The following is a 51271-nucleotide window of genomic DNA, read 5'->3' on the forward strand; positions in this document are numbered from 1 at the left end:
CGACCGCCGGCCGCCGGCCGCCGCTCCCGCGCGCCGCCGTGCGCCCGCGTCCGTCGCGGGGGACCATCGGGTCGGCCGCAGGCCCGTCCCCGCGGCGTTGATCGCGCGTTGATCGAACGTTTTTCGCCGTCCGGCACGCTCTGAGCATGCACATCGAGACGATCGCGACGCCCGACGACCTCGCCTGGCAGCAGGAGGCGTTGTGCGCACAGACCGGGGGCGACTTCTTCTTCCCCGAGCCCGGCAGTTCCGTCCGGGACGCCAAGCGGATCTGCGCCCTCTGCCCGATCCGCTCGGCCTGCCTGGAGTACGCGCTCGACAACGACGAACGCTTCGGCGTCTGGGGCGGGCTGTCGGAGAAGGAACGGCTGGCGCTGCGCCGCACCACGTACTGAGCCCCGCCCGCCGCGCCGTCACGGCGGGACGGGCGGGGCCGGGCCGGGTCGGTCAGCCCGCCGCCCGGGCCGCCATCCGCGCCTTGCGCGCGGCGAGCTTCTCGTCGAACTTGGAGGCCTCCGCGTCCAGCCCGCCCATGTACAGCCCCAGCTCCTCCTGCGCCTGCTGCCCCTCCGGGCCCAGGCCGTCGATCTCCATGATCTTCAGGAAGCGCAGCACCGGCTGGATCACGTCGTCGTGGTGGATGCGCAGGTTGTAGACCTCGCCGATCGCCATCTGCGCGGCGGCCCGCTCGAAGCCGGGCATGCCGTGACCGGGCATCCGGAAGTTCACGACCACGTCCCGCACCGCCTGCATCGTCAGATCGGGCGCCAGCTCGAAGGCGGCCTTGAGCAGGTTCCGGTAGAAGACCATGTGCAGGTTCTCGTCGGTCGCGATGCGGGCCAGCATGCGGTCGCAGACCGGGTCGCCGGACTGGTGGCCCGTGTTGCGGTGCGAGATGCGGGTGGCCAGCTCCTGGAAGGCGACGTAGGCCACCGAGTGCAGCATGGAGTGCCGGTTGTCCGACTCGAAGCCCTCGCTCATGTGGGCCATCCGGAACTGCTCCAGCTGGTCCGGGTCGACGGCGCGCGAGGCGAGCAGGTAGTCGCGCATCACGATGCCGTGGCGGCCCTCCTCGGCGGTCCAGCGGTGCACCCAGGTGCCCCAGGCGCCGTCGCGGCCGAAGAGGCTCGCGATCTCGTGGTGGTAGCTGGGGAGGTTGTCCTCGGTCAGCAGGTTGACCACCAGGGCGATCCGGCCGATCTCGGTGACCTTGGACTGGCCCTTCTCCCAGGCCTCGCCGTCCTCGAAGAACCCGGGGAAGTTGCGGCCGTCGCTCCAGGGCACGTACTCGTGCGGCATCCAGTCCTTGGTGACCTTCAGGTGCCGGTTCAGTTCGGTCTCGACCACTTCCTCCAGCGCGTACAGCAGCCGGGCGTCGGTCCATTCGGCGGAACTGCCGAGGTGCGGGGAGACGATCGTCACAGAGAACTCCAGGGGACGTGCGACTAAGCGGAATGCGTCCGGCGAGCGGTGCCGGGGACTTACGGGATCGTAGGCTACGAAACCGTAGGTTACGAGACCGTAGGTTAAATGCACTGTAAAGGCCGCTGATCAGCACCGCCCACGGGGGTGCGGCGCGCCCCCGAGACACGCAGGTCCCAGGGCCGAACGGGTGACGTGCGCGAGGCCCGGCCGCACAGCTCCCGGAGCCGAACCGAGAGGCACGTCACACGCGTCGTCGCGTCCAGGTTCCCCGGCTGGTGGGTCACCAGTCCCCCGGCGAGTCGGGGGGCGCCCGTGGTGCGGCGCCGGTCGGCCATCATGCAGCCGGGGCGCGGCGGAGGGAACCCCGCCGTCCCCGAGGCGCTCCGCCGTGCCGGGCCCGCGGGCGCCGCCCGGATCACCCGACGGCTTCCGGCTCGGCGTCCTTCAGTTCGCCCCCTTCCATGAGCAGCGTGCGGGTGACGCCGATCGAGTCCAGGAACGGCAGGTCGTGGCCGGCCACGATCAGCGCCCCTTCGTACGACTCCAGCGCGGTGGTGAGCTGCCGGACGCTCGCCAGGTCGAGGTTGTTCGTCGGCTCGTCCAGCACCAGCAGCTGCGGAGCGGGCTCGGCCAGCATCAGCGCCGCCAGCGTCGCCCGGAAGAGTTCCCCGCCCGACAGCGTCGCCGCCCGCTGGTCGGCGCGGGCGCCCCGGAACAGGAAGCGGGCCAGCAGCGCCCGGACCCGGTTGTCGGTGGCGCCCGGCGCGAACCGGGCCACGTTCTCGGCGACGCTCAGCTCGCCGTCGAGGACGTCCAGGCGCTGCGGCAGGAACCGCAGCGGGACGTGGACCGTCGCCTCGCCCGACACCGGCTCCAACTCCCCGGCGATCGTGCGCAGCAGCGTCGTCTTGCCCGCGCCGTTGCGCCCGGTCAGCGCGATCCGCTCGGGGCCGTGCAGGTCGAGGCCGCCCTTCACCCTGATGCCGTGCGCGAGTTCCAGCTCCCGCAGAGTGAGCACCGACCGGCCCGCCGGCACGGCCGTGTACGGCAGGTCGACGCGGATCTCGTCGTCGTCCCGCACCGCCCGTTCCGCTTCGCCGAGCCGCTCCCTGGCCTCGGTGAGCTTCTCCTCGTGCATGACGCGGTACTTGCCGGCGGACTCCTGCGCGGAGCGCTTGCGCAGCCGCATCACCGCGCGGGGCTCGCGCTTGGTGTCGTACATCTTCTGGCCGTACCGCTTGCGCCGGGCCAGGGTCACGTGGGCGTCGGTCAGCTCGCGCTTCTGCCTGCGCAGGTCCGACTCGGCGACCCGCACCATCCGTTCGGCCGCCTCCTGCTCCACCGCCAGCGCCTCCTCGTACGCCGAGAAGCAGCCGCCGTACCAGGTGATCGCGCCCGAGCGCAGGTCGGCGATCTGGTCGACGCGTTCCAGCAGCTCCCGGTCGTGGCTGACCACGACCATCGGGCCCGGCCGGCTCTCGACGGCCGCGTACAGCCGTTCGCGCGCGTACCGATCGAGGTTGTTGGTGGGCTCGTCCAGCAGCAGGACGTCGGGCCGGCGCAGCAGCAGCGCGGCCAGCCGCAGCAGCACCGACTCCCCGCCCGAGACCTCGCCGACGGTGCGGTCCAGCCCCACGTGGCCGAGGCCGAGTTCGCCGAGCGTGGCGAGGGCCCGCTCCTCGACGTCCCAGTCGTCGCCGACGGTCTCGAAGTGCTCCTCGGCCACGTCACCGGCCTCGATGGCGTGCAGCGCGGTCCGCCGCGCGGCGATGCCGAGCGCCTCGTCGACCCGCGACGCGGTGTCGAGCGTGACGTTCTGCGGGAGATGACCGACCTCGCCGGAGACGTGGACGGTGCCGTCGGTCGGGGTGAGCCGTCCGGCGAGGAGCTTCAACAGGGTCGACTTGCCGGACCCGTTGACTCCGACGAGCCCGGTCCTGCCAGGGCCGAACGCGGCGTCGAGTCCTTCGAACACGGGGGTGCCGTCCGGCCAGGCGAAGGAGAGGGAGGTACAGGTGAGGGAAGCGGACATGCGTAGTCTCCGTGGTTGCTCGATGCGGTCAGGGGCAAACGCGTATCGAGACACCGGAGGCGGCGACCGCCGTGGGGCGCGGAAAGGAGGGGCCCGGGAGCACCGGGCAGGAGAAGGCCCTGTTCCGCAAGGACGGCTCGAACGCCGAGGTCGCACGCGACGTACACACCCGTGGCGGGTGTGGCGCGATGTCTCGAACCTCAGACGAGCAACGTCCTTCTCCGATCGGCGGCAACAGAAGCGTTGTACAACGTAGGAGGGGCAGGGTGGGCTGTCAACGCCTTTACGGACCGGTCCCCGGTCCGGTCCGAGGCCGGTCCCGCCCCGTCCCACGACTCCGAGGAGGTCCCGTGCCCAACGGCTCGCTCTCACTGCCGGCCCGGCTCTGCCTGCTGGCCTGGGACCCCGCGCGGCCCGGGGCCGGTGACACCGCCCGGGTGCACCATCTGGTGCGGGCCGGCGCGCTCACCGAGCTGGCCCAGCGCGGTCTGCTCGTCGACGCCGAGGGCATCGCCACCCCCGTCGACCTGGACTCGCGCACCGCGGACGCGGTCCTCGACGGGGTGCTGGACCTCGTCCGCGAGTCGATGCCGCACCGGTGGCGCACCTGGGTGAGGCTGCACGCCCGGGTCACCTTCGACGCCGTCCGGGAGCAGTTGGTGGCCGACGGGTATCTGCGCGCCCGCAAGAAGCGCGTCCTGGGCGTCTTCCCGTCGGTGGAGCACGTGCTCGCGCGGACCGCCGCCGCGCAGGTCCTGCGCGAGGAGACGCGGTACGCCATCGAGGGCCCGGTACCGGCCGGGGAGGTGTCCGAGCGGGACGCGGCCGTGGCCGCGCTGGCGGCCGCCGCGGAACTGCGCACCCTCGGACCCGTCGTGAGGGGCGCGCGTCGCGAACGCAGGATCGCGGAACTGACCGGTCGCAGCGGGGCGGCGGCCCCCGGGCTGCGGAAGATCGTCGGCGAGGTGTGGGGCGCCGTGAGCGCCGAGACGGCACGAACCGTGGCGTCGACGGGCGGCTGAACGGGCGCGTCCCTCGTCGGTCGGGGGCCGGCGGGGTTCGGCCCCCGGCGCCGGCTCCTCCCTCCGCCGGGCTCGTCAGGACCCCGGCCCCGGCGCCGACGGCCCCGGCGGGTTGTGGAGCCCAGGGGTTCCGCGGCTCGGCTTCGGGGCCGTGCGGTCAGCAGGTGCCGCGCATCAACTCCGCCAGGTCGCGGTCCAGATCCAGCTGGAGGTGCTCCAGCCCCACCGGCACCAGCTCACCGGTGGCCTGCAGGAACCGGCGCAGCTCGCCCGAACGGACGTGGATCACGGCCGTGCCCTCGGGCGCGTGGAACTCCATGACGGTGCGGTCGTACCCGTACGGCCGCACCCGCACGTCGCCGTGACCGTCCGGCTCCCGCATCCCGGAGATGAGCAGTTCGCGGGAGAAGGTCCAGCAGACCTCCACGCCTTCGAGGGTGGCCGGGGCGGGGAAGGTCATGCGGACGGCGAACGGGTCGCCGCGGTCGTAGTGCAGGGTGGCGGGAATGCTCGGCATACGCGGCGCGGCGGCGACGAGACGCGCCTCGACGGGGTGCTCGATGACGGTGGACAACGCCTTGCTCCCTCGTGACGGCTGGACGGGCTCGGGGGGTGTACGGGCCGGGCACTGGAAGAGACGACGGAATCAACCAATCCGTGCACACGAGAAGCTAGTGACCTCTGTCACCGCGTTCATGCACGGGAGTGACACGGCTCTCCTCGGGTGCCACGCCCGGCACTTGCGCCACTCGCGCGCACAGCCGCCCACCGTCCGGGCCCTCTGGACGGCACCGGGGCGGTGGGCTAGCTTCGCCCGCCATGAGGCGCTTGGGAAGCATGCGACGCACGGCACGGTCCGTCCGAACCGGCGGCGGGGGAGGGGGCCGGGCGGTGGTCGCGGCAGCGGTGTGCGCGGCGGCCCTGGCCGCCCTGACGGCCGCCCCCGCACAGGCGCAGCACCGGCCGCCGCACTGGGAGGTGAAGGCGACCGGCGTGTCCGACGCCAGGTTCCGGGGGCTCGCGGCCGTCAGCAGGCACACCGCCTGGGTGGCCGGCAGCCGGGGCACGGTCCTGCGCACCACCGACGGCGGCGACACCTGGCGGAACGTCTCGCCACCGGGCGCCGGCGAGCTGGAGTTCCGGGACGTCGAGGCGTTCGACGCCCGCCGCGCCGTGGTCCTGGCCATCGGCGAGGGCGAGGCGTCCCGCGTCTACCGCACCGACGACGGCGGGGCGACCTGGACCGAGTCCTTCCGCAACACCGACGCACGGGCCTTCTACGACTGCCTCACCTTCTTCGACCACCGCCACGGCCTCGCCATGAGCGATCCGGTGGACGGCAGGTTCCGCATCCTGGCCACCGGCGACGGCGGCCGCTCCTGGAAGGTGCTGCCGAGCCGCGGCATGCCCGCCGCGCAGCAGGGCGAGGCCGGCTTCGCGGCCAGTGGCCAGTGCCTGGTGGCGTCCGGACCGAAGGACGTGTGGCTGGCCACCGGCGGCGCCGCACGCGCGCGGGTGCTGCACTCCGCCGACCGCGGGCTCACCTGGACGCCCGCCGACGTCCCGGTCCCGGCGGGCGACCCGGCCCGGGGCGTCTTCGCCCTCGCCTTCCGCGACCGCCTCCACGGCCTCGCGGTCGGCGGCGACCACCGCCCCGACCAGAGCTCCCCGCGCGCCGCCGCCCGGACCACCGACGGAGGTCGCGCCTGGCGGCCCGCGGGCGGCCCCCCGCCGGCCTACCGCTCCGGCGTCGCCTGGCTCCCGCACAGTCGCACCGCCGCCCTCGCGGTCGGGCCCACCGGTACGGACCTCACCACGGACGGCGGCACCACCTGGCGGACGCTCGACACGGGGTCGTACGACACCGTGGACTGCACGCCGGACCTGGGCTGTTGGGCGGCCGGCGAGCGGGGACGGGTCGCCCGGCTGGAGCTGTGACGCCGCGCGCGACGGGGTGCTCGTCCGTAACGTGGGTACCCGTTCGCCGAACGCGAGAGGAAGTGAGCGGACATGCCACGCGGGTCGAGCCCCAAGCGGGAGCGGCAGTACGAGCACATCAAGGACAGCGCCGAGAGCCGTGGCGAGAGCACCGGTCGCGCCAAGGAGATCGCGGCCCGGACGGTGAACAAGGAGCGTGCCCAGTCCGGCGAGTCGAAGACCGCCAGCCGTACGTCCACCCAGGACAAGTCGCCGAGCAAGCGCGGCGGCCAGCGGTCGGGCAACCGGCAGGGCCCCCAGGGGCCCACCTACGACCAGCTCTACCAGGAGGCCAAGCGCCGCGGCGTCAGCGGCCGTTCGAGCATGAACAAGGGCGAACTGCAGCGCGCGCTGGGCAAGTGAGCCGCACGGCCCTCAGGCGGAGGTGTCCCGGCACCGTGCCGGTTCCGGCGCGACGTCCGTGGCGACGGACCCGTGACGCGCTCCACACGCTCCCACCGGACCTGACGCAGGAGCCACCCGAGGGATCCCCTCGATCCGCGCACGGTCCCCCGCGACGGCGATGACCACCCCGCCGTCGCGGGGCTCCTCGCGTCCGGACGCCGGGACACCCCGCGGTGCGGGACCGCTCGCGCGGGCACAAGATCGCGAGCCCGCTGCGGACTCCCGTAGGCTGCGGCCATCATGACGACCGTGACCGCGCGGATCCCCGACGACTGGCCCGCGACCGAGGAGCGGGCCCGCGCCGTCCAGGACGGACTGCGGGCCCGCGTGGTGCTGCACGAACCGGGCCCGCCGCCCGGCACCGGCATGGTGACCGGCGTGGACGTCGCCTACGACGACGAGCGGGACGTCGTCGCGGCGGCCGCCGTCGTCCTCGACGCCGCGACCCTCGACGTCGTCGCCGAGGCCACGGCCGTCGGGCGGATCTCCTTCCCCTACGTGCCCGGCCTGCTGGCCTTCCGCGAGATCCCGACGGTCCTGGCCGCCCTCGACGCGCTGCCCCGCTCATCGGGCCTGATCGTCTGCGACGGCTACGGCCTCGCCCACCCGCGCCGCTTCGGCCTCGCCAGTCACCTCGGCGTCCTCACCGGGCTGCCCACGATCGGCGTCGCCAAGAACCCGTTCACCTTCACGTACGACGATCCGGGCCCCGCGCGCGGGAGTACCGCCCCGCTGCTCGCCGGCGCCGAGGAGGTCGGGCGTGCCGTCCGTACGCGCGAGGGCGTCAAGCCGGTCTTCGTCTCCGTCGGCCACCGCGTGAGCCTCGACAACGCCTGCGCACACACCCTGGCGCTGGCTCCGGCCTACCGGTTGCCGGAGACCACCCGCCGGGCCGACGCACTGTGCCGCGAGGCCCTGCGGTCGGCCGCCTACCCGGCCTGACCCTCGATGCTCCAGCGGCCCACCTCCCGGTAGGCGGAGTCGTAGACGGCCGAACCGTCGCCGGCCTCCAGCGCGTAGTGCTTCAGGTTGCCGCCCCAGTACCGCAGGATGCGCTGCAACTCGCCCGTGGGGTCCTCGGCGAGCGCGCCCTCGTCCATGGTGACTTCTAGAAGGAACTTCATACCTTCAAGGATTTCATTGAACTCCTTGTAGGGACTTGGCCGCGCCCGGACAGCGGCTGTCATGAGCCGGCACGGTGAAAGTCTCAAATGGGGGTGCGGGCCCCGCGGCTGTCGCGCCGGCCCCCGCCGGGTCCGGGCACCCGTACGGACCACCCAGGTCGACTGAGTACCCGTACGGATGTGCCCGCCCCCCGACGGGCGACAGGCTGGGTCCATGACGACACACCGCGCACCCCGGCAGTCCGCCCACCGACCCGGCCGGCCGGTCGAGCGGGCGGTGGTGGCCGGCCTGGTGCTCGCCATGGCGGCCGGGGTCGCATGGATCGGCGGGATGATCTACACGATCGCCGGATGGTCGGGTTAGGGCCCGGTCCGTCGCACCGGACCGGAACCGCCCGTCAGCGGGTCGCGGCCACCCGGAAGCCGATGCCCGCCGCCCGCAGGCGCCCGGTCAGGGCGTCCCCCATCGCCACGGCCGTGGTGACCTGCCCGGCCACCTGCGGCAGCTCGTCGAGGGCGAGCGAGAGTGCCGCCTCGGCGAACATCTTCGCCGTCTCGTCGTACCCCGGGTCGCCGCCCGTGACCTCGGTGAACACCTTCCGGCCACCGCCCTCGCCGACGAAACGGACTGAGAACCGGCTCCGCGCCCGCTTCTCGGCGCTGGGCCCGTCGCCCGGCTTGAGCCGGTCGGACAGCCAGTGCCGCGCCCGCGGTACCTGGGCCGCCACCGCCAGCGCGCCCACCGCCGCCGCTCCGCCGACGGCGACGGGCAGGTGCCGGATGGCCGCGTAGTGGCGGTAGCGGAAGTCGGGGCCGTAGCGGTCCAGGGCCTTCGCGGACCGCCGTACGATCTGCGCGTCGATGGTCGGCAGCGGCAACGCCCAGGCGCCGACCTCCCCGGCGAACCGCGGCGCGCCCGTCGGTGCCACCGCGCGGCGGCCCACCAGCCGCGGCTCGTGCCGCCGGCGTTCCCGCGCGGCGGCCCGCAGCTGCCGGCCGCGCGCCAACTGCCCCAGCGCGGAGGCGAACGTACCGCCCGAGAAGGCGGCGTCGACGCTGACGAAGCCGTCCACGGTCAGCGGCACGCCCTCCGGGAGCTGCCGCACGGTGAAGCGCACGCCGAGGTCGTGCGGTACCGAGTCGAAGCCGCAGGCGTGCACCAGCCGCGCGCCGGTCTCCCGCGCGCGTGCGTCGTGGCGCACGTACGTCAGGTCCACGAACTCGGGCTCACCGGTGAGGTCGAGATAGTCCGTGCCGCTCTCCGCGCAGGCGGCGACCAGCTCGTCGCCGTACCGGACGTACGGACCCACCGTCGTGGCCACCACGCGCGCCCGCTCGGCCAGTGCGCGCAGCGAGGCGGGCTCGCTCACGTCGGCGTGCAGGACGCCGACCTCCGGCGCGCCCGGCAGCCGCTCCCGCAGCCGCCGCAGCCTCTCCTCGCTGCGCCCGGCGATCGCCCAGCGCAGCCCGTCGGGCGCGTGCGCGGCGAGGTACTCCGCGGTGAGTCCACCGACGAAACCCGTCGCCCCGAAGAGCACGACGTCGTACGGCCGGTCGGCCTTGTTCAGCCTGCTCATGACATCCCTTCGTCACCCTTCGGCGACCCCTGGACCCGCAGCACGCGCCGTCGCCGGTGGCCGAGGCTAGCGTGAGGACTGCCGACCCGGAGAGGGACCCGGCCATAATTGGCTAAGCGCTTGCTCGTCCGGGTCTTGTGTCCGGTGGAACACGTTCCTAGCATCACTGGTGTTACAGCAACTGTGTCACATGACTGGGGGCTCCATGTCGGGAGCGAGGACGCCGGGGCGAGAGCCGGGGCCGGAGCCCGGCGCGGGCCCGCTCGGCGGGGTGCGCGTGCTCGAACTGGCCGGTATCGGTCCCGGCCCCTTCGCCGCCATGCTCCTGGCCGACCTCGGGGCCGACGTGGTCCGCGTCGACCGCCCGGGCGGCGCCGGCCTCGGGATCGACCCCGCCCGCGACGTCACCAACCGCAACAAACGTTCGGTGATCGTCGACCTCAAGGCGCCGGACGGCCCGGCCAGGGTCCTGGACCTCGCCGAACGCGCCGACGTGCTGATCGAGGGCTACCGCCCCGGCGTCGCCGAACGGCTCGGTGTCGGACCGGACGACTGCCACACCCGCAACCCGCGCCTGGTCTACGGCCGCATGACCGGCTGGGGCCAGCACGGCCCGCTCGCCGACCGCGCCGGACACGACATCGGGTACATCGCGCTCACCGGGGCCCTCGGCATGATCGGCGCCCCGGACGAGCCCCCGGCCGTCCCGGCCAACCTGGTGGGCGACTACGCGGGCGGCTCCCTCTACCTGGTCGTCGGAATCCTCGCCGCCCTGCACCACGCCCGTGCGAGCGGCGCCGGACAGGTCGTCGACGCCGCCATCGTCGACGGCACGGCCCACCTCTCCTCGATGATCCACGGCATGCTCGCCGCCGGCGCCTGGCAGGACCGCAGGGGCGCCAACCTCCTCGACGGCGGCTGCCCCTTCTACGGCACCTACGCGACCGCCGACGGCCGCCACATGGCGGTCGGCGCCCTGGAACCCCGGTTCTACGCGCAGTTCATGGAGCTGCTCGGCATTCCCGACCGGGCACCCGCCCGCGACGACCCGGCCCGCTGGGCGGAGCTGCGCGACGCCATCGCCGCCCGGTTCGCGACCCGTACCCGGGACGAGTGGACGGCCGTCTTCGACGGCTCCGACGCCTGCGTGGCGCCCGTCCTGTCGCTCCGCGAGGCCCCGCACCACCCGCACCTGGCCGCCCGCGGCACCTTCACCGACCACGGCGGCATCACCCAGCCCGCCCCCGCGCCCCGCTTCTCCGCGACCCCCACCGCCGTCCGCACCGGCCCCGCCCTGCCGGGCGCCGACGCCGAGGCCGTGGCCCGCGACTGGGACCTGCCCCGGCGCCCGGACACCGCCTTGAACCTCGCACCCGACCCTCTGTGAAAGGCCTGCCAGTGACCACCGAAGCGTACGTGTACGACGCGATCCGCACCCCGCGCGGACGCGGCAAGGCGAACGGCGCCCTGCACGGCACGAAGCCCGTCGACCTGGTCGTCGGCCTCATCCACGAGATCCGCGCCCGCTTCCCCGACCTGGACCCGGCCGCCGTGGACGACATCGTGCTCGGCGTCGTCGGCCCCGTCGGCGACCAGGGCTCCGACATCGCCCGCATCGCCGCCATCGCCGCCGGACTGCCCGACACCGTGGCCGGCGTCCAGGAGAACCGCTTCTGCGCCTCGGGCCTGGAGGCCGTCAACCTGGCCGCCGCCAAGGTCCGCTCCGGCTGGGAGGACCTGGTCCTCGCCGGCGGCGTCGAATCGATGTCCCGGGTGCCGATGGCCTCGGACGGCGGCGCCTGGTTCAACGACCCGATGACCAACCTCGCCACCAACTTCGTGCCGCAGGGCATCGGCGCCGACCTCATCGCCACCATCGAGGGCTTCTCCCGCCGCGACGTCGACGAGTACGCGGCCCTCTCCCAGGAGCGCGCGGCCACGGCGTGGAAGGAGAACCGCTTCGAGCGCTCCGTGGTCCCCGTCCGGGACCGCGCCGGCCTCACCGTCCTCGACCACGACGAGCACCTGCGCCCCGGCACCACCGCCGACTCCCTCGCGGGCCTCAAGCCGTCCTTCGCCGACATCGGCGAACTCGGCGGCTTCGACGCCGTGGCGCTCCAGAAGTACCACTGGGTCGAGAAGATCGACCACGTCCACCACGCGGGCAACTCCTCCGGCATCGTGGACGGCGCCTCCCTGGTCGCCATCGGCTCCAAGGAGGTCGGCGAGCGCTACGGCCTCACCCCGCGGGCCCGGATCGTCTCCGCCGCCGTCTCCGGCTCCGAGCCCACCATCATGCTCACCGGTCCCGCCCCCGCCACCCGCAAGGCGCTCGCCAAGGCCGGGCTGACCATCGACGACATCGACCTCGTCGAGATCAACGAGGCCTTCGCGGCCGTCGTCCTGCGCTTCGTGAAGGACATGGGCCTGTCCCTGGACAAGGTCAACGTCAACGGCGGGGCCATCGCGCTCGGCCACCCCCTCGGCGCCACCGGCGCGATGATCCTCGGCACCCTCGTCGACGAACTGGAGCGCCAGGACAAGCGCTACGGCCTCGCCACCCTCTGCGTCGGCGGCGGCATGGGCATCGCCACCATCGTCGAGCGCATCTGACTCCCTGCGGAACCGCGGCCACAAAGACCTCACTGGAGACCCCTGTCATGACGACCGAGAGCACCACCATCCGCTGGGAACAGGACGACACCGGAGTCGTCACCCTCGTCCTCGACGACCCCGCCCAGTCCGCGAACACCATGAACCAGGCGTTCCGCGAGTCCCTCGCGGTGGTCACCGACCGTCTGGAGGCCGAGAAGGACGCGATCCGCGGCGTCATCGTCACCTCCGCCAAGAAGACCTTCTTCGCCGGCGGCGACCTGCGCGACCTGATCCGCGTCACCCCGGAGACCGCCCAGGACCTCTTCGATGGCGGCATGGCGATCAAGCGGAACCTGCGCCGCATCGAGACCCTCGGCAAGCCCGTCGTCGCCGCGATGAACGGCGCGGCCCTCGGCGGCGGCTACGAGATCGCCCTCGCCTGCCACCACCGCGTCGCCCTGGACGCGCCCGGCTCCAAGATCGGCTGCCCCGAGGTCACCCTCGGCCTGCTCCCCGGGGGCGGCGGTGTCGTCCGCACCGTCCGCATGCTCGGCATCACCGACGCGCTGCTGAAGGTCCTCCTCCAGGGCACCCAGTACAACCCGCGCCGCGCCCTGGAGAACGGCCTGGTCGACGAGGTCGCCGACAGCCGCGAGGACCTGATCGCCAAGGCCCGCGCCTTCATCGACGCCCACCCGGAGTCCGCCCAGCCGTGGGACAGGCCGGGCTACCGCATCCCCGGCGGCACCCCGTCCCACCCGAAGTTCGCGGCCAACCTCCCCGCCTTCCCCGCCAACCTGCGCAAGCAGACCGCCGGCGCCCCCTACCCGGCGCCGCGCAACATCATGGCCGCCGCGGTCGAGGGCTCCCAGGTCGACTTCGAGACCGCGCAGGTCATCGAGGCCCGCTACTTCGTCGAGCTGGCCGCCGGCCAGACCGCGAAGAACATGATCCAGGCGTTCTTCTTCGACCTCCAGGCCGTCAACTCCGGCGCCAACCGCCCCCGGGGCGTGGAGCCCCGCAAGGTCACCAGGGTGGCCGTCCTGGGCGCCGGCATGATGGGAGCCGGCATCGCCTACTCGTGCGCCCGCGCGGGCATCGACGTCGTCCTCAAGGACGTCTCCCTGGAGTCGGCCCTCAAGGGCAAGGGCTACTCCGAGAAGCTGTGCGCCAAGGCCGTCGCCAAGGGCCGGACCACGCGGGAGAAGGCCGACGCCCTGCTCGCCCGCATCACGCCGACCGCCGAGGCCGCCGACCTCGCGGGCTGCGACGCGGTCATCGAGGCGGTCTTCGAGGACACCTCGCTCAAGCACAAGGTGTTCCAGGAGATCCAGGACGTCGTCGACGCCGACGCGCTGCTCTGCTCCAACACCTCCACGCTCCCCATCACCGCGCTGGCCGAGGGGGTCGAGCGGCAGGCCGACTTCATCGGACTGCACTTCTTCTCGCCGGTCGACAAGATGCCGCTCGTCGAGATCATCAAGGGCGAGCGCACGGGCGACGAGGCGCTGGCCCGCGCCTTCGACCTGGTCCGGCAGATCGGCAAGACCCCGATCGTCGTCAACGACTCGCGCGGCTTCTTCACCTCCCGGGTCATCGGCCACTTCATCAACGAGGGGGTGGCGATGGTCGGCGAGGGCGTCGAGCCCGCCTCCGTCGAGCAGGCGGCGGCCCAGGCGGGCTACCCGGCCAAGGTGCTCTCCCTGATGGACGAGCTGACGCTCACCCTCCCGCGCAAGATCCGCCAGGAGACGAAGCGGGCCGTGGAGGAGGCGGGCGGCACCTGGACCGCGCACCCCGCCGAGGCCGTCATCGACCGCATGGTGGACGAGTTCGAGCGCCCCGGCCGCAGCGGCGGCGCCGGGTTCTACGAGTACGGCGAGGACGGCAGGCGGGCGGGCCTGTGGCCGGGCCTGCGCGAGCACTTCACCAAGCCGGGTTACGCGATCCCCTTCGAGGACATGCAGGAGCGCATGCTCTTCTCGGAGGCGCTCGACACGGTGCGGCTCCTGGAGGAGGGCGTGCTGACCTCCGTCGCCGACGCCAACATCGGCTCGATCCTCGGCATCGGCTTCCCCGGCTGGACCGGCGGCGTCCTCCAGTACATCAACGGCTACGACGGCGGCGCCGGGCTGCCCGCCTTCGTCGCCCGCGCGCGCGAGCTGGCCGACCGCTACGGCGAGCGCTTCACGCCGCCCGCGCTGCTGGTGGAGAAGGCGGACAAGGGGGAGGTCTTCACCGACGGCCGCTGAGCCGCCGGATCACCCGGCGGCGCCCGGGCCGGTGTCCGTGCCGGCGCCGGTGCCGCCGGGGGTGCCGACACCTCCGGAGGCGTCGCCGCCGGCTTTCGCGCCGGTGGCCGTACCGGCTTCCGCACCGGCGTCCCCGTCGCCGTCCTTGTCGAGCCACTCCCGCAGCTCCTCGCGGAGCGACCGCTGGAACGTGGTCAGCAGCGCCTGCACCACCAGCGGGTGCATGTGGGCGGAGAGCGACCGCACGTCCCGCGCGTCGCGTTCGGCGACCGCGTCGCGCAGCAGCCGCGACAGGTCCCGCGCGGCGGCGCGGGAGTGTGCGAGCAGGGCGGTGCGGGCGGCGAGGACCGTCTCGGGGGAGAGGGGCACGTCGAGCAGCTCGACGCCGAGCCGCAGCAGCCCGGCGTCGACGCGGTAGCCGTCGCCGTCGGGCACGGCGACGTCCATCGCCACGAGCCGGCTCACCTCCTCGTCGGTCACCGGCCGGCCCGCCCGCCGGCCCAGCTCCTCCCGCGTGACCGTCTCCACCGCCTCCGGCGCCCAGGAGGCCACCACGGCCCGGTGCAGCGCGAGGTCGTGCGGGCTCAGGTCCGGCGGCAGCTGCCCCAGGTACCGCTCGATCGCGGCCAGCGTCATGCCCTGGTGCTGCAACTCCTCGATCAGCGCCAGCCGGGCCAGGTGCTCCCCGCCGTAGCGTCCCACCCGTCGCGGGCCGATCGCGGGGGGCGGCAGCAGCCCCCGGGTGCCGTAGAAGCGGACCTTGCGCACCGTGACGCCGGCCCGCGCCGCCAGCTCGTCGATCGTGAGGGCGGGCTCCCCGGTGTCGGTCGTCGTCATGTGCAGCAGTATCGCTGTCTCACCAACGCTGTGACACCTCTTGTGCACCGAGTGGAGACCGCCGACCGATCTTGTGAGAAGTCACGCTGTGTGACATGAGCCACCGCATGACGACGCAGCGTCGTGGGAAGGTGCTGCCTTGGTCTGTGCCGCGAAGGGTGGTGCGGGCCTCGTCACTGTACGGACGACCTGGGCGTATCCCGCCCGGGCGCACCAGAGAGTGGAACCACCCGTGAGCAAGGACGCCGTCGACACGGCACAGGTCGCCGCCCACCCCCAGGCGACCGGGACCATCCCCGCGGACGCGGGCGACGCCGGTTACAGCAAGGGCCTCAAGGCCCGCCACGTCAACATGATCGCCATCGGTGGCGCGATCGGCACCGGGCTCTTCCTCGGCGCCGGCGGGCGCCTGCGCGACGCGGGCCCGGCCCTCGCGATCGCCTACCTCGTCTGCGGCGTCTTCGCCTTCTTCGTCGTCAGGGCGCTCGGCGAGCTGGTCCTCTACCGGCCCTCCTCCGGGTCCTTCGTGTCGTACGCGCGCGAGTTCCTCGGCGAGAAGGGCGCCTACGTCGCCGGCTGGATGTACTTCCTCAACTGGTCGACGACCGGCATCGCCGACATCACGGCGATCGCCCTGTACACGCACTACTGGAGCATGTTCACGAGCATCCCGCAGTGGGTGCTCGCGCTGATCGCCCTCGCGGTCGTGCTGGCCGTGAACCTCATCTCGGTGAAGATCTTCGGCGAGATGGAGTTCTGGTTCGCGATCGTCAAGGTCGCCACCCTCGTCGGCTTCATGCTGATCGGCATCTTCCTGCTGGCCACCCAGCACGAGGTGGGCGGCCACACCCCGGGCGTCAGCATGATCACCGACCACGGCGGCATCCTCCCGCACGGCGTGATGCCCGTCGTCCTGGTGATGCAGGGCGTGATCTTCGCGTACGCGGCCCTGGAGCTGGTCGGCGTCGCCGCCGGCGAGACCGCCGAGCCGGAGAAGGTCGTCCCGCGCGCGGTGAACTCGATCATGTGGCGCGTGGCCCTCTTCTACGTCGGCTCGGTCGTCCTGCTGGCCCTGCTGCTGCCGAGTTCGCTCTACTCGGGCGACCAGAGCCCGTTCGTCACCGTCCTGTCGAAGATCGGCGTCCCGGCGGCCGGCGACGTGATGAACCTCGTGGTCCTCACGGCCGCCATGTCCTCCCTGAACTCCGGCCTGTACTCCACCGGCCGCATCCTGCGCTCCATGGCGATGGCGGGCTCCGCGCCCAGGTTCACCGGCGTGATGAGCCGCACCCAGGTCCCCTACGGCGGCATCCTGCTGACCTGCGCGGTCTGCGTCCTCGGCGTCGGCCTGAACTTCCTGGTGCCGAGCAAGGCCTTCGAGATCGTGCTGAACGTCGCCTCCCTGGGCATCATCAGCACCTGGGTGATCATCATGATCTGCCACCTCGTCTTCGTGCGCCGGGCGCGCGAGGGCCTGGTCGCCCGGCCGCACTTCCGGCTGCCGGGCAGTCCGGTCACGGAGATCGTCACGATCGTCTTCCTGCTCTCCGTCCTCGTCCTGATGTGGAACGACCCCGAGGTCGGCCGCAAGACCCTGTACCTGGTCCCGGTGATCGCGGTGATGCTGGTGGCGGGCTGGTTCGGCGTACGACGCCGGGTGGCGGCCAACGCCGAACAGGAGCTGTCCGGCCTGAGGAAGTAACGGACCGAGGGCCTCCGGGGCGCCCCGCACGCGGCGGCGCCCCGGCCCCAGGAGCCACCGAACGCCCTCTTCTGCACGGGAGTTGACCGCTGTAGCGTCCCGCGCATGCCGATACGCATGCGCTTCACGATCTGGAGACCGCTCGCGACGGCGGCCACGGCCGCTCTCATGGCAACCTTCCTCACGCCCGCCGCGACCGCCCACCCCGCACCGCGACAGAGCGAACCCGTCCACTCCTACGCCGACGCCGTCCGCGAGGCCGTCTGGGTGGACACCGGCCACGACGGGGACGGCGACGGCGAGGACGACCGCGTCGCCGTCGATATCGTCCGCCCCCGCGAACCCGCCCGGCAGGGACGGAAGGTCCCCGTCATCATGGACGCCAGCCCGTACTACTCCTGCTGCGGGCGCGGCAACGAGAGCCAGAAGAAGACCTACGACGCCGACGGCGACGTCGTCGGCATGCCCCTCTACTACGACAACTACTTCGTGCCGCGCGGCTACGCCTTCGTCGGCGTCGACCTGGCCGGCACCAACCGCTCCGACGGCTGCGTCGACGTCGGCGGCCCCTCCGACGTCCGGTCCGCGAAGGCGGTCGTCGACTGGCTGAACGGCCGCGCGAAGGCGTACACCAGCCGCACCGGCGGCGAGCGCGCCAAGGCGACGTGGACCAACGGCAGGACCGGCATGATCGGCAAGAGCTGGGACGGCACGATCGCGGCCGGTGTCGCCGCCACCGGTGTCGAGGGCCTGGAGACCATCGTCCCGATCGCCGCCATCTCCTCCTGGTACGACTACTACTTCAGCCAGGGCGCTCCGCTCTACGGCTCCGGCCCCGACTGGCTGTCGGACTACGTCAACAGCCCCGACGCCCGCGAGCGGTGCGACGCCGTCCAGCAGAAACTCGTCGCCGGCGCCCCGCGCACCGGCGACTGGACGAAGCTCTGGACCGAACGCGACTACGTGAAGGCCGCCGGCAAGGTGAAGGCCAGCGTCTTCCTCGTCCACGGCATGCAGGACCTCAACGTCCGCATGCAGCACGTCGGCCCGTGGTGGGACGCCCTCGCGAAGAACGGCGTCGACCGCAAGATCTGGCTCTCCCAGACCGGCCACGTCGACCCCTTCGACTTCCGCCGCGCCGCGTGGGTGGACACCCTGCACCGCTGGTTCGACCACGAACTCCTCGGCTACGACAACGGCATCGACGACGAGCCCATGGCCGACATCGAACGCCGGCCCGGCCAGTGGGAGACCTCGGGCACCTGGCCCCCGCGCTCCACCGCCCCCACCACCCTGCGCCCCGCCGACGGCGCGCGGCCCGGCGTCGGCACCCTCGGCCTGCGCAGAGACCGCGGCACCGAGACCTTCACCGACGACCCCGCCCTGAGCGAGACCGACTGGGCCGCGCACATCGACGAGCCCACCCCGGGCAAGGCCGGCTTCGTCACCGCCCCGCTCACCCGCGACCTGCGCCTGTCCGGCTCCTCCGAGGTCACCGTCACGGCCCGCTCCAGCACCCCGACGGCCCACCTCTCCGCCGTCCTCGTCGACCTCGGCCCCGACACCATCCGCGACTACGGCGACCGGGGCGAGGGCGTCACCACCCTCACCGACCGCACCTGCTGGGGCCCCAGCACGCCGGGCGACAGCTCCTGCTACCTGGAGACGGCGGCGAAGACCACCGACGTGGAGTACACCGTCGTCAGCCGCGGTTGGGCCGACCTCGGCAACCACGCGTCCCGGTGGCAGGGCCGCCCGCTGACCCCGGGCAGGGCCTACACCCTCACCCTGGACCTGGCGGCGACCGACCACGTCGTCCCGGCCGGTCACCGCCTCGCGCTGATCGTCGCGGGCACCGACAAGGACCTCATCGACCCTCCCCCAAGCTCTCCGAGCTGGGGGGACCCCCATGCCGACACGCCGACCCTCACGCTGGACCTCTCCCGCACGTCCGCGCGCGTACCGTTCGTCGGCGGCACCGCCGCGTTCGCCAGGGCCACCGCCGGTACGCCGGCCACCGCTCCCGCACCCACGCCCCTCGACGGCGTGAGCGCGCCGCGCACGACGCACCGCGTCCCGAAGGGAGCCCGATGAAACGCCTGCGCACCCTCACCGTGACCGGCGCGGCCCTCGCCGCGTCCCTCCTGGCCGCGCCGGTCCACGCCGACGCCACCGCGCCCCGACCGCCCCGCACCGGCTTCGAGCAGACGCACGGCGCCCGCTGGACCACGCAGCCCGAGGAGCAGACGCTGCTCGCGGCCGCCGACCGGGCGAGCGACCGCGTCACCGTCGAGCGCGTCGGCACCACGAAGCAGGACCGCCCGCTCCAACTGGTGACCATCGGCCGGCCCACCGCCCCGAACAAGGTGCTCCTCGTGTGCAGCCAGCACGGTGACGAGCCCTCCGGCCGCGAGGCCTGCCTGTCCACCGTCCGGGACCTGGCGTACGCGACGGACCGGCGGACCCGGCACTTCCTGGACCGCACCACCGTGCTGGTCGTCCCCACCGCCAACCCCGACGGCCGGGCCGCCGACACCCGCGGCAACGGCGACGGCGTCGACGTCAACCGGGACCACCTCGCGCTGAGGACGGCCGAGGCCCGCGCCCTGGCCGCCGTCGTCCGCGACCGGCGCCCCGACGTCCTCTACGACCTGCACGAGTACGGCGCCACACCCCCCTACTACGACCGGGACCTGTTCGACCTCTGGCCCCGCAACCTCAACACCCACGCCCGGGTCCACGACGAGGCCCGCGGCCTGTCCGGGGAGTACGTCCGCCCCGCCGCCGAGGCGGACGGACACACGACCGGCACCTACGGCATCTGGACCGACCCCGTCACCGGCGACCCGATCCGGCAGACCGCCGGCGACGGCCAGGAACGCATCCTGCGGAACATGTCCGGCGTCAAGCACGCGGTCGGCCTGCTCATCGAGAGCCGCGTCGACCCGCTCACCGACGCCGAACGCGCGGACCCGGCCCTGAACAACCGGCGCCGGGTCGACTCCCAGCTAGCCGCCCTGGACGGCCTGTTCCGCTTCGCCGACCGGCGGCGCGGACCCGTCGAGGCGGCCACCGCGACCGCCCGGTGGTCCGGCCTGACCGACACCGGCCCCGTGTACCTCGGCGGTGCGGACAACGACCCGGCCGAACCCGGGGAGGTGCTCCAGGACCCGCCCTGCGGCTACCGGCTCGGCGCCGCCCAGTACAGGGAGGTGCGGGACGAACTGGCCCTGCACGGTGTACGGGCGCACCGGACGGGGGAGGAGGGCGCCTACGTGCCTCTGCGCCAGCCCTTGCGGGCCCTGGTGCCGCTGCTCCTGGACGAGCGGGCGACGTACCGCCTGACGGTGGGTGAACCCGACACCACCTGCTGAAGAGGTGAGTTCCGTGTCGCACGTGGTAAGGGCGTAGCAGAGGACTATTTTCAGCCTCACCGACGTGAAAGGTGCCACCTGTGACGCAGGACCGACCGAGCGACAAGGAACACCACGAGAGAGGCACGCTTCCGGGTGCGGAAGCGGGCCTCCCGGGGCAGGAGCACAAGCCCCGTACCGACTGGATCGTCTTCGGCGTCACAGCGGCCCTGACCCTCGCCTTCGTCATCTGGGGCGCCGCCGGCACCGATTCGCTGGAGGACGCCTCCGGCACGATGCTGAGCGGCCTGATGCACAACGGCGGCTGGGCGTTCGTCCTGGCCGCCTCGGGTTTCGTCGTCTTCGCCCTCTGGCTCGCGGCCAGCCGCTACGGCCGCATCCACCTCGGGGCCGAGGGCGAGGAGCCCGAATTCCGCACGGTGTCCTGGGTCGCGATGATGTTCAGCGCGGGCATGGGCATCGGTCTGATGTTCTGGGGCGTGAGCGAGCCGCTGGCGCATTTCGAGACCGCCCCGCCCGGGACCAGCCCCGCCGACACGGGCGACCGCATGGCCACGGCCATGGCAACCACCCTGTTCCACTGGACCCTCCATCCGTGGGCCATCTACGCGGTCGTCGGCCTCGGCATCGCCTACAGCACGTTCCGCAGGCGGCGCCGCCAGACCATCAGCGCCGTCTTCACCCCCCTCATCGGTGAGCGGCACGCCAACGGCGTCAGCGGCCGGGTCATCGACATCCTGGCCATCATCGCCACGGTCTTCGGCTCGGCGGCCTCGCTGGGCCTCGGCGCCCTGCAGATCGGCTCCGGCGTCGAGAAGCTCGACTGGATGGACAAGGTCAGTACCGGACTGCTGGTCGGCATCATCGCGGTGCTGACCGTGGCGTTCGTGGCCTCCGCGATCTCCGGTGTGGAGAAGGGCATCCAGTGGCTGTCCAACACCAACATGGTGCTGGCCCTGCTCCTCGTGGTGTTCGTCTTCGTCGCGGGCCCGACCATCCTCATCCTCGACCTGCTGCCGACCTCGCTCTTCACCTACCTCGGCGACCTGCCCGCGATGGCCGGGCGCACCGAGATCAGCGGCGGCGAGGGCGTCGCGGACTGGCTGAGCAGCTGGACCGTCTTCTACTGGGCGTGGTGGATCTCCTGGACGCCCTTCGTCGGCATGTTCATCGCCCGCATCAGCAGGGGCCGGACCATCCGTCAGTTCATCGGCGGCGTCATCCTCGTCCCCAGCACCGTCAGCCTGATCTGGTTCGCGATCTTCGGCGGCTCGGCGATGCGGCTCCAGGAGCAGAACCGGCTCGGCGACGAGACGACCCCCGAGGGCCGGCTCTTCGCCGTGCTCCAGGAGTACCCCATCGCCACCGTCACCAGCCTGCTGGTGATGATCCTCGTCGGCATCTTCTTCGTCTCGGGCGCCGACGCGGCCTCCATCGTGATGGGCACCCTCTCGCAGAAGGGCGCGCTCGAACCCAGCCGCTGGGTGGTGGTGTTCTGGGGCGTGGTGACCGGAGCGGTCGCCGCCATCATGCTCCTGGTCGGCAGCGGTGAGGGGGACGCGCTGACCGGGTTGCAGAACCTCACGATCCTCGCGGCGGCGCCCTTCGTCATCGTGATGATCTTCATGTGCGTCGCCCTCATGCGCGACCTGCGCCGCGACCCCCTCATCGTGCGCGGCGAGATGGCCTCCGAGGCCGTGGAACTGGCCGTCATCGAGGGCCACAAGCAGTACGAGGGCGACTTCGAGCTCCGCATCGGTCCCGGGCCCGGCACCGACGTGGAGGGCGACCCCATCGGCAAGCACCACTGAGCAGACCCCGGTGTCCGGCCCGGCGACGGGAGCCGGCAGCGGGGGAGCGGCGAGGGGCCGGCACGCGCACGCGTGCCGGCCCCTCGCGTCAGCCGGTGGCCAGATCGGCGGCCTCCCGCGCGCAGCCCCAGGCCACGGTGACGCCCCCGCCGCCGTGCCCGTAGTTGTGCACCAGCAGCCTCCCGTCGGGGAGCGGCTCGCGCTCCAGCCGCACCGCGTCCCGCGCCGGGCGCAGCCCCACCAGGTGGCCGAGCACCCGCGCCCCGGCGATCTCCGGCCGCAGCGCCGCGCACCGCCGCACGATCGCCTCCGCGACCGCGGGGTCCGGCTCCGCCGACCAGGCGTCCTCCTCGGCCGTGCCGCCCAGGACCAGCCGGCCGGGCTGCGGGAAGAAGTACGCCATCTCCCCGGACACGGGATCGGTGGAGACCGTCCAGGTCCGGATGCCGGGGTTCGCCACGACGACCAGCTGCCCGCGCACCGGCCGCACGGACGGGTCCGGGACCAGCTCCCGGGCCCCCAGCCCCGTGCAGTTGACGACCACGGGCGCCTCGGTCTCCGCCAGATCGGTCACCGCGCGGGTCTCCACCACACCGCCGGCGGCCACCAACCGCTCCCGCAGCCAGGGCAGATGAGTCGACATGTCGATGAGCGGCAGGCGTGCCCACAGCCCCGACCCGGCGTACTCCCGCGCGGTCGCCGCGCGCAGCCCCGGCAGCTGCGCGGCCGCCCAGGTGTCCACCTCGTCCGGTCCGGTCTCGCCGAGCACCCCCTCGACCAGCCGTACGCCGGTCTCCCCGGGCCGCGCCGCCAGCTCCTCGTACACGTCCAGCGACCGCAGCGCCCATATGCGCGCCAGGGCGACCGGCTCGATGCGGTACGGCCACCACAGCGCGCCGGCGACCGCGGAGGTGGTCCGCTCGGCGGGCTCCCGCGTCCACAACCGCACCCGCCTGCCCCGCTCGGCCAGGACGACGGCCGTCGTCAGCCCGACCACCCCGCCGCCGACGACGACGATCTCGGCATCCCGTCCGGTATCCACACGGGGACGTTAGCGGAACATGTCATGCCGTGCGCAGAGCGGCTCCGCCCTGGGAAGACTCACCGCATGGCTGTCGAGTACGCGACCTTCGGGCTGACACCGGCGATGCGGGCCGGGGGAGTGCTCGCCGACGGCGACTACCAGGTCCACCGTGATTTCCTGGACTTCGTCGTCGACGGACGCCCCCTGCTGTTCCGCCTCTGCGACCTGGACGCCGTCTCCCCGCTCGCCTCCGACGTGCCTCCCGCGATCTTCACCGCACAGGTCCGCGGCCTGCTGCTGGAGACCGGCGCGCCCCTGCCCGGCGGCCGGTACGTCATCTACGGCTGCCCCGAGTGCGAGGACCTGGCCTGCGGCGCGGTGACCGCCGTGATCCTGCGCGACGGCGACGACTTCGTCTGGCGCGACTTCGCCTGGCAGACCGGCGAACACGCCGACCTGGAACGCGACGGCTACCACGGCATCGGCCCGTACCGCTTCCCCGGCGCCGAGTACCGCGCGGCCCTCGCCGCCCTGCTCGACGGCACCGCGCGCCCCGCCCGCCGGGTCCTGCTGATCGGCGCCCGCGCCGCCCTGCCCGCCCGGCTCGCCGCCGCGCTGCGCACCATCGGCGTCGGCGCCGACATCACCGAGGACGCCGGCGCGGTGCCCGCCGAGGAACTGCGGGCCTACGGCGCCGTCGTCTTCGGTGACGCCGCCTCGGACGAGAAGCGCACGGCCGTACGCCGGGCCTTCGCCGACGCCGGGGTGGACGTGGCCGAGGTCGACGCCCTGGCCCCGATCGTTCCGCTGCTCGTCGCCCAGGTCGAACACGCCCTGGGCGGCGGCCCGTCCGGCCGGCACCGGCTGGGCCGTCTGACGGCGACCGGCGCCACGGCGGACGTCGAGGTCACCTCGCCCTGCCGGGTGCGGCTCACCGCGTACCGCCTCGACCGTCTCCGCCGCACCCGCACCCACGAGGTCTTCGACGGGGTGCTCGAACCGGGCGGCCACCGCGTCCCCCTGGACGCCGGGGCGGTGAAGGGGGAGGCCTACCTGGTGGCGCGGGCGCCGGGGAGTGTCCTGGTCACGGAGGTGAGGCACCCGACGCCCGGGTGAGCGGGCCCCGGAGCGCCGGTAAAATCCACGGTCTGATGACTGCCACCCTCGTCGCCAAGAACCTCGCCGCCGGCCACGGCGACCGCTCCCTGTTCACCGGGCTCGACCTCGTCGTCGCCCCCGGCGACGTGATCGGTCTCGTCGGAGCCAACGGGGCGGGCAAGTCCACCCTCCTGCGGCTGCTGGCCGGACTGAGCGCGCCGGAACAGGGCGAGCTGCGTCTCTCCCCGCCGACCGCCACCGTCGGCCACCTCCCGCAGGAGCCCGAGCGCCGGCCCGGCGAGACGGTCCGGGCCCTCCTCGCCCGCCGCACCGGCGTCACCGAGGCCCAGCGCGTCATGGACGAGGCCACCCAGGCCCTGGTCGACGGCGCCCCGGGGGCCGACGACGCCTACGCGGGCGCCCTGGAGCGCTGGCTCGGACTGGGCGGCGCCGACCTCGACGACCGCGCCGAGGAGACCGCCGCCGCGCTGGGCCTGACGGTGGACCTGGACCAGCCGATGACTGCGCTCTCCGGCGGCCAGGCGGCCCGGGCCGGCCTCGCCTCCCTGCTGCTCTCCCGCTACGACGTCTTCCTGCTCGACGAGCCGACCAACGACCTCGACCTGGACGGCCTGGAACGCCTCGAACGCTTCGTGACCGGCCTGCGCGCCGGCACCGTCGTCGTCAGTCACGACCGCGAGTTCCTCACCCGCACCGTCACCAAGGTCCTCGAACTCGACCTCGCCCAGAGGCAGATCAATCTCTACGGCGGCGGCTACGAGGGCTACCTGGAGGAACGCGAGGTGGCCCGCCGGCACGCCCGCGACGACTACGAGGAGTACGCCGACCGGCGGGCGGCCCTCCAGGACCGGGCGCAGACGCAGCGCTCCTGGATGGACAAGGGCGTCAAGAACGCCCGGCGCAAGGCCGGTGACAACGACAAGATCGGCCGCAAGTTCCGCAGCGAGTCCAGCGAGAAGCAGGCCGCCAAGGCCCGCCAGACCCAGCGCATGATCGAGCGCCTGGAGGTCGTCGAGGAACCGCGCAAGGAGTGGGACCTGCGGATGGAGATCGCCTCGGCGCCCCGCTCGGGCGCGGTGGTCGCCACCCTGCGCGACGCCGAGGTCCGGCGGGGCGACTTCGTCCTCGGCCCGGTCTCCCTGCAGATCGACTGGGCGGACCGGGTGGCGGTCACCGGGGCGAACGGCGCGGGCAAGTCCACGCTCCTCGCCGCCCTCCTCGGCCGCGTCCCGCTCGACGCCGGCCACGCGGCCCTCGGCTCCGGCGTCCTGCTCGGCGAGGTCGACCAGGCCCGCGCGCTGTTCCACGGCCCCGAGTCGCTGCTCGACGCCTTCCGCGCGGCGACCCCGGACACCGAGCCGGCCGAGATCCGCACCCTCCTGGCCAAGTTCGGGCTCAAGGCGGACCACGTGGTGCGCCCGGCGTCGACCCTCTCACCCGGCGAACGCACGCGGGCCGCGCTGGCCCTGCTCCAGGGCACCGGAGTCAACCTGCTCGTGCTGGACGAGCCGACCAACCACCTGGACCTGCCGGCCATCGAGCAGCTGGAATCGGCCCTGGACGCCTACGAGGGCACGCTCCTGCTGATCACCCACGACCGGCGCATGCTGGACGCGGTGCGCGTGACCCGCCGTCTGGAGGTGTCCGACGGCAGGGTGACGGAGGCGTCCGCGTAACCGCGTCGCACCCCGCCACCCTGCCGGGGGCCTACGCCAGGCCGGCCCGCCGCAGCGCGTCGGCCATCGCCCCGTCGGCGGGAGCCGGCGCCGACGCGGGCCGCCCCTTCCCGCCCGAGGGCTGGCGCTTCTGCTGTCCCCGCTGCTTGGGCGGCCGTGCGCCGCGTTCGCGCTTCTCCTCGCCCTGGGGAGCCGCTTCGTCGTCCAGCCGCAGCGTCAGCGAGATCCGCTTGCGCGGGATGTCGACGTCCATCACCTTGACCCGGACGATGTCACCGGGCTTCACCACGTCCCGCGGGTCCTTCACGAACGTCTTCGACATGGCGGACACGTGGACCAGCCCGTCCTGGTGCACGCCGACGTCCACGAACGCCCCGAACGCCGCGACGTTCGTCACGACACCCTCCAGGACCATCCCGGAGGACAGGTCGGAGAGCTTCTCCACGCCTTCCTTGAAGGTGGCCGTCCTGAAGGCGGGCCGCGGGTCGCGCCCGGGCTTCTCCAGCTCCCTGAGGATGTCGGTGACCGTCGGCAGACCGAACGCCTCGTCCACGAACTGGTCCGGCTTCAGCGAACGCAGCACGGACGTGTTGCCGATCAGGCCGGCCACCTCCTGCCCGGTGGTCTTCACCATCCGGCGCACCACCGGATACGCCTCGGGGTGCACGCTGGACGCGTCCAGCGGGTCGCTGCCGCCCCGGATCCGCAGGAAGCCCGCGCACTGCTCGTACGCCTTGGGCCCGAGCCGCGACACCTTCTTCAGCTCGGTCCGCGAGGTGAACGGTCCGTGGGTGTCCCGGTGCGCGACGATGTTCTCGGCGAGGCCCGAGGTGATGCCGGAGACCCGGGAGAGCAAGGGGGCCGAGGCGGTGTTGACGTCCACGCCCACGCCGTTCACACAGTCCTCGACGACCGCGTCCAGCGAGCGGGACAGCTTCACCTCGGACAGGTCGTGCTGGTACTGGCCGACGCCGATGGACTTCGGGTCGATCTTCACCAGCTCGGCCAGCGGGTCCTGCAGGCGGCGGGCGATCGACACCGCGCCGCGCAGCGAGACGTCCATGTCCGGCAGTTCCTGGGAGGCGAAGGCCGAGGCCGAGTACACGGAGGCGCCCGCCTCCGAGACCATCACCTTGGTAAGCTTCAGCTCCGGGTGCTTGGCGATGAGTTCCCCGGCGAGCTTGTCGGTCTCGCGGGACGCCGTGCCGTTGCCGATGGCCACCAGCTCCACGGCGTGCTGAGCGGCGAGCCGGGCCAGCTTGGCGATCCCCTCGTCCCAGCGGTTGGCCGGGACGTGCGGGTGGATCACGTCCGTGGCCACGACCTTGCCGGTCGCGTCGACCACGGCGACCTTCACGCCGGTACGGAAGCCCGGGTCCAGGCCGAGCGTGGCGCGGGTACCGGCCGGCGCGGCCAGCAGCAGGTCCCGCAGGTTCGCGGCGAAGACGTTCACGGCCTCGTCCTCGGCGGCGGTGCGCAGCCGCAGCCGGAGGTCGATGCCCAGGTGGACGAGGATGCGGGTGCGCCAGGCCCAGCGGACGGTGTCCGCGAGCCACTTGTCCCCGGGCCGGCCGCGGTCCGCGATGCCGAAGCGGCTCGCGACGATCCCCTCGTAGGACGACGGGCCGTCGGTGGGCTCCTCGGGCTCCAGGACCAGGTCGAGCACGCCCTCCTTCTCACCGCGCAGCATCGCGAGGACCCGGTGCGAGGGCAGCTCGGTGAAGGGCTCGGCAAAGTCGAAGTAGTCGGCGAACTTGGCGCCCGCCTCCTCCTTGCCCTCCTTCACCTTGGCGGCGAGCCGCCCGCGCACCCACATCCGCTCGCGCACCTCGCCGATCAGGTCGGCGTCCTCGGAGAAGCGCTCCGTGAGGATCGACCGCGCGCCGTCCAGGGCGGCCTGCGGATCGGCCACGCCCTTGTCGGCGTCGACGAACGCGGCCGCCGCGGCGAGCGGGTCGACCGACGGGTCGCCGAGCAGGCCCTCGGCGAGCGGCTCCAGCCCGGCCTCGCGCGCGATCTGCGCCTTCGTGCGCCGCTTGGGCTTGAACGGAAGGTAGATGTCCTCCAGGCGCGCCTTGGTCTCCGCCGTGCGGATGCGCGCTTCGAGCTCCTCGGTGAGCTTGCCCTGCTCGCGCACCGAGTCGAGGATCGCCGCGCGCCGCTCCTCCAGCTCCCGCAGGTAGCGCAGCCGCTCCTCGAGCGTGCGCAGCTGCGCGTCGTCGAGCATCTCGGTCGCTTCCTTGCGGTAGCGGGCGATGAAGGGCACCGTCGAGCCGCCGTCGAGCAGCTCCACCGCGGCCCGCACCTGCCGCTCCCGTACGCCGAGCTCCTCGGCGATCCTGCTCTCGATGGACCGCACGTCGATGGACGCGCTGGACCCGGGTGTCGTCACGATCCCGTACCGCCTTCTCACAGAGGTTGCGCGGCAATTGTGGCAGGTGGCGCCACCGATCGGGGATCAGGGCGCCACCTGGGCCGGGTCGGGACGGTCGCTTCCGGGCCCGGGATCACACCCTGCGGCTGCGGGTGGAGGACGAGGCCCCGCCGAACAGCCGGGCCACGGCGCGGAACGGAAGAGTCACGACGGTGGCGACGGCGCCGCCGATCTGGCGCAGGACGTCTGCGATGGCACGGAACACGAAAAGCCCCTTTCCTCTCCCGGCCCCTCCGGCCGGGACAGTACGGGTACCTCGTCAGCGGCCGAACATGCCCCGCGGCCCGCCCGGACCGGTGTCACGCCCTGCCGAGCAGGTCCGCCGGGAAGGCGCCGGCGCCGACCGCCGTACGGGCGAAGGCCGTTGCCAGCTCCGTGAGCCGGGCCACGCCGTCCACGCCGAGGTGCGCGTAGGGGGCCGCGTCCAACCGGTCCGTCTCCCGCTCGATCTCGTCGCGCAGCGCCGCACCCGCTCCGGTCGGCTCACCGGCCCCGTCGAGCAGCCCGCGCCCGCGCAGCCGGTCCGTCGCCGCGTCCCACTCCTCCCGGCTCCAGCCCCGGGTGTTGAAGATCCACTTCGGTGTCATGCCCTTGCCGGTCGCGGTGTGCGTCACCAGCGCCTCCAGACCGTCCAGGCCCGCGGCCGCCAGCGCGGCGACATGGCCGTCGCCCCGGTGTTCGCGCAGCAGGGTCGCCGCGTGCCAGTACGCCAGGTGTGGTGCCTTCGGCACCGGGAGGTCGGCGTGGGCCGCGTAGAGGGGGCGGGCGCCGCGGGCGCAGCCCTCGGCGGCGCGCAGCGCCAGACCGGCCGCCTCCGACATCTGCGGGGAGGTCAGGATCTCCTCGCCCAGCAGCCGGCGCAGGGTCGCGTCGACGGCCCGCTCCCGTGCCGCCAGGGCCTGCCCCGGTGTGACGGTCTCCCACACGGCGGGCACGTGCCGGGCGACGAGGTCGTGCCGGTAGTTGTAGAAGGTCGCCGTCACGACTCCGGCGCCGACCGGACCCAGCGCGGCGGCGCGTGCCGCGAAGTTGACGGCCCGGGGGTCGGTGACTCCGAGGGCGCCCAGCTCCCGGCCCAGGTCAGGCGAGAAGTAGTGCGTCGAGTGCAGCGTGTTGAGCGCGTTGTGGCAGCGGCGGCCGGCGCGTGCGTCGAGGACGGCGGTTGTCATGCCACGCACGTTACCAACCGCTCAGTACGTCCTCCAGGCCCTGGGCGCCGTCCCTTCCGGGCACCGCACCGGCATGGCAGGAAAGGTGGGAAACTCGTCATTGCGGCCATCGCCGTGCGGACGCACCATCGAGGGCATGGCGCAGCGAACCGTCCTCCTCGTCCTGTTCGACGACGTCCAGAGCCTCGATGTCACCGGCCCCGTGGAGGTCTTCGCGGGCGCCGAGAAGCACACCCCGGGGACCTACCGCATCCGCACCGCCTCGCTGGACGGAGCCCCGGTGCGCACGTCCAGCGGTCTGACCGTCGTACCCGACCAGGCGCTCGCCGTGGCATCCGGTCCGGACACCCTGATCGTCCCCGGCGGCCAGGGGACCCGGGATCCCGATCCGCGCCTGATCGCGTGGCTGCGGGGACACGGGCCGCGCGCCCGGCGCCTGGTCTCCGTCTGCACCGGGGCGATCCTGCTCGCCCGGGCGGGCCTGCTCGACGGCCGCCGCGCCACCACCCACTGGGCCTACTGCGACCGGCTCGCCCGCGACCACCCGGCCGTGGACGTCGACCCCGATCCGATCTACGTCCGCGACGGCCACGTCGCCACGTCCGCCGGGGTCACCTCCGGCATCGATCTCGCCCTGGCCCTGGTCGAGGAGGACCTGGACCGGGAGACGGCCCTGACCATCGCCCGCCACCTGGTCGTGTTCCTGCGCCGGCCCGGGAACCAGGCCCAGTTCAGCGCCCAGCTCGCCGCCCAGACCGCACGACGCGAGCCCCTGCGGGAGGTGCAGCGGTGGATCACCGAGCACCCCGGCGCCGATCTGGGCGTCGACTCCCTCGCCGCCCGCGCGGGCCTCTCGCCCCGCCACTTCGCCCGGGCCTTCAGGGCGGAGACCGGCACGACACCCGGCCGGTACGTCGACCGGGTCAGGATCGAGCACGCCCGCCGGCTCCTGGAGGACACCGGCGCGGGCGTCGACCAGGTCTCCCGGGCCAGCGGCTACGGCACCCCGGAGGCCATGCGCCGCGCCTTCGTCAGGGCCCTCGGCACGGCCCCGGCCGAGTACCGCCGCCGCTTCCGGCCCGCCCCGACCGACCCGCCCCGCACCACCCCCGGCACCGGGCTCACCGGCACCCCCGCGACGCGGGACCGTTCAGCCGGCGGGTGACCCGGCCCCGTACGCGACACCGGTGACCAGGACCGGAAGCCCGAAGCCCGAAGCGAGCCCCCGCCCCGCACCACAAGACACCCGGCCCGCCCGGGGCCGCGCACCGGAAGGAACCCCGTGCAGACAGCCATCCTCCTCTTCGACCGCTTCACGGCCCTGGACGCCGTCGGCCCCTACGAGACCCTCGGCCGCCTCCCGGACGCGGAGACGGTCTTCGTCGCCGAACAGGCGGGCCCGGTGCGCACCGACACCGGGAACCTCGCGCTCACCGCCGACCGGACGCTGGCCGAGGTGCCCGCCCCGGACATCGTCGTCGTGCCGGGCGGCCCCGGCCAGACGGCGCAGATGGAGAACGAGACCCTGCTGGACTGGCTGCGCACCGCCGACGCCACCAGCACCTGGACCACCTCGGTCTGCACCGGCTCGCTGCTGCTCGCCGCCGCCGGCCTGCTGGCGGGCCGCCGCGCCACCTCGCACTGGCTGGCCCTGCCCTTCCTCGAACGGTTCGGCGCCGAACCGACCGGCGAGAGGGTGGTCACCGACGGCAAGTACGTCACCGCGGCGGGCGTCTCCTCCGGCATCGACATGGGCCTGACCCTGCTCGGCCGGATCGCCGGCGACGACCACGCCCGGGCGGTCCAGCTGCTGACCGAGTACGACCCGCAGCCGCCCTACGACGCCGGGTCGCCGCAGAAGGCGCCCGCCCACCTCGTGGAGGAGTTCCGCGGCAGGAGCAGGTTCATCCTGACGTAGTCACGCCCGTCGGCGCGCTCCAGTCGAAACGCGGCTGCCTGCGCTCCAGGAAGGCGGCGACCCCCTCGGCGGTGTCGCCGCTGCCGCGGGCCTGCGCGGTCCAGTACGCGTCCCGGTCCGTGCGCCCGTTCGCGAACTCCTTGGCCGCGGCCTGGGTCAGCTGCGAGCGCGACACCAGCAGCCGGGCGAACCGGTCGACCCGCTCGCCGAGTCCGCCCTCCGGCAGCACCTCGTCGACCAGCCCCGTGCGCAGCGCCCGCTGCGCGTCGATCAACTCCCCCGAGAACAGCAGGTACTTCGTGGTGGCCGGTCCGGTCAGCGACACCAGCCGCCGGGTCGACGACGCCGGGTACACCACCCCCAGTTTGGCCGGGGTCACCCCGAACAGCGCGGTCTCCTCGGCGAACCGCAGATCGCAGGCGGCCGCCAACTGCGCCCCACCGCCCACGCAGTGACCGCGGACGGCGGCCAGCGTCGGCTTGGGGAAGGACGCGAGGGCCTCCTCGGCGCGGACGGCCAGTCCCTGCGCCTCCTCCGCGGACTCCCGCAGCGTCGAGATGTCGGCCCCGGCGCAGAACGTTGCGCCCTCGCCGGTGAGTACGAGCGCCCGCACCGCCGGATCGTCCGCCAGGGCGTCGAGCAGCGGAGGCAGCGCCCGCCACATCGCGGCGGTCATGGCGTTGCGCTTGGCGGGATGGTGGACGACTACGGTGGCGACCGAGTCGGTGACCCGGTGCAGCAGCTGCGGCTCCATGGCCCGGATGCTATCCGCCGACCGGGGGACCGCACGGACGATGCGGGTGGGACAGGAACGGTCCCACACCTGACCGTGTCATACGCCGATGGTCAGAAGCGCTCGATACCCGCTGACTTGTGTTCACTTTCCCGGAAGGAAGGGACGCGTTCCCAACACTCAGGGGTGTGGTGACAATCGAGCCCAGGGGTGGCGACCGGACGATGGACGAGACCGGGCCCGCCGGGCCGCTGCCGTACGAAGGCGTCTGGCGGTTCACCGCCCCCGCCGTGGACGAGTCGGTCCCGCAGGCGCGGCACGCCGTGCGGGACCTGCTGGTGCGCCAGGGCGTCCCGGTCTCGGACGACGTGACGCAGGGCCTGCTCCTGATCGTGTCCGAGCTGGTCACCAACGCCGTCCGGCACGCGGCGGTGCTCTCACCGGTGCTCGCCGTGGAGGTCGCGGTGGGGCCCGAGTGGGTCCGGGTGTCCGTGGAGGACGACCATCCCTACCGCCCGACCGCCCTGGAGACCGATCACGGCCGGACGGGCGGGCGCGGGCTGCTCCTGGTCCGGGAGATCACCCGCGAGGCGGGCGGGGCGTGCGACGTGGCCCACACCGCGGGCGGCGGCAAGGTGATCTGGGTCGCCCTGCCGCTCGAACCCGCTCTGCGCTAGACAGGCCCCGGACCGGGCTCACCAGCCGGCCGACGGTCCCGTCAGCTCGCGGACGGCGGGCCGGGCCGCGTCCAGCACCGTCATGAACCACGCGGAGAAGGTGTCCTTCCCGTGCCGCTCGATCAGCTCGGCCGGAGACACCAGGGCCGTCTCGGCCACCTCCTCCGGGTCGGGTCGCGGCGGCGCCTGCACCAGACCCACGAAGAGGTGGTTGTACTCCTGCTCCACCAGCCCCGAGGCCGGGTCCGGGTGGTTGTAGCGCACCGTGCCGGCCTCGGCCAGCAGCGACGGGGAGACCCCCAGCTCCTCGTACGTCCGCCGGGCCGCCGCCGCGAAGGGCGCCTCACCGGGATAGGGATGACCGCAGCAGGTGTTGGACCACACACCGGGGGAGTGGTACTTGCCGAGCGCCCGCTGCTGGAGCAGCAGCCGCCCCCGCTCGTCGAACAGGAACACGGAGAACGCGCGGTGCAGCCGTCCGGGCGGCTGGTGCGCGGAGAGCTTCTCCGCGGTGCCGATCGTCACGCCGTCCTCGTCGACCAGTTCCAGCAAAATCGCGTCCGCGGTGCCGTTCGACGCGTTGTGCGTCGCGGTGGCAGGAGTGATCGGCATACCCATCCTTCACATCGGTCCTCGCGCCCCAAGTGTGCCGTACGAATCCGGCACTCTCGGCACTTCCCGGCACTCCGCATGTCCCGCTGCGGCGCGGGCCGCGGTCGTGACCGGTCGGACGCCGAGGCGGGCCCGAAGGTTGATCGTTCCCGACCGCCGGGGCCGGGAACCGCGCGGGGGCGTCATCGGTCCGAGTGCCCGGGAGACAGGAAGCGATCGACCGGCGGACGGCCGCGCCGCCCGGCGCGTTCCCTCACGCGCGCGCCCCCTCCGGCAGCTTGCCGGGGGACGCGGCTCAGTGACACAACCGTGCCTCGTGCTCCGCGTGGCCGCCGGGCTCCAGCTGGAAGGTGCAGTGCTCCACGTCGAAGTGGTCGCCGAGGCAGCCCTGCAGCTCGTGGAGCATCTTCTCGTGGCCGATCGCGCTCAGTGCCTCGCCGTTCACCACCACGTGCGCCGAGAGCACCGGCAGGCCCGAGGTGATCGTCCAGGCGTGCAGGTCGTGGACGTCCTCCACCCCGTCCAGCGCCAGTATGTGGGCGCGCACCTCGGCGATGTCCACGCCCTTGGGTGCGGCCTCCAGCAGCACGTCCAGGGTCTCGCGGAGCAGGCGCCAGGTCCGCGGCACGATCATCACGCCGATGACCAGCGAGGCGATCGGGTCCGCCGCCTGCCAGCCGGTGGCCAGGATCACCAGCGCCGAGACGATCACGGTCACCGAGCCCAGCGCGTCGGCCGCCACCTCCAGGAAGGCGCCCCGCACGTTCAGGCTCTCCTTCTGACCCCGCATCAGCAGGGTCAGCGAGACCGTGTTGGCGACCAGGCCGATCACGCCGAACACGACGGTCAGCCCGCCCTCGGTGTCGGCGGGTGTGATGAAGCGCTCGATCGCCTCGAACAGCACGTAGCCGCCGACGCCGAGCAGCAGCACGCAGTTGGCCAGGGCCGCGAGGATCTCCGCCCGGGCGAAGCCGAACGTGCGCCGGTCGCTCGGCGGGCGGCTCGCGAAGTGGACGGCGAGCAGCGCCATGCCGAGCCCCAGGGCGTCGGTCGCCATGTGCGCGGCGTCGGCGACCAGGGCGAGGGAGTCCGCGAGCATGCCGCCGACGATCTGGACCACCATGACGAAGAGCGTGATCCCCAGCGCTACCCGGAGCCTGCCCCGGTACGCGGCGGTCGCCGTGCCCCCGGCGCGCGCCCCGTGCGCATGCCCGTGATCGTGCCCAGCCCCCATGAGAAGCCGCCTCCCGTGTCCTCGCCACCGGTGTCCGGCTCACAGTGAACTACGGGCGGGGGGTATCGGGCAACGCGGCACTGAACACCGTTGTCATCTGCTCTGACCTGCGGAAACGTTGTGCAGGTCAGAGCCTTCGAGGCGCGGGTGAGGGTCGTCCGAGCCGCGGTCGAGCACCGCCGCCCATCCGGCGCGATGACCCTCCGTACCCGCCCTCGGACGCTTCGCGATGTCCGCGATGCCCGGTCTGGGAGCGCGGTTTGTGGGGCGGGGCCCGCATCCACGATGATGATCGCGGCAAAGACGGGTGCACGGGGTGCCGACCGACCGTGAAACGGGCGGTGAACACGGCGTTCGGGGCATCCGATAACCTCTGCCGACATGCCGCCCGGGTGCCGCAGGCGCGGGCGTCCCACCATGCACAGGACCGGCGCCCCGGGCGTCGGCACCAGGGAGTGAGTTCGGTTGCCGACCGCCATCCTCACCGGTCAGCCGGTCCCCGGTTCGTCGATCGAGAGCGAGCTGCGGTCCCTGGGCTTCGAGGTGCGTGCCGCCTCCGGTGCGGCCGACGCCGAGCTGCTGCTCGCCCAGGTGTCCGCCGGAGAGCGGGTCGCCCTGGTCGACGCCCGCTTCGTCGGCCACCTGCACTCCCTGCGCCTGGGCCTCACCGACCCCCGCTTCCCGCTCGCCGCGGTCCCGGGCGCCGTGACCGCGCGGCCGGAGGCCCGCCAGGTCCTCACCCGCGCGATGGCCCGCGAGAACCTCGCCGTCGGCGGCCCCGCTCCCACGCACGTGAGGGCGGGCGAAGGGATCCCGGAGAGCCTCCCCGACCGGATCACCGCCGCCCTCGACGCCGACGGCGCCGACGTGCACCGGCCCGAGCTGGGCAGCCTCGTCGCGGCCGTCCCCGCGGACCCGCAGGCCCGCAACGAGGCACGGCAGTCCGTGGCCGCCGTCGACGACGAGGCCGTACGTCTGAAGTCGGCCGTGAAGGCCCGCGACGGCTTCGTCACCACCTTCTTCATCAGCCCCTACTCCCGCTACCTCGCCCGCTGGTGCGCGCGCCGCGGACTGACCCCCAACCAGGTCACCACCGCCTCGCTGATCACCGCGCTGATAGCGGCGGGCTGCGCGGCCACCGGCACCCGCGGCGGGTTCGTCGCCGCCGGCGTCCTGCTCATCGCCTCCTTCGTCCTCGACTGCACCGACGGACAGCTCGCCCGCTACTCCCTGCAGTACTCCACGCTCGGCGCCTGGCTGGACGCCACCTTCGACCGGGCCAAGGAGTACGCCTACTACGCGGGCCTCGCCCTGGGCGCAGCCCGCGGCGGCGACGACGTGTGGGCCCTGGCCCTCGGCGCGATGGTCCTCCAGACCTGCCGGCACGTCGTCGACTTCTCCTTCAACGAGGCCAATCACGACGCCGCGGCCAACACCAGCCCCACCGCCGCCCTCTCCGACAAGCTGGACAGCGTCGGCTGGACGGTCTGGGTGCGCCGCATGATCGTCCTGCCCATCGGTGAACGCTGGGCCATGATCGCCGTGCTGACCGCGGTCACCACCCCGCGCATCACCTTCTACGCGCTGCTGGTCGGCTGCGCCTTCGCCGCCACGTACACCACCGCCGGCCGGGTTTTGCGCTCGCTGACCCGGAAGGCGACGCGCACCGACCGGGCCGCGAAGGCGCTGGCCGACCTCGCCGACTCCGGCCCGCTCGCCGAGGCCGTCGCCGCGGGGCTGCGCAGGCCCGCCCGCCGGCTGCCGGGCTTCACCGCCCCCGCCGTCGCCGTCCTCGGCGGCCTCGCCGTCGTCGTCACGGCGGCGGTCACCGGTTTCGGCGGCCCCTGGCCGGCCGTCGCGGCCGTCGCCTACGTCCTGACCTCCGGTCTCGCCGTCGCCCGCCCCCTCACGGGCGCCCTCGACTGGCTGGTCCCCCCGTTCCTGCGCGCCGCCGAGTACGGCACCGTGCTGGTACTGGCGGCGAAAGCGGACGTGAACGGGGCCCTTCCGGCGGCTTTCGGCCTGGTTGCGGCAGTCGCCTACCATCACTACGACACGGTCTACCGCATCCGCGGTGGCGCGGGCGCGCCGCCGCAGTGGCTGGTGCGGACGATCGGGGGGCACGAGGGCCGCACGCTGGTGATCACCGTGCTGGCCGTGCTCCTCACCGCCACACAGTTCAAGGTCGCGCTCACGGTCCTCGCCGTGGCCGTGGCACTCGTGGTGCTCGTCGAGAGCATCCGCTTCTGGGTCGCCGCCCACCGGGGCGGCGCACCCGCCGTACACGACGAAGGAGAACCCGCATGATCGGCCTCGTGCTGGCGGCCGGCGCCGGCCGGCGTCTGCGCCCCTACACCGACACCCTGCCCAAGGCACTGGTGCCGGTCGGCCCCGAGGGGGCGGAGGAGAGCATCACGGTGCTGGACCTGACCCTCGCGAACTTCGCCGAGGTCGGCCTGACCGAGGTCGGAATCATCGTCGGCTACCGCAAGGAGGCCGTGTACGACCGCAAGGAGGCGCTGGAGCAGAAGTACGGCGTCAAGCTCACCCTGATCGACAACGACAAGGCCGAGGAGTGGAACAACGCCTACTCCCTGTGGTGCGGCCGTGACGCCCTCAAGGACGGCGTGATCCTCGCCAACGGCGACACCGTGCACCCGGTCTCCGTCGAGAAGACGCTGCTCGCCGCCCGCGGCGACGGCAAGAAGATCATCCTCGCCCTCGACACGGTGAAGAGCCTCGCCGAGGAGGAGATGAAGGTCGTCGTCGACCCCGACAAGGGCGTCCAGCGCATCACCAAGCTGATGGACCCCTCCGAGGCGACCGGCGAGTACATCGGCGTCACCCTCATCGAGGGCGAGGCCGCCGCGGAGCTGGCCGACGCCCTGAAGACGACCTTCGAGCGCGACCCGCAGCTGTACTACGAGGACGGCTACCAGGAGCTGGTCAACCGCGGCTTCAAGGTCGACGTGGCGCCGATCGGCGAGGTCAAGTGGGTCGAGATCGACAACCACGACGACCTCGCCAAGGGCAGGGAGATCGCGTGCCAGTACTGACGAGGCTCATCCCGTCGCCGGTCGTCGTGGACATCCGCGCGGGTGCCCTCGACGACCTGGGGTGCGTGCTCGCCGACGAGCGCATCTCCCACTCGGGCAAGCTCGCCGTCGCCGTCAGCGGCGGCTCGGGCGCCCGGCTGCGCGAGCGCGTCGCCCCGTCGCTTCCCGGCGCCGACTGGTTCGAGGTCGGCGGCGGCACCCTGGACGACGCGATCAAGCTGGCCGGCGCCATGAAGGCCGGTCACTACGACGCGGTCGTCGGCCTCGGCGGCGGCAAGATCATCGACTGCGCCAAGTTCGCGGCCGCCCGCATCGGCCTCCCGCTGGTCGCCGTGCCGACCAACCTCGCGCACGACGGCCTGTGCTCGCCGGTCGCCACCCTGGACAACGACGCGGGCCGCGGCTCCTACGGCGTCCCGAACCCGATCGCCGTCGTGATCGACCTGGACGTCATCCGCGAGGCCCCGGTGCGGTTCGTGCGCGCCGGTATCGGCGACGCCGTCTCCAACATCTCCGCGATCGCGGACTGGGAGCTGGCCAACCGGGTCAAGGGCGAGCGGATCGACGGCCTGGCCGCCGCGATGGCCCGCCAGGCCGGCGAGGCCGTCCTGCGCCACCCGGGCGGCGTCGGCGACAACGACTTCCTCCAGGTGCTCGCCGAGGGCCTGGTCCTGACCGGCATCGCCATGTCGGTCTCCGGTGACTCGCGGCCCGCCTCGGGCGCCTGCCACGAGATCAACCACGCCTTCGACCTGCTCTTCCCCCAGCGCGCGGCCGCCCACGGCGAGCAGTGCGGCCTGGGCGCGGCCTTCGCGATGTACCTGCGCGGGGCCCACGAGGAGTCCGCCCAGATGGCCGAGGTGCTGCGCCGGCACGGGCTTCCGGTGCTGCCGGAGGAGATCGGGTTCACCCCGGAGGAGTTCTTCCGGGCCGTGGAGTACGCCCCGCAGACCCGGCCCGGCCGCTACACGATCCTCGAGCACCTCGACCTGAACACCGACCAGATCAAGGACCTGTACGCCGACTATGTCAAGGCCATCGGTAGCTGAACTACGTCCGGTCGTCCACCCCGCCGGGGTCAAGGACCGGCGCAGCGGTGAGCACTGGGCGGGACGCCTCTACATGCGCGAGGTCTCGCTGCGGATCGACCGCTACCTGGTGAACACCAGGGTCACGCCCAACCAGCTCACGTACCTGATGACCGTCTGCGGCGTGCTCGCGGCCCCGGCGCTGCTGGTGCCGGGGATCACGGGCGCCGTACTCGGCGTCGTGGCGGTCCAGCTGTACCTGCTGCTGGACTGCGTCGACGGCGAGGTCGCCCGCTGGAAGAAGCAGTACTCGCTCGGCGGGGTCTACCTGGACCGGGTCGGTGCCTACCTGACGGACGCCGCGGTCCTGGTCGGCCTCGGCCTGCGCGCCGCCGACATCTGGGGCACCGGACGCATCGACTGGCTGTGGGCCTTCCTGGGCACCCTGGCCGCTCTCGGCGCCATCCTGATCAAGGCCGAGACCGACCTCGTCGGCGTCGCCCGGCACCAGACCGGGAAGGAGCCGGTCCAGGAGTCCGCGTCCGAGCCGCGCTCCTCCGGCATGGCGCTGGCCCGCCGGGCCGCCGGGGCGCTCAAGTTCCACCGGCTGATCCTCGGCATCGAGGCGTCGCTGCTGATCCTCGTCCTCGCCATCGTCGACGAGAGCCGCGGCGACCTCTTCTTCACCCGCCTCGGCACCGCCGTGCTCGCCGGCATCGCGCTGCTGCAGACCCTCCTGCACCTGGTGTCCATCCTCGCCTCCAGCAGGCTGAAGTGAGCGGGGCCATGAAGGTCGGCGCCGTCGTCATCACGATGGGCAACCGCCCCGCGGAGCTGCGCGCCCTGCTCGACTCGGTCGCCGGGCAGGACGGCGACCCGGTCGAGGTGGTCGTCGTCGGCAACGGCTCGCCCGTCCCGGAGGTGCCCGAGGGCGTGCGCACCGTCGAGCTGCCCGAGAACCTGGGCATCCCCGGCGGCCGCAACGTCGGCATCGAGGCCTTCGGGCCGGGCGGCAGCGACGTCGACATCCTGCTCTTCCTGGACGACGACGGCCTGCTCGCCCGCACCGACACCGCCGAGCTGTGCCGCGAGGCCTTCGCGGCCGACGACCGGCTCGGCATCATCAGCTTCCGCATCGCCGACCCGGACACCGGCGAGACGCAGCGCCGGCACGTCCCGCGGCTGCGCGCCTCCGACCCGATGCGCTCCTCCCGGGTCACCACCTTCCTCGGCGGCGCCAACGCCGTACGCACCCGCGTCCTCACCCAGGTCGGCGGTCTGCCGGACGCGTTCTTCTACGCCCACGAGGAGACCGACCTGGCGTGGCGGGCCCTCGACGCCGGCTGGATGATCGACTACCGGTCGGACATGGTGCTGAACCACCCCACGACCGCGCCGTCGCGGCACGCGGTCTACCACCGCATGGTCGCCCGCAACCGCGTCTGGCTCGCCCGCCGAAACCTTCCCGCGCTCCTGGTCCCGGTCTACCTCGGCGTGTGGATGCTGCTCACCCTGCTGCGCCGCCCCTCGCGACCGGCCCTGAAGGCCTGGTTCGGCGGCTTCCGCGAGGGCTGGGCCACCCCCTGCGGCCCCCGCCGGCCCATGAGGTGGCGTACGGTGTGGCGGCTGACCCGGCTGGGCCGGCCTCCCGTGATCTGACAAGCTCGTGTCCGGAAGCGTCCCGGCTCGCCCGGGGCCAACAGGTCCATGCCAGGCCCGCGCGGCCGAGCACTCCGAAGACGAAAGTTTCCCCCAGTGAGTGAGACAACGCACGACGGCACGGTCGCCATGACCAAGCCCGTGTCGCCCGACGAGGGCCTCACACCGGCCCGGCTCGCCGCCAAGTACGGACTGTCGGTGAGCGGGGCCCGGCCGTCCCTCGCCGAGTACGTCCGTCAGCTCTGGAGCCGGCGGCACTTCATCCTCGCCTTCTCCCAGGCGAAGCTGACCGCGCAGTACAGCCAGGCCAAGCTCGGCCAGCTGTGGCAGGTGGCCACGCCCCTGCTGAACGCGTTCGTCTACTTCACGATCTTCGGTCTGATCCTGAACGCCGGCAAGGGCATGCCGAAGGACGTGTACATCCCGTTCCTGGTGACGGGTGTGTTCGTCTTCACCTTCACCCAGTCCTCGGCGATGGCGGGCGTGCGCGCGATCTCCGGCAACCTCGGCCTGGTGCGGGCGCTGCACTTCCCGCGCGCCTCGCTCCCGATCTCCTTCGCCCTCCAGCAGCTCCAGCAGCTCCTGGCGTCGATGATCGTCCTGTTCGCGGTGGTGATCGGCTTCGGCAGCTACCCCACCCTGTCCTGGCTGCTGGTCGTCCCGGCGCTGCTCCTGCAGTTCCTCTTCAACATGGGCCTGGCGCTGATCGTGGCCCGGATGGGCGCCAAGACGCCGGACCTGGCCCAGCTGATGCCGTTCATCATGCGGACGTGGATGTACGCGTCGGGCGTCATGTTCTCCATCCCGATCATGCTGGAGGACAAGCCGGCCTGGCTGGCGGACGTCCTCCAGTGGAACCCGGCCGCCGTCTACATGGACCTGATCCGCTTCGCGCTGATCGACGGGTACGGCTCGGAGAACCTGCCGCCGCACGTCTGGGCGGTCGCGCTCGGCTGGGCCGGGGTCCTGGCCGTGGGCGGTTTCGTGTACTTCTGGAAGGCGGAGGAGAGGTACGGCCGTGGCTGAGCAGCAGCAGGGCGAGCGGGTGCCGACGGTCATCGCGGACGAACTGCACATCGTCTACCGGGTCAACGGCGCCAGGACCGGCAAGGGCAGCGCGACCGCGGCTCTCAGCCGCATCATCAAGCGGGGCGAGGACCGGGGCGTGCGCAAGGTGCACGCCGTGCGGGGCGTGTCCTTCACCGCCTACCGGGGCGAGGCCATCGGCCTGATCGGTTCCAACGGGTCGGGCAAGTCGACCCTGCTGCGGGCCATCGCAGGCCTGCTCCCCGCGGAGCGCGGCAAGGTCTACACGGACGGCCAGCCCTCGCTCCTCGGTGTGAACGCGGCCCTGATGAACGACCTCACCGGCGAGCGCAACGTCATCCTCGGCGGTCTGGCCATGGGCATGTCCCGCGAGCAGATCAAGGAGCGCTACCAGGACATCGTCGACTTCTCCGGGATCAACGAGAAGGGCGACTTCATCACCCTGCCGATGCGCACCTACTCCTCGGGCATGGCGGCCCGGCTGCGGTTCTCCATCGCCGCCGCCAAGGACCACGACGTCCTGATGATCGACGAGGCCCTCGCCACCGGCGACCGCAAGTTCCAGGCGCGCTCCGAGGAGCGCATCCGGGAGCTGAAGAAGGAAGCCGGCACCGTCTTCCTGGTCAGCCACAACAACAAGTCCATCCGGGACACCTGCAACCGCGTCCTGTGGCTGGAACGCGGCGAGCTGCGGATGGACGGCCCGACCGACGAGGTGCTCAAGGAGTACGAGAAGTTCACGGGCAAGTAGGACGACACGCCGGGGGCCCCGCCGGAACTGTTCCGGCGGGGCCCGCGTCTGCAAAGAAAGCGTCAACTCCCGCTGCGCTCCGGAATGTTGAGGACGGCCGAAGTGTTCCCGTGGTGCTCGGAGGACCCCTGCGGACCGCGCTGAGTCGTACAACGTAAGCTGGACCGGTCCCGAAAAACGCGGCACATGGGGCGATAATGCCCGACACCCTTGAGCGGGCCCGCCGCGCGGGCGGTCGGGCGGCGTGTCCGAAATAGTGTGTATTGGGTCGGCAGTGTAGAACGGGAGATGTGACGGCAATGGCGACGGAAACTCCCCACCTCCGCGACGCGTGCGCCGTCCCCGCCCGGGGCTGCCCGCGATGACGGCCGCCCACACGGCCCGCGCCGTCGACCCGGAGCACGCCACCCTCGCCAAGGCGGCGAACGAGAACTTCCCCGTGGCCCCCTTCTTCCTCCCCCGGGACTGGCGCACCGACCTCATGGCCGTCTACGGCTTCGCCCGTCTGGTCGACGACATCGGCGACGGCGACCTGGCCCCCGGCGGCGCCGACGCCCGCCTCCTCGGCGTCCCCGGCGACCGCGCCGACGACCGGCTGCTGATGCTGGACGCCTTCGAGGCCGACCTGCGCAGGGTCTTCGACGGCACCCCCCGCCACCCGCTGCTGCGCCGCCTGCAGCCCACCGTGCGCCGCCGCTCGCTGACCCCCGCGCCCTTCCTCGGCCTGATCGCCGCCAACCGCCAGGACCAGGTGGTGAGGAGGTACGAGACCTACGACGACCTGCTCGCCTACTGCGAGCTGTCCGCCAACCCGGTCGGTCACCTCGTTCTCGCCGTCACCGGCACCTCGACGCCGGAGCGGATCCGCCGGTCCGACGCGGTCTGCACCGCCCTGCAGATCGTCGAGCACCTCCAGGACGTCGCCGAGGACCTGGCCCGTGACCGTGTCTACCTGCCCGCCGAGGACATGAAACGCTTCCACGTCCAGGAGACGGACCTCGCCGCGCCCACCGCCGGCGCCTCGGTGCGCGCCCTGATCGCCTACGAGACCGGCCGCGCCCGCGACCTGCTGAGCGAGGGCGCCCCCCTGGTGGGCAGCGTCCGCGGCAGGCTCCGCCTGCTGCTCGCGGGGTTCCTGGCGGGGGGCAGGGCGGCCGTCCGGGCGATCGAGGCCGCCGATCACGACGTACTTCCCGGCCCGCCCAAGCCCGGCAAGCTCCAGTTGCTGCGCGAGGTGGGCGTGACCCTGCGAGGAGAGGGGTGATCGGGACCGTGGAGTCGTCAGCGCACACGTCGGCACCGGTACTCGCCGCCTACAGCTACTGCGAGGCCGTCACCGGACAGCAGGCCCGCAACTTCGCCTACGGCATCCGGCTCCTGCCGACGCCCGAGCGCCGCGCCATGTCGGCGCTGTACGCGTTCTCCCGCCGCGTCGACGACATCGGCGACGGCGACCTGGCGGGCGACGTCAAGGTCGCCCGTCTGGAGGAGACGCGGGCGGTGCTCGCCCGGATCCAGCAGGGTGCGGTCGACGAGGACGACACCGACCCGGTCGCCGTCGCCCTCGCCCACGCCGCGCGGGTCTTCCCGATCCCCCTCGGCGGACTCGACGAGCTGATCGACGGGGTCCAGATGGACCTGCGGGGCGAGACCTACGAGACCTGGGACGACCTGAAGGTCTACTGCCGCTGCGTGGCAGGCGCCATCGGCCGCCTCTCGCTCGGCGTCTTCGGTACCGAACGGGGGGCGCGCGGCGCCGAACGCGCGCCCGAGTACGCCGACACGCTCGGCCTCGCGCTCCAGCTCACCAACATCCTGCGGGACGTCCGCGAGGACGCCGAGGGCGGGCGGACCTACCTGCCCGCCGACGACCTCGCCAAGTTCGGCTGCTCCGCCGGGTTCAGCGGACCGACGCCGCCCGCGGGCTCCGACTTCGCGGGCCTGGTCCACTTCGAGGTGCGGCGGGCCCGTGCCCTGTTCGCCGAGGGCTACCGGCTGCTGCCCATGCTCGACCGCCGCAGCGGTGCCTGCGTGGCCGCCATGGCCGGCATCTACCGCCGCCTCCTGGACCGCATCGAGCGGGACCCGGAGGCCGTCCTGCGTGGCCGGGTCTCGCTCCCCGGACGCGAGAAGGCGTACGTCGCCGTGCGCGGTCTGTCCGGGCTGGACGCCCGGCACGTCACCCGACGGGCCGTCCGGAGGCGCGCCTGATGGACGCACCCGGCACACTCGACACTCCGGACCGGAGCGACGCGTCCGGCGGGGAGCGGCGGGCAACCCTCCGGTGGCGGTCGGCGTCCCTGACTGAGACGGTCGGCCGTACGCCGTTCAAACACCGCGGCGACCGGACAGGGAAGGGCGCACCATGACGCACGGCAACGGCACGCGGGACGGCGGACAGCTCGCGGACGTCTCCGCCCTGCGCCCCGGCGGACACGCCGTCGTGGTCGGAGGCGGACTCGCCGGGGTCACCGCCGCCCTCACGCTCGCCGATGCCGGGGTGCGCGTCACCCTGCTCGAAGGCCGGCCCCGACTGGGCGGGCTCGCCTTCTCCTTCCAGCGCGGCGACCTCACCGTCGACAACGGCCAGCACGTCTACCTGCGCTGCTGCACCGCCTACCGCTGGTTCCTCGACCGCATCGGAGGAACGGCGCTCGCTCCGGTGCAAGAACGTCTCGACGTGCCGGTCGTCGACCTCGCCCGGCCCGCGGGGCGGCGGCTCGGCAGACTGCGGCGCGACGCGCTGCCCGTACCCCTGCACCTGGGGCGGAGCCTCGCCACGTACCCGCACCTCTCGCTCGCCGAGCGGGCCGGGGTCGGACGGGCCGCGCTCGCGCTCAAGGGGCTGGACCTCGCCGATCCGGCGCTGGACGACCAGGACTTCGGCAGCTGGCTGGCCGCGCACGGCCAGTCGGCGCGCGCCGTCGAGGCGCTGTGGGACCTCGTCGGCGTCGCCACCCTCAACGCGGTCGCCGGCGACGCCTCGCTGGGTCTCGCCGCGATGGTGTTCAAGACCGGTCTGCTCTCCGACCCGGGCGCGGCCGACATCGGGTGGGCCCGGGTCCCGCTGGGCGACCTGCACGACGGGCTGGCCCGCGCGGCGCTGGACGCCGCGGGCGTCCGGACCGAGGTCCGCACCCGGGTCACCGCCGTCCGTGCCGAGGAGGGCGGCGGCTGGAGCGTCGAGGTGCCGGGCGAGACCCTGGAGGCGGACGCGGTCGTCCTCGCCGTACCGCAGCGCGAGGCGCACGACCTGCTGCCCGCGGGCGCCCTCGACGCCCCCGGGAACCTGCTGGAGATCGGCACGGCGCCGATCCTCAACGTCCACGTCGTCTACGACCGCAAGGTGCTCGCCGCGCCGTTCCTCACCGCTCTCGGCACCCCCGTGCAGTGGGTGTTCGACCGTACCGAGGCCTCCGGGCTGAAGGAGGGTCAGTACCTGGCCCTGTCGCAGTCGACCGCGCAGCACGAGATCGACGCGCCCGTGGCCACGTTGCGTGAGCGGTACCTGCCCGAGCTGGAGCGGCTGCTGCCCCGCGCCCGGGGCGCCGAGGTGAGGGACTTCTTCGTGACCAGGGAGCGCACCGCGACCTTCGCTCCCGCCCCCGGCGTCGGCCGGCTCCGGCCCGGCGCCCGCACCAAGGCACCCGGCCTGTACCTGGCCGGAGCGTGGACCGCCACCGGGTGGCCCGCGACCATGGAGAGTGCGGTTCGCAGCGGTGTCGGGGCGGCGGGCGCCGCGCTCGGCGCCCTGGGCCGGTCCCGCGGCCTGCTTCCCGATTTCTTCGAGGAGGCGGCATGAGAACCGATCCGCGTGGGACCGACTCCCGCACTCCCGGTACCGCAACTGGAGGAAAGACTGTGCCCACTGTGCCCCCGGCCCCGAAGGCTGCCGAGGCGGTGGACGTGACCGCGCTCCTGGAGCGTGGCCGGACCCTGACCACGCCGGTCCTGCGGGCGGCCGTAGACCGTCTGGCACCTCCCATGGACACCGTCGCCGCCTACCACTTCGGCTGGATCGACGCCCAGGGCAGGCCCGCGGACGGCGACGGCGGCAAGGCCGTCCGCCCCGCGCTCGCGGTGCTCTCGGCCGAGGTGACCGGTGCCGCACCCGAGGTCGGCGTCCCCGGCGCGGTGGCCGTGGAACTGGTGCACAACTTCTCCCTCCTGCACGACGACCTGATGGACGGCGACGAGCAGCGCCGCCACCGCGACACCGTCTGGAAGGTGCACGGCCCCGCCCAGGCCATCCTGGTCGGCGACGCCCTGTTCGCGCTCGCCAACGAGGTGCTGCTGGAGCTGGGCACCGTCGAGGCCGGCCGCGCCACCCGCCGCCTCACCAAGGCCTCCCGCGCCCTGATCGACGGTCAGGCCCAGGACATCTCCTACGAGCACCGCGACCGGGTCAGCGTCGAGGAGTGCCTGGAGATGGAGGGCAACAAGACCGGCGCCCTGCTCGCCTCCGCCAGCTCCATCGGCGCGGTGCTCGGCGGCGCCGACGAGTTCACCGCCGACACGCTGGAGAAGTACGGCTACCACCTGGGCCTCGCCTTCCAGGCCGTCGACGACCTGCTCGGCATCTGGGGCGACCCGGAGGCCACCGGCAAGCAGACCTGGAGCGACCTGCGCCAGCGCAAGAAGTCCCTCCCGGTCGTGGCCGCGCTCGCGGCCGGCGGCCCCGCGTCCGAGCGGCTCGGCGATATCCTCGCCGCCGACGCCAAGACCAGCGACTTCGCGAACTTCTCCGAGGAGGAGTTCGCGGCCCGCGCCGCCCTCATCGAGGAAGCGGGCGGCCGGGAGTGGACCGCCGACGAGGCGCGCCGCCAGCACACCATCGCCATCGAGGCCCTCGACGCCGTGGACATGCCCGAGCGGGTGCGGGACCGTTTCACGGCACTCGCGGACTTCGTCGTCGTACGAAAGAGATGATCACTATCGGTCGAATAGCCCTCGCGTAGTCGCCGGCCGGTGTCGCGGGAACGACCAGCACCGGCCGACGGCGGACCCACAGCAGAAGCACCGCTTGCACACTGCACGAAGGGGAAGCCATGACAGCGACGACCGACGGAAGCACCGGGGCCACCCTGAAGCCCCTCGCAGCCGCGGCCAGCGAAACCGACGACATCACGATCCCCGCCGAGGCGCCCGGGACGGCGGCGGCCGCCGCACACGCCACCCGGCGCGCCACGGACTTCCTGCTCTCCCTCCAGGACGCGGAGGGCTGGTGGAAGGGCGACCTCGAGACGAACGTCACGATGGACGCCGAGGATCTCCTCCTGCGCCAGTTCCTGGGCATCCTGGACGAGGAGACCGCCCGCGCCGCCGCCCTGTTCGTCCGCGGCGAGCAGCGCGAGGACGGCACCTGGGCCACCTTCCACGGCGGCCCCGGCGACCTCTCCGCCACCGTCGAGGCCTATGTCGCCCTGCGCCTGGCGGGTGACGCCCCCGACGCGCCGCACATGGCGCGGGCCGCCGAGTGGGTCCGCTCCCGGGGCGGCATCGCCGCCTCCCGCGTCTTCACCCGGATCTGGCTGGCGCTCTTCGGGTGGTGGAAGTGGGACGACCTGCCCGAGCTGCCGCCCGAGATCATCTACCTCCCCACCTGGGTGCCGCTCAACATCTACGACTTCGGCTGCTGGGCCCGGCAGACGATCGTGCCGCTCACCATCGTCTCCGCCAAGCGGCCGGTACGCCCCGCCCCCTTCGCGCTGGACGAGCTGCACACCGACCCGCACCTGCCCAACCCGCCGCGTCCCCTGGCACCGGCGGCGAGCTGGGACGGCGCCTTCCAACGCATCGACAGGGCCCTGCACGCCTACCGCAGGTTCGCCCCGCGCCGACTGCGCCGAGCCGCGATGAACACCGCCGCCCGCTGGATCATCGAGCGGCAGGAGAACGACGGCTGCTGGGGCGGCATCCAGCCGCCGGCGGTGTACTCGGTCATCGCCCTGTACCTGCTCGGCTACGACCTCGAACACCCCGTGATGCGCGCGGGGCTGGAGTCGCTGGACCGCTTCGCCGTGTGGCGCGAGGACGGCGCCCGGATGATCGAGGCCTGCCAGTCCCCGGTGTGGGACACCTGCCTGGCCGTCATCGCGCTGGCCGACGCCGGGGTGCCGGCCGACCACCCGCAACTGGTCAAGGCCGCCGACTGGATGCTCGGCGAGCAGATCGTGCGCCCGGGCGACTGGTCGGTGAAGCGTCCCGGACTGCCGCCCGGTGGCTGGGCGTTCGAGTTCCACAACGACAACTACCCCGACATCGACGACACCGCCGAGGTCGTCCTCGCCCTGCGCCGGGTCAGGCACCACGACCCGGAGCGGGTCGAGAAGGCCATCGGCCGCGGGGTCCGCTGGAACCTCGGCATGCAGTCGAAGAACGGCGCCTGGGGCGCGTTCGACGTCGACAACACCAGCGCCTTCCCCAACCGGTTGCCCTTCTGCGACTTCGGCGAGGTCATCGACCCGCCGTCCGCGGACGTCACCGCACACGTGGTCGAGATGCTCGCGGTCGAGGGCCTCACCCACGACCCGCGCACCCGGCGGGGCATCCGGTGGCTGCTGGCCGAACAGGAGGCGGACGGCTCGTGGTTCGGCCGCTGGGGCGTCAACTACGTCTACGGCACCGGCTCCGTCGTCCCCGCCCTGACCGCCGCCGGATTCCCGGTCTCGCACCCCGCGATCCGCCGCGCGGTGACCTGGCTGGAGTCCGTCCAGAACGAGGACGGCGGCTGGGGCGAGGACCTGCGCTCCTACCGGTACGTCCGCGAGTGGAGCGGCCGGGGTGCCTCCACGGCCTCCCAGACCGCCTGGGCGCTGATGGCGCTGCTGGCCGCGGGGGAACGGGAGTCGAACGCCGTGGAACGCGGTATCGCCTGGCTGGCCGCCACCCAGCGCGAGGACGGTTCCTGGGACGAGCCGTACTTCACCGGCACCGGCTTCCCCTGGGACTTCTCCATCAACTACCACCTCTACCGGCAGGTCTTCCCGCTCACCGCCCTCGGCCGGTACGTGCACGGGGACCCCTTCGCCGACCAGCACGGTGGTGCGGTGAACGTCGCCGCACCCGCCGAGCGGCCCGCCGCCGGGACGTCCGCGGCCGGGGTGAAGGGCAGCTGATGAACGCGCAGACCGGCCCGTCCCCGCTGCTGATCGCCTGCGCGCTCGGCATCGAGCACCTCGCCCTGCGCACCGGCGACCGGGGCGGCGCCGACGGGCCGGTCACCGTCCTGCGCACCGGCATGGGACCGAGGGCGGCCGAGCGCTCGGTCACCCGGGTCCTGGCCGAGGACAGGGCGCTCGGCGGTGCCGCCGTGCTGGCCACGGGCTTCTGCGCGGGACTCGCTCCCGGCATGCACCCCGGCGACCTGGTCGTCGCCGAGGAGACCCGGGACCCGCGCTCCACCGTGGCGTGCGTCGGCACCGACCGGCTGGTCAAGGAGCTCAGGCGGGCCTTGCCCCGGCGCACCGTCCACACCGGTCCGCTCACCGGCTCGGACCACGTCGTCCGCGGTCCCGAGCGCGCCGACCTGCTCGCGACCGGCGCGATCGCCGTCGACATGGAATCCGCGGCCACGCTCCTGAGCGCCGTCCGGGCGGGCCCGCGTCCGGTTGCGGCCGTCCGGGTGGTCGTGGACGCTCCAGAACACGAGCTGGTCCGGATCGGCACGGTGCGCGGTGGAATATCAGCTTTCCGTGTTCTCCGATCCGTTCTTCCCGCATTCTTCGAATGGCACCGTTCTTTGCTGCTCCCCCGGAGGTGAGCCCAGATGGCCATGCCGCTGCGTCAGTCCGTCAAGGTCGCTACATACCTGGCCGAACAGAAGATCCGCCGGCGGGACAAGTTCCCGCTCATCGTGGAGCTGGAGCCGCTCTTCGCCTGCAACCTGAAGTGCGAGGGATGCGGCAAGATCCAGCACCCGGCGGGGGTGCTCAAGCAGCGCATGCCGGTCGCGCAGGCCGTCGGAGCGGTGCTCGAATCGGGTGCGCCGATGGTCTCCATCGCCGGTGGCGAGCCCCTGATGCACCCTCAGATCGACGAGATCGTCCGGCAGTTGGTGGCCAAGCGGAAGTACGTCTTCCTCTGCACCAACGCCCTGCTCATGCGTAAGAAGATGGACAGGTTCACCCCCTCGCCCTACTTCGCCTTCGCCGTGCACATCGACGGGCTGCGCGAGCGGCACGACGAGTCCGTGGCCAAGGAGGGCGTGTTCGACGAGGCGGTGGAGGCCATCAAGGAGGCCAAGCGGCGCGGCTTCCGGGTGACCACCAACTCCACCTTCTTCAACACCGACACCCCGCAGACCATCGTCGAGGTCCTCAACTACCTCAACGACGACCTCAAGGTCGACGAGATGATGATCTCGCCCGCCTACGCCTACGAGAAGGCACCCGACCAGGAGCACTTCCTGGGGGTGGAGCAGACCCGCGAGCTGTTCAAGAAGGCCTTCGCCGGCGGCAACCGCGCCCGCTGGCGACTGAACCACTCCCCGCTGTTCCTCGACTTCCTCGAGGGCAAGGTGGACTTCCCGTGCACCGCGTGGGCGATCCCGAACTACTCGCTGTTCGGCTGGCAGCGCCCCTGCTACCTGATGAGCGACGGCTACGTCCCGACCTACCGGGAGCTGGTCGAGGAGACCGACTGGGACAAGTACGGCCGCGGCAAGGACCCGCGCTGCGCCAACTGCATGGCGCACTGCGGCTACGAGCCCACCGCCGTCCTGGCCACGATGGGTTCGCTCAAGGAGTCCCTGCGCGCGATGCGCGAGACCGTCTCCTCGAACCGGGAGTGACGGCGTGACCGCCATCTCCCTGGGCGTCCCCGAGGTGCCGGTCCGGCCGCTCGCCGAGCGACGCGTGTCGCGGCGGATCCAGGTCGGGCCGGTGGCGGTCGGGGGCGGGGCCCCGGTGTCGGTCCAGTCCATGACCACGACCCGTACGTCGGACATCGGTGCGACGTTGCAGCAGATCGCGGAGCTGACGGCGTCGGGCTGTCAGATCGT

At 72.9% G+C, this 51271-nt stretch carries 47 protein-coding genes; 34 read left to right on the plus strand and 13 right to left on the minus strand.

Going from position 1 to position 51271, the window contains the following annotated elements:
• Positions 1 to 146: 146 nt before the first annotated feature.
• On the plus strand, positions 147 to 395 hold the full coding sequence (locus ACGF5T_RS27080; protein WP_356610831.1) for a WhiB family transcriptional regulator: 249 nt from the start codon (positions 147 to 149) through the stop codon (positions 393 to 395).
• A gap of 52 nt (positions 396 to 447) precedes the next feature.
• Here the strand turns inward: ACGF5T_RS27080 and ACGF5T_RS27085 are convergent, their stop codons facing one another.
• Complete coding sequence (locus ACGF5T_RS27085; protein WP_356610830.1) at positions 448 to 1422, minus strand: acyl-ACP desaturase; 975 nt, start codon at positions 1420 to 1422, stop codon at positions 448 to 450.
• A 418-nt stretch (positions 1423 to 1840) separates the two neighbouring features.
• Complete coding sequence (locus tag ACGF5T_RS27090) at positions 1841 to 3457, minus strand: ABC-F family ATP-binding cassette domain-containing protein (RefSeq protein ID WP_366767470.1); 1617 nt, start codon at positions 3455 to 3457, stop codon at positions 1841 to 1843.
• 350 nt (positions 3458 to 3807) lie between these two features.
• On the opposite strand from ACGF5T_RS27090, the gene ACGF5T_RS27095 reads away from it, so the two are divergent.
• The gene (locus ACGF5T_RS27095; protein ID WP_366767471.1) at positions 3808 to 4479 is read left to right on the plus strand and encodes a GPP34 family phosphoprotein; all 672 of its coding nucleotides are present in this window, start codon (positions 3808 to 3810) and stop codon (positions 4477 to 4479) included.
• Between the two features lie 157 nt (positions 4480 to 4636).
• Here the strand turns inward: ACGF5T_RS27095 and ACGF5T_RS27100 are convergent, their stop codons facing one another.
• Positions 4637 to 5053, minus strand: coding sequence for an SsgA family sporulation/cell division regulator (locus tag ACGF5T_RS27100; RefSeq protein WP_356610824.1), 417 nt, complete (start codon positions 5051 to 5053; stop codon positions 4637 to 4639).
• Positions 5054 to 5316: 263 nt separating this feature from the next.
• Between ACGF5T_RS27100 and ACGF5T_RS27105 the strand changes: the two genes are divergently transcribed.
• The 3 genes from ACGF5T_RS27105 to ACGF5T_RS27115 all read left to right on the plus strand — a co-directional run bounded on the left by ACGF5T_RS27105 (position 5317) and on the right by ACGF5T_RS27115 (position 7803).
• Complete coding sequence (locus ACGF5T_RS27105) at positions 5317 to 6417, plus strand: oxidoreductase (RefSeq protein ID WP_366767472.1); 1101 nt, start codon at positions 5317 to 5319, stop codon at positions 6415 to 6417.
• Between the two features lie 72 nt (positions 6418 to 6489).
• Positions 6490 to 6819, plus strand: coding sequence for a plasmid stabilization protein (locus tag ACGF5T_RS27110; RefSeq protein ID WP_356610820.1), 330 nt, complete (start codon positions 6490 to 6492; stop codon positions 6817 to 6819).
• A 282-nt stretch (positions 6820 to 7101) separates the two neighbouring features.
• Complete coding sequence (locus tag ACGF5T_RS27115) at positions 7102 to 7803, plus strand: endonuclease V (RefSeq protein ID WP_366767473.1); 702 nt, start codon at positions 7102 to 7104, stop codon at positions 7801 to 7803.
• Here the strand turns inward: ACGF5T_RS27115 and ACGF5T_RS27120 are convergent.
• Complete coding sequence (locus ACGF5T_RS27120) at positions 7791 to 7985, minus strand: hypothetical protein (RefSeq protein WP_361018296.1); 195 nt, start codon at positions 7983 to 7985, stop codon at positions 7791 to 7793. The two genes, ACGF5T_RS27115 and ACGF5T_RS27120, sit on opposite strands and share 13 nt — an antisense overlap.
• Before the next feature lie 214 nt (positions 7986 to 8199).
• Between ACGF5T_RS27120 and mmpA the strand changes: the two genes are divergently transcribed.
• Positions 8200 to 8349: a morphogenic membrane protein MmpA gene (mmpA, locus tag ACGF5T_RS27125; protein ID WP_356610817.1), complete on the plus strand. Its 150-nt coding sequence runs from the start codon at positions 8200 to 8202 to the stop codon at positions 8347 to 8349.
• A 34-nt stretch (positions 8350 to 8383) separates the two neighbouring features.
• Here the strand turns inward: mmpA and ACGF5T_RS27130 are convergent, their stop codons facing one another.
• Positions 8384 to 9562 (minus strand): saccharopine dehydrogenase NADP-binding domain-containing protein, encoded by a 1179-nt coding sequence (locus ACGF5T_RS27130; protein ID WP_366767474.1) that lies wholly within the window; start codon positions 9560 to 9562, stop codon positions 8384 to 8386.
• Between the two features lie 205 nt (positions 9563 to 9767).
• On the opposite strand from ACGF5T_RS27130, the gene ACGF5T_RS27135 reads away from it, so the two are divergent.
• Genes ACGF5T_RS27135 through ACGF5T_RS27145 form a run of 3 tightly spaced genes read left to right on the plus strand, consistent with a single transcriptional unit; the run spans position 9768 to position 14409 of the window.
• The gene (locus ACGF5T_RS27135) at positions 9768 to 10949 is read left to right on the plus strand and encodes a CaiB/BaiF CoA-transferase family protein (RefSeq protein ID WP_366767488.1); all 1182 of its coding nucleotides are present in this window, start codon (positions 9768 to 9770) and stop codon (positions 10947 to 10949) included.
• Positions 10950 to 10960: 11 nt separating this feature from the next.
• On the plus strand, positions 10961 to 12175 hold the full coding sequence (locus ACGF5T_RS27140) for an acetyl-CoA C-acetyltransferase (protein WP_356610815.1): 1215 nt from the start codon (positions 10961 to 10963) through the stop codon (positions 12173 to 12175).
• Positions 12176 to 12222: 47 nt separating this feature from the next.
• On the plus strand, positions 12223 to 14409 hold the full coding sequence (locus tag ACGF5T_RS27145; RefSeq protein ID WP_366767475.1) for a 3-hydroxyacyl-CoA dehydrogenase NAD-binding domain-containing protein: 2187 nt from the start codon (positions 12223 to 12225) through the stop codon (positions 14407 to 14409).
• Positions 14410 to 14418: 9 nt separating this feature from the next.
• On the opposite strand, the gene ACGF5T_RS27150 is transcribed toward ACGF5T_RS27145, so the two are convergent.
• Complete coding sequence (locus ACGF5T_RS27150; protein ID WP_366767476.1) at positions 14419 to 15246, minus strand: MerR family transcriptional regulator; 828 nt, start codon at positions 15244 to 15246, stop codon at positions 14419 to 14421.
• 232 nt (positions 15247 to 15478) lie between these two features.
• Between ACGF5T_RS27150 and ACGF5T_RS27155 the strand changes: the two genes are divergently transcribed.
• The 4 genes from ACGF5T_RS27155 to ACGF5T_RS27170 all read left to right on the plus strand — a co-directional run bounded on the left by ACGF5T_RS27155 (position 15479) and on the right by ACGF5T_RS27170 (position 22133).
• Complete coding sequence (locus ACGF5T_RS27155) at positions 15479 to 16948, plus strand: amino acid permease (RefSeq protein WP_356610812.1); 1470 nt, start codon at positions 15479 to 15481, stop codon at positions 16946 to 16948.
• A gap of 105 nt (positions 16949 to 17053) precedes the next feature.
• The gene (locus ACGF5T_RS27160; protein ID WP_356610811.1) at positions 17054 to 19042 is read left to right on the plus strand and encodes a Xaa-Pro dipeptidyl-peptidase; all 1989 of its coding nucleotides are present in this window, start codon (positions 17054 to 17056) and stop codon (positions 19040 to 19042) included.
• Positions 19039 to 20322 (plus strand): M14 family metallocarboxypeptidase, encoded by a 1284-nt coding sequence (locus ACGF5T_RS27165; protein WP_356610810.1) that lies wholly within the window; start codon positions 19039 to 19041, stop codon positions 20320 to 20322. Before ACGF5T_RS27160 ends, ACGF5T_RS27165 begins: the two co-directional genes overlap by 4 nt.
• Positions 20323 to 20402: 80 nt before the next feature.
• On the plus strand, positions 20403 to 22133 hold the full coding sequence (locus ACGF5T_RS27170) for a BCCT family transporter (protein ID WP_356610809.1): 1731 nt from the start codon (positions 20403 to 20405) through the stop codon (positions 22131 to 22133).
• Between the two features lie 88 nt (positions 22134 to 22221).
• Here the strand turns inward: ACGF5T_RS27170 and ACGF5T_RS27175 are convergent, their stop codons facing one another.
• Entirely contained in the window at positions 22222 to 23175 is a 954-nt protein-coding gene (locus ACGF5T_RS27175; RefSeq protein ID WP_366767477.1) for an FAD-dependent oxidoreductase, read from the minus strand.
• 66 nt (positions 23176 to 23241) lie between these two features.
• Here ACGF5T_RS27175 and ACGF5T_RS27180 point away from each other — a divergent pair, with 66 nt between their 5' ends.
• Both ACGF5T_RS27180 and ACGF5T_RS27185 read left to right on the plus strand, forming a co-directional pair.
• Complete coding sequence (locus tag ACGF5T_RS27180) at positions 23242 to 24273, plus strand: oxidoreductase (protein ID WP_356612706.1); 1032 nt, start codon at positions 23242 to 23244, stop codon at positions 24271 to 24273.
• A gap of 35 nt (positions 24274 to 24308) precedes the next feature.
• Positions 24309 to 25952: an ABC-F family ATP-binding cassette domain-containing protein gene (locus tag ACGF5T_RS27185; protein WP_366767478.1), complete on the plus strand. Its 1644-nt coding sequence runs from the start codon at positions 24309 to 24311 to the stop codon at positions 25950 to 25952.
• Positions 25953 to 25983: 31 nt separating this feature from the next.
• Here ACGF5T_RS27185 and ACGF5T_RS27190 read toward each other — a convergent pair whose 3' ends face one another.
• The 3 genes from ACGF5T_RS27190 to ACGF5T_RS27200 form a co-directional block, all read right to left on the minus strand.
• Positions 25984 to 28344 carry a Tex family protein gene (locus tag ACGF5T_RS27190; RefSeq protein WP_366767479.1) on the minus strand — a complete coding sequence of 787 codons (2361 nt, stop codon included), beginning with the start codon at positions 28342 to 28344 and terminating at the stop codon, positions 25984 to 25986.
• 115 nt (positions 28345 to 28459) lie between these two features.
• Complete coding sequence (locus tag ACGF5T_RS27195; protein ID WP_252100479.1) at positions 28460 to 28591, minus strand: LPFR motif small protein; 132 nt, start codon at positions 28589 to 28591, stop codon at positions 28460 to 28462.
• A 94-nt stretch (positions 28592 to 28685) separates the two neighbouring features.
• Positions 28686 to 29555 carry a hypothetical protein gene (locus ACGF5T_RS27200; RefSeq protein WP_361018324.1) on the minus strand — a complete coding sequence of 290 codons (870 nt, stop codon included), beginning with the start codon at positions 29553 to 29555 and terminating at the stop codon, positions 28686 to 28688.
• A gap of 136 nt (positions 29556 to 29691) precedes the next feature.
• On the opposite strand from ACGF5T_RS27200, the gene ACGF5T_RS27205 reads away from it, so the two are divergent.
• Together ACGF5T_RS27205 and ACGF5T_RS27210 are read left to right on the plus strand one after the other, a co-directional pair.
• Entirely contained in the window at positions 29692 to 30720 is a 1029-nt protein-coding gene (locus tag ACGF5T_RS27205) for a GlxA family transcriptional regulator (RefSeq protein ID WP_366767480.1), read from the plus strand.
• A gap of 117 nt (positions 30721 to 30837) precedes the next feature.
• Positions 30838 to 31473, plus strand: coding sequence for a DJ-1/PfpI family protein (locus tag ACGF5T_RS27210; protein ID WP_356612714.1), 636 nt, complete (start codon positions 30838 to 30840; stop codon positions 31471 to 31473).
• Here the strand turns inward: ACGF5T_RS27210 and ACGF5T_RS27215 are convergent.
• Positions 31460 to 32227 (minus strand): enoyl-CoA hydratase/isomerase family protein, encoded by a 768-nt coding sequence (locus ACGF5T_RS27215; protein ID WP_356612716.1) that lies wholly within the window; start codon positions 32225 to 32227, stop codon positions 31460 to 31462. The two genes, ACGF5T_RS27210 and ACGF5T_RS27215, sit on opposite strands and share 14 nt — an antisense overlap.
• A gap of 203 nt (positions 32228 to 32430) precedes the next feature.
• On the opposite strand from ACGF5T_RS27215, the gene ACGF5T_RS27220 reads away from it, so the two are divergent.
• A complete protein-coding gene (locus ACGF5T_RS27220) occupies positions 32431 to 32883 on the plus strand; it encodes an ATP-binding protein (RefSeq protein WP_356612744.1) in 453 nt (150 codons plus the stop codon).
• An 18-nt stretch (positions 32884 to 32901) separates the two neighbouring features.
• On the opposite strand, the gene idi is transcribed toward ACGF5T_RS27220, so the two are convergent.
• A complete protein-coding gene (gene idi / locus ACGF5T_RS27225) occupies positions 32902 to 33495 on the minus strand; it encodes an isopentenyl-diphosphate Delta-isomerase (RefSeq protein WP_356612717.1) in 594 nt (197 codons plus the stop codon).
• A 295-nt stretch (positions 33496 to 33790) separates the two neighbouring features.
• Complete coding sequence (locus tag ACGF5T_RS27230) at positions 33791 to 34729, minus strand: cation diffusion facilitator family transporter (protein WP_356612719.1); 939 nt, start codon at positions 34727 to 34729, stop codon at positions 33791 to 33793.
• Between the two features lie 465 nt (positions 34730 to 35194).
• On the opposite strand from ACGF5T_RS27230, the gene ACGF5T_RS27235 reads away from it, so the two are divergent.
• The 16 genes from ACGF5T_RS27235 to ACGF5T_RS27310 all read left to right on the plus strand — a co-directional run.
• The gene (locus ACGF5T_RS27235; RefSeq protein WP_366767481.1) at positions 35195 to 37036 is read left to right on the plus strand and encodes a DUF5941 domain-containing protein; all 1842 of its coding nucleotides are present in this window, start codon (positions 35195 to 35197) and stop codon (positions 37034 to 37036) included.
• Complete coding sequence (locus ACGF5T_RS27240) at positions 37033 to 37785, plus strand: phosphocholine cytidylyltransferase family protein (protein ID WP_356612722.1); 753 nt, start codon at positions 37033 to 37035, stop codon at positions 37783 to 37785. The genes ACGF5T_RS27235 and ACGF5T_RS27240 overlap by 4 nt, the downstream gene beginning before the upstream one ends.
• Positions 37773 to 38834, plus strand: coding sequence for an iron-containing alcohol dehydrogenase family protein (locus tag ACGF5T_RS27245; protein ID WP_356612723.1), 1062 nt, complete (start codon positions 37773 to 37775; stop codon positions 38832 to 38834). Before ACGF5T_RS27240 ends, ACGF5T_RS27245 begins: the two co-directional genes overlap by 13 nt.
• Positions 38812 to 39591 (plus strand): CDP-alcohol phosphatidyltransferase family protein, encoded by a 780-nt coding sequence (locus tag ACGF5T_RS27250; protein WP_356612724.1) that lies wholly within the window; start codon positions 38812 to 38814, stop codon positions 39589 to 39591. The genes ACGF5T_RS27245 and ACGF5T_RS27250 overlap by 23 nt, the downstream gene beginning before the upstream one ends.
• A gap of 8 nt (positions 39592 to 39599) precedes the next feature.
• Positions 39600 to 40472 (plus strand): glycosyltransferase, encoded by an 873-nt coding sequence (locus tag ACGF5T_RS27255; protein WP_356612726.1) that lies wholly within the window; start codon positions 39600 to 39602, stop codon positions 40470 to 40472.
• 96 nt (positions 40473 to 40568) lie between these two features.
• Complete coding sequence (locus ACGF5T_RS27260; RefSeq protein ID WP_356612727.1) at positions 40569 to 41498, plus strand: ABC transporter permease; 930 nt, start codon at positions 40569 to 40571, stop codon at positions 41496 to 41498.
• The gene (locus ACGF5T_RS27265; protein ID WP_356612728.1) at positions 41491 to 42270 is read left to right on the plus strand and encodes an ABC transporter ATP-binding protein; all 780 of its coding nucleotides are present in this window, start codon (positions 41491 to 41493) and stop codon (positions 42268 to 42270) included. Before ACGF5T_RS27260 ends, ACGF5T_RS27265 begins: the two co-directional genes overlap by 8 nt.
• Before the next feature lie 361 nt (positions 42271 to 42631).
• On the plus strand, positions 42632 to 43534 hold the full coding sequence (gene hpnC / locus ACGF5T_RS27270) for a squalene synthase HpnC (RefSeq protein ID WP_366767482.1): 903 nt from the start codon (positions 42632 to 42634) through the stop codon (positions 43532 to 43534).
• Positions 43531 to 44481 carry a presqualene diphosphate synthase HpnD gene (gene hpnD, locus ACGF5T_RS27275; protein ID WP_356612732.1) on the plus strand — a complete coding sequence of 317 codons (951 nt, stop codon included), beginning with the start codon at positions 43531 to 43533 and terminating at the stop codon, positions 44479 to 44481. The genes hpnC and hpnD overlap by 4 nt, the downstream gene beginning before the upstream one ends.
• On the plus strand, positions 44481 to 44639 hold the full coding sequence (locus ACGF5T_RS27280; RefSeq protein WP_356612734.1) for a DUF6380 family protein: 159 nt from the start codon (positions 44481 to 44483) through the stop codon (positions 44637 to 44639). The genes hpnD and ACGF5T_RS27280 overlap by 1 nt, the downstream gene beginning before the upstream one ends.
• Positions 44636 to 46072, plus strand: coding sequence for a hydroxysqualene dehydroxylase HpnE (hpnE, locus tag ACGF5T_RS27285; protein WP_356612736.1), 1437 nt, complete (start codon positions 44636 to 44638; stop codon positions 46070 to 46072). The genes ACGF5T_RS27280 and hpnE overlap by 4 nt, the downstream gene beginning before the upstream one ends.
• A 68-nt stretch (positions 46073 to 46140) precedes the next feature.
• The gene (locus tag ACGF5T_RS27290) at positions 46141 to 47199 is read left to right on the plus strand and encodes a polyprenyl synthetase family protein (RefSeq protein ID WP_366767489.1); all 1059 of its coding nucleotides are present in this window, start codon (positions 46141 to 46143) and stop codon (positions 47197 to 47199) included.
• 119 nt (positions 47200 to 47318) lie between these two features.
• On the plus strand, positions 47319 to 49388 hold the full coding sequence (gene shc, locus ACGF5T_RS27295; RefSeq protein ID WP_356612737.1) for a squalene--hopene cyclase: 2070 nt from the start codon (positions 47319 to 47321) through the stop codon (positions 49386 to 49388).
• The gene (locus tag ACGF5T_RS27300) at positions 49388 to 50032 is read left to right on the plus strand and encodes a 1-hydroxy-2-methyl-2-butenyl 4-diphosphate reductase (RefSeq protein ID WP_356612738.1); all 645 of its coding nucleotides are present in this window, start codon (positions 49388 to 49390) and stop codon (positions 50030 to 50032) included. The genes shc and ACGF5T_RS27300 overlap by 1 nt, the downstream gene beginning before the upstream one ends.
• A gap of 6 nt (positions 50033 to 50038) precedes the next feature.
• The gene (gene hpnH, locus ACGF5T_RS27305) at positions 50039 to 51061 is read left to right on the plus strand and encodes an adenosyl-hopene transferase HpnH (protein WP_366767483.1); all 1023 of its coding nucleotides are present in this window, start codon (positions 50039 to 50041) and stop codon (positions 51059 to 51061) included.
• A 4-nt stretch (positions 51062 to 51065) separates the two neighbouring features.
• Positions 51066 to 51271, plus strand: a 206-nt coding sequence (locus ACGF5T_RS27310) for a flavodoxin-dependent (E)-4-hydroxy-3-methylbut-2-enyl-diphosphate synthase (RefSeq protein ID WP_356612742.1), incomplete at its 3' end; no start/stop codon positions are given.

Origin of the sequence: Streptomyces sp. NPDC047853 (assembly GCF_043204535.1) — a bacterium.
Lineage (GTDB): Bacteria > Actinomycetota > Actinomycetes > Streptomycetales > Streptomycetaceae > Streptomyces.

Bases quoted from the DNA above. Each gene is read 5' to 3' on its own strand.
- ACGF5T_RS27105 (WP_366767472.1), top strand. From the start codon at position 5,317: ATGCGACGCACGGCACGGTCCGTCCGAACCGGCGGCGGGGGAGGGGGC.
- ACGF5T_RS27230 (WP_356612719.1), bottom strand. From the start codon at position 34,729: ATGGGGGCTGGGCACGATCACGGGCATGCGCACGGGGCGCGCGCCGGG.
- hpnC (WP_366767482.1), top strand. From the start codon at position 42,632: ATGACGGCCGCCCACACGGCCCGCGCCGTCGACCCGGAGCACGCCACC.
- ACGF5T_RS27165 (WP_356610810.1), top strand. From the start codon at position 19,039: ATGAAACGCCTGCGCACCCTCACCGTGACCGGCGCGGCCCTCGCCGCG.
- ACGF5T_RS27115 (WP_366767473.1), top strand. From the start codon at position 7,102: ATGACGACCGTGACCGCGCGGATCCCCGACGACTGGCCCGCGACCGAG.
- ACGF5T_RS27160 (WP_356610811.1), top strand. From the start codon at position 17,054: ATGCCGATACGCATGCGCTTCACGATCTGGAGACCGCTCGCGACGGCG.
- ACGF5T_RS27185 (WP_366767478.1), top strand. From the start codon at position 24,309: ATGACTGCCACCCTCGTCGCCAAGAACCTCGCCGCCGGCCACGGCGAC.
- ACGF5T_RS27240 (WP_356612722.1), top strand. From the start codon at position 37,033: ATGATCGGCCTCGTGCTGGCGGCCGGCGCCGGCCGGCGTCTGCGCCCC.
- shc (WP_356612737.1), top strand. From the start codon at position 47,319: ATGACAGCGACGACCGACGGAAGCACCGGGGCCACCCTGAAGCCCCTC.
- ACGF5T_RS27090 (WP_366767470.1), bottom strand. From the start codon at position 3,457: ATGTCCGCTTCCCTCACCTGTACCTCCCTCTCCTTCGCCTGGCCGGAC.
- ACGF5T_RS27180 (WP_356612706.1), top strand. From the start codon at position 23,242: ATGGCTGTCGAGTACGCGACCTTCGGGCTGACACCGGCGATGCGGGCC.
- ACGF5T_RS27205 (WP_366767480.1), top strand. From the start codon at position 29,692: ATGGCGCAGCGAACCGTCCTCCTCGTCCTGTTCGACGACGTCCAGAGC.
- hpnH (WP_366767483.1), top strand. From the start codon at position 50,039: ATGGCCATGCCGCTGCGTCAGTCCGTCAAGGTCGCTACATACCTGGCC.
- ACGF5T_RS27130 (WP_366767474.1), bottom strand. From the start codon at position 9,562: ATGAGCAGGCTGAACAAGGCCGACCGGCCGTACGACGTCGTGCTCTTC.
- ACGF5T_RS27250 (WP_356612724.1), top strand. From the start codon at position 38,812: ATGTCAAGGCCATCGGTAGCTGAACTACGTCCGGTCGTCCACCCCGCC.
- hpnE (WP_356612736.1), top strand. From the start codon at position 44,636: ATGACGCACGGCAACGGCACGCGGGACGGCGGACAGCTCGCGGACGTC.
- ACGF5T_RS27255 (WP_356612726.1), top strand. From the start codon at position 39,600: ATGAAGGTCGGCGCCGTCGTCATCACGATGGGCAACCGCCCCGCGGAG.
- idi (WP_356612717.1), bottom strand. From the start codon at position 33,495: ATGCCGATCACTCCTGCCACCGCGACGCACAACGCGTCGAACGGCACC.
- ACGF5T_RS27150 (WP_366767476.1), bottom strand. From the start codon at position 15,246: ATGACGACGACCGACACCGGGGAGCCCGCCCTCACGATCGACGAGCTG.
- mmpA (WP_356610817.1), top strand. From the start codon at position 8,200: ATGACGACACACCGCGCACCCCGGCAGTCCGCCCACCGACCCGGCCGG.
- ACGF5T_RS27145 (WP_366767475.1), top strand. From the start codon at position 12,223: ATGACGACCGAGAGCACCACCATCCGCTGGGAACAGGACGACACCGGA.
- ACGF5T_RS27215 (WP_356612716.1), bottom strand. From the start codon at position 32,227: ATGGAGCCGCAGCTGCTGCACCGGGTCACCGACTCGGTCGCCACCGTA.
- ACGF5T_RS27110 (WP_356610820.1), top strand. From the start codon at position 6,490: ATGCCACGCGGGTCGAGCCCCAAGCGGGAGCGGCAGTACGAGCACATC.
- ACGF5T_RS27200 (WP_361018324.1), bottom strand. From the start codon at position 29,555: ATGACAACCGCCGTCCTCGACGCACGCGCCGGCCGCCGCTGCCACAAC.
- ACGF5T_RS27135 (WP_366767488.1), top strand. From the start codon at position 9,768: ATGTCGGGAGCGAGGACGCCGGGGCGAGAGCCGGGGCCGGAGCCCGGC.
- ACGF5T_RS27220 (WP_356612744.1), top strand. From the start codon at position 32,431: ATGGACGAGACCGGGCCCGCCGGGCCGCTGCCGTACGAAGGCGTCTGG.
- ACGF5T_RS27080 (WP_356610831.1), top strand. From the start codon at position 147: ATGCACATCGAGACGATCGCGACGCCCGACGACCTCGCCTGGCAGCAG.
- ACGF5T_RS27300 (WP_356612738.1), top strand. From the start codon at position 49,388: ATGAACGCGCAGACCGGCCCGTCCCCGCTGCTGATCGCCTGCGCGCTC.
- ACGF5T_RS27280 (WP_356612734.1), top strand. From the start codon at position 44,481: ATGGACGCACCCGGCACACTCGACACTCCGGACCGGAGCGACGCGTCC.
- ACGF5T_RS27120 (WP_361018296.1), bottom strand. From the start codon at position 7,985: ATGAAGTTCCTTCTAGAAGTCACCATGGACGAGGGCGCGCTCGCCGAG.